Genomic DNA, 52,694 nt, shown 5'->3' with positions numbered 1-52,694 from the left:
TACTGGCTGCCGGCTTCGCTGACCATGCGCACAGCGCGCTCGATGACTTCGGGGGAATACTTCGGTTGCTTTTTCATAGCTCCATTTTCTCAAAGAATGGAGCCTCTACAAAACCCGGGGCGATTCACTTTTGGTAGTACGCAGAATTGGGACCCAGACAAAGACTCCGATAGCTAATGCGCGCGGTCGGACTCACGCCGTACCCGCCTCCTTGACTCCTTCATCGCACTAACCAATTGGTCCATGCTCATACCGTTACGTAAATAGCTGGCAGCGAGCGCCGTTGCGACACCCTCCAGGTGTCGGGAAACGACCTGCAAACCGTCCTGCTCAATTTGCCGAATGGCTGCTTGCTGGATACTGTGCTGTGCGTCACTGATGGAAATGCGCTCCAATGCAGGAAATAAGGCGGTTTCGAGGTGACGGATAGCGAGCAAGGTCGCCCGCAGAACACTGGTCTGCACATGGCCCCACTCCGGCTCGTCGAATATTTCGTCGATTGCAATAGGCTTTGGCAGTGGATGCAATTTTTCTCGATTGAATTCTGTGCGAGGATCCTGCTTCCGCTCCAGCATCTGATGCGCTGTAAGCCTGTGTTCGCGGGCTTTGGCGATGGAGACTTCGGGATACCGGCCAAAAGTCAGCACGCTTTCCCCACCGCCTTTCTGGAGATACTTCATGCGCCAGATCTTGCTGCCGCTGGGCTGCACTTCAATGTACAGACCAGCCCCATCGAATAGTTTATATAATTTGTCTTTCGGAGCGGCTTGCTTGATAAGCGCATCCGTGAGGCGCAATACATACTTAGACATGGTGCCCTCCTGTTCCGCCATCCCGGCTGAATTCGCCACTGACCAGCGTTAATCTGGGCGTCTGCGGCGGCGCTCCCTTGCCGCTGACGGCATCGATGTAGTCGGCCCAATCCTGCATCATCCGGCGCCGTTCCGCCAGGAACTGCGCCCGGTCATAGGCACTGGCCACCTTATCCTTCGGTGCATGTGCCAGTTGCCGGTCCACGACTTCATGCCGGTAGCCCAGGCGCTCCTTGATGGTGCTCATGGCCAGCGCCCGGAAGCCGTGGCCGGTCATCTTGCCCTTGTATCCCATGCGTCCAAGCGCCACCAGTATCGTGTTATTGCTGATCGGCTTTTCGTGGTCGCGCTGATTCGGGAACAGGTACTTGCTGCGGCCCGTGATCGCGTGCAGTTCGCGCAGCAGCTCCAGCGCCTGGCGCGACAGGCAGACGTGATGGTTGGTCATGTCAGGATTGACGGTCAGCTTGCCGCGCTTCATGCGTTGCCATGGAATGATCCACTCGCCGCGCTCCAGGTCAATTTCATGCCAGGGCGTCTCGATCAACTCGCTGGTGCGCACAAAGCACAGCAGCATCAGCCGCAGCGCAATGCGCGTCGGCGCGAACATGCGTGCTTCGTTGCGGTCCAGAATGGCCAGAAACTGCGGTAGCTCGTCGGCGTTGATGGCGGCGAAGTGTCCGACGCGGACGGTCTTCAACACATCCTTCATATCGGTGACCAGATTGCGCTCTGTGAATCCGCACTGAATCGCGTAGCTGAAAATTGACGCACATACCGCTTTCTGGCGATGGGCGATTTCGCTTGCGCCACGCTCCTCGATCTTGCGCAGCGCGGCAATCAGATCGCGGTGCTTTATCTCATCGATCGGCATGCGGCCGATGGCTGGAAAGATGTCCGCTTGCAGGCGCTGGATGGTGTTCTTGGCGGTGCGTTCGCTCCATGTCGGCACTTTGTTGCCGTGCCACTCGCGCGCGATTTTTTCGAACGTGTTGGACGCCTTATCCTTTGCCATGCGTTTGGCATCGTCGCGATGCTTGGCGGGGTCGATTCCTTGCAGTAGCAGGCGGCGTGTCGCCAGACGCTTTTCCCGTGCGTCCTGCAAGGTAATTTCCGGGTAAGGGCCGAACGTCAGCGTATTCTCTTTGCCGTTGGCCTGCCGGAACTTGAAACGCCAGATGCGGGAACCGGTTGGCGCGACGACGAGGTACATGCCGTCACCATCGAACATTTTGTATGGCCGCTCGCGTGGCTTGGCGTTGCGGATGAGTAAATCTGTCAGCGGAGCAATGATCTTTGGCATGGCAAACCTCCTGCGCGGCATGCTGTAAAGATCAATATAGTCGTTTTTTTGAATTTTTGGGGCAAGCGGCAATGGCTGAGTACGAGGTGCCCCCAAACTTGCGCCTACTTGAGGTTGATGTCCTGGGACGCTGTGCAACGTCCAGAAACGAAAAAACCGCTTAGAATCAAGGCTCTAAGCGGTTTTTGAGGGACTTCCTGAGACGTCCTGATCTTACTTAATTGCTATCCGTGGCGGAGAGAGGGGGATTCGAACCCCCGATAGAGTATTACCCTATACACGCTTTCCAGGCGTGCGCCTTCAGCCGCTCAGCCATCTCTCCTGAAGGCAATGCGCGCGTCTTGCTTGCTCACATTGTGTCCTGCATATCGCTTGTCGCGAAGCCGCAGATTATAGCAAAGATTCTACGGACTGCCAAAGTTATTTACCCAGGGTAAAAGTGCAACCCCAGCCCAGGCTGGGGTCAGACCCTCGCCGCCGCCAACGCAACGGTCATTGCCAACACAACACGAGTCTGCTCCCCCTATGCTGCCCGGGCTATTACGAGGCTTCCTTCAACTGCTCCAGGATGGCCGGGTTTTCCAGGGTTGAGACGTCTTGCGTGATCGTCTCGCCCTTGGCCAGCACGCGCAGCAGGCGGCGCATGATTTTGCCGGAGCGGGTTTTGGGCAGGTTGTCGCCGAAACGGATTTCCTTTGGTTTCGCGATCGGGCCAATTTCCTTGCCGACCCAGTTGCGCAGCTCCAGCGCCAGTCTTTTCGCCTCTTCGCCGGTCGGACGCGCCTGTTTTAGCACCACGAAGGCGCAGATCGATTCGCCCGTCGTGTCGTCCGGACGGCCCACTACGGCGGCCTCGGCCACCAGAGGGTTGGCGACCAGCGCCGATTCGATTTCCATCGTGCCCATGCGGTGGCCCGACACGTTCAGCACGTCATCGATGCGGCCCGTGATGGTGAAGTAGCCGGTGTCCTTGTTGCGGATGGCGCCGTCGCCTGCCAAGTACATTTTGCCGCCCAGCTCTTCCGGGAAGTAGCTGGACTTGAAGCGCTCGGGGTTGTTCCAGATCGTGCGGATCATTGACGGCCATGGGCGCTTCACCACCAGGATGCCGCCCTGGCCGTTCGGCACGTCCTGGCCCGCTTCATCGACGATGGCGGCCATGATGCCCGGCAATGGCAGGGTGCAGGAACCGGGCACCATCGGCGTGGCGCCTGGCAGCGGGGTGATCATGTGGCCACCCGTTTCCGTTTGCCAGAAGGTGTCGACGATCGGGCATTTCTCGCCGCCAATGTTTTTGTAGTACCACATCCACGCTTCCGGATTGATCGGTTCGCCGACGGTGCCCAGCAGACGCAAGCTGCTCAGGTCGTAGTTGCTTGGATGGACTTTCGGGTCCACGTCGGCCGCCTTGATCAGCGAACGGATGGCCGTGGGTGCCGTGTAAAAGATGCTGACGTTGTGCTTCTTGATGGTTTCCCAGAAACGGCCCGCGTTCGGGTAGGTCGGGATGCCTTCGAACACCACTTGCGTGGCGCCCACGGCCATCGGGCCATACGCGATGTAGCTGTGGCCCGTCACCCAGCCGATGTCGGCCGTGCACCAGAACACATCGTCGGGCTTGATGTCGAAACTCCACTTCATCGTCAGCGCGGCCCACAGCAAATAGCCGCCGCTCGAGTGCTGCACGCCCTTTGGCGTGCCGGTCGAACCGGAGGTGTAAAGAATAAACAGTGGATGCTCGGCATCGACCCATTCCGGCTCGCATTGCGCCGACTGGCCTTCGACCAGCTCGTGCAGCCACGTGTCGCGGCCGGCCACCATCGGCAGGTCGCTGCCGGTGCGCTTGTAAACAATGACGTTTTTCACGCTATCGCAGCCGCCCAGCGCCAGCGCTTCGTCGACGATGGATTTCAATGGCAGCTTTTTGCCGCCGCGCAATTGCTCGTCGCCCGTGATGACGGCCACGGCGCCCGCGTCGATGATGCGTTCTTGCAGAGATTTCGCCGAGAAGCCGCCGAAGACCACGGAATGCGTGGCGCCGATGCGCGCGCAGGCTTGCATAGCAGCAACGCCTTCGACCGACATCGACATATAAATGATGACGCGGTCGCCCTTGGCGATGCCCTTGGATTTCAGGCCGTTGGCGAACTTGCAGACTTTTTCGTGCAGCTCTTTATATGTTGCCTTGGTGACAGTGCCGTCGTCCGCCTCGAAGATGATGGCCGTCTTGTCGCCCAGGCCATTTTCAATGTTGCGGTCCAGGCAGTTGTAGGACACGTTCAGCTGGCCGTCTTCGAACCATTTGTAGAATGGCGCGTTGTCTTCGTTCAGGGTGCGGGTGAACGGCTTTTTCCAGCTCAGGTTTTCGCGCGCCAGCTTGGCCCAGAAGCCTTCGTAGTCGCGTTCGGCGTCGGCCACCATGGCACGGTAGGCGTCCATGCCGGAAATCGTTGCCTGTGCGGCAAACGCTGCCGACGGTTCAAATACGCGCGACTCTTCCGGTCCCTGCTGCTGTGTGCCCTGCCCTTGGTTCTCTGTAGCGCTCATGCTTGTCTCCAGTGTAGTAATTGTTTGCTAACACGATAGACCCCGTGTCTTACGGACGCCTTACATGTCGCGTTTATGCAGCGTTTTACCCCTATCAAGGCTAACCATAAGCGCCTTCAGCAACAGGAGTCAAGGGGACGCCGTACAGTATTTTCGCTGGGAAAATGCATGGTGCACCGAAGGCTCAATACCACTTTGTGTTTCATCAAACCTAATAATCAGGAGCAAGGCCATGCGCAGTAATCAACAGCAAGTGTAAAATGTCGGGCATGCCAAAAATTGGTATTTACTCCCCCAGGAAACCCCACATGATCGACCACCTACCACCGACCACCAAGCATACCAAGCTGCATCCGCTGTCCGCCTTCATCTTCATGTCGCGCTGGCTGCAGTTACCGCTGTACCTGGGCCTGATCCTCGCACAATGCGTGTATGTATTTCATTTCTGGGTGGAATTGTCCGACCTGATCGGCGCCGTGTTTGGCAATGATGCGGCCCTGCAGCACGTCATCAGCGCAGTGACCGTGCCTGGCGTGCCGCCTCCCGTGAAGCTGAACGAAGCGACCATCATGCTGGTGGTATTAGGCCTGATCGACGTGGTGATGATTTCGAACCTGCTGATCATGGTCATTATCGGCGGCTACGAAACCTTCGTTTCGCGCATGCATCTCGATGACCACCCAGACCAGCCGGAATGGTTGTCGCACGTAAATGCTTCCGTGCTGAAGACGAAATTGGCGATGGCCATCATCGGCATCTCGTCCATCCACCTGCTGAAGACCTTCATCAACGCCACCGCGTATGCCAAGGAACCGAACGTGGTCATCGCGCAAACGGTGATCCACATGGTCTTCATCCTGTCCGCCATGGCGATCGCGTACACCGACCGCATCATGACGGTCACGCAGAACCAGGCACGACCGCACTAAACCCGAAGCCCATGGCTGCCAGAGGCGGCCATGGGCTTTCAGCAAAGAGTCTTACCCTTCTTATCCACCGCGAGAACACCATGACTGTCATAAAGCAAGAAGACCTGATCGAATCCGTCGCCGCAGCGTTGCAGTACATTAGCTACTACCACCCTGCTGATTATATCGAGCATCTGGCGCGCGCCTACGCGGCCGAGCAAAGCCCGGCGGCAAAAGATGCGATCGCGCAAATCCTGACCAACTCGCGCATGTGCGCGGAAGGCAAGCGTCCTATCTGCCAGGACACGGGTATCGTCAACGTCTTCCTGAAAATCGGCATGGGCGTGCGCTTCGAAGGATTCTCCGGCACAGTCACCGATGCCGTCAACGAAGGCGTGCGCCGCGCCTACAACTTCGACGACAACAAGCTGCGCGCTTCCATCGTGGCCGACCCGCATTTCGACCGCAAGAACACCAAGGACAACACGCCGGCCGTCGTGCACATGGAACTGGTCGAAGGCAATACCGTCGACGTGAAAGTGGCTGCCAAGGGCGGCGGTTCGGAAAACAAATCCAAGATGATCATGATGAACCCGTCCGATTCGCTGGTCGACTGGGTCATGAAAACCGTGCCGACCATGGGCGCCGGCTGGTGCCCGCCTGGCATGCTGGGCATCGGCATCGGCGGCACGGCCGAAAAAGCCATGCTGATGGCAAAAGAAGTGTTGATGGAAGACATCGACATGTTTGAGCTGAAACAGCGCGGCCCGCAAAACAAGCTGGAAGAACTGCGTATCGAGCTGTGCGACAAGATCAACTCGCTGGGCATCGGCGCGCAGGGCCTGGGCGGCCTGACGACCGTGCTTGACGTGAAAATCATGATGCACCCGACGCACGCCGCGTCGAAACCCGTCGCCATGATCCCGAACTGCGCCGCCACGCGCCACGGCCACTTTGTGCTCGACGGTTCGGGCCCGGCCTACATGGAACCGCCATCGCTGTCGTCGTGGCCGGAAGTGCACTGGACGCCGGATACGGAAAAATCCAAGCGCGTCGACCTGAACACCCTGACGAAAGAAGAAGTCGCTTCGTGGACGCCGGGCCAGACCTTGCTGTTGAACGGCAAGATGCTGACGGGCCGCGATGCCGCGCACAAGCGCATCCAGGACATGCTGGCCAAGGGCGAAGAATTGCCGGTCGATTTTAAAAACCGCGTGATCTACTACGTCGGCCCGGTCGACCCGGTGCGCGACGAAGTGGTTGGCCCTGCCGGTCCGACGACCGCCACGCGCATGGACAAGTTCACCGACATGATGCTGGAAAAGACGGGCCTGATCGCCATGATCGGCAAGGCCGAACGTGGCCCGGTCGCCATCGAATCGATCCAGAAGCACCAATCGGCCTATCTGATGGCCGTGGGCGGTTCCGCCTACCTGGTGTCGAAAGCCATCAAGGGCGCGAAAGTGCTGGGCTTTGCCGACATGGGCATGGAAGCGATCTACGAATTCGACGTCGTCGACATGCCGGTGACGGTGGCCGTGGACTCGAAGGGCACGTCGGTGCACAACACGGGTCCGAAGGAATGGCAGGCGAAGATCGAGCAACTCAATAGCGTGAGCAAGATTCCCGTGACGGTTGCTTAAACAAGCTCTACCATTAACGCCGCGCAGTAACATAGCGCGGCGTTTTTTTATCTACTCCGGTTTCCCATGACTTCTATTGCAAGCAATGCCCACCCTGACGCGCCCATCGGCATCTTCGACTCCGGCGTGGGCGGCCTGTCGGTGCTGCGCCATATCCGCGCGCAGCTGCCGCAGGAAGATTTGATTTACTTTGCCGATTCCGCCTATGCGCCATATGGCGACAAGACGGAACAGCAAGTGATCGACCGTTCGCTGGCGATCACCGCCTTCTTGTTGCAGCAAGGCGCGAAAGCACTGGTGGTGGCGTGCAACACGGCCACCATCGCCGCCATCAAGGCGCTGCGCGCACGCTACCCCGACCTGCCCATCGTCGGCGTCGAACCGGGCCTGAAACCGGCAGCCACCATCAGCCGCAACGGCAAGATCGCCGTGCTGGCCACGGAACGCGCCTTGCGCGGCGACAAGCTGCTGGCCCTGCGCGAGCAGGTGAGCGCAGCCACAGGCGCCACGTTCATCTTGCAGCCCTGCATAGGCCTGGCCGACCGCATCGAGCAATGCGAGCTGGGCAACGACCCGTTGGACGCCACCAGCGCCATGCTGGAACGCTACATCGCACCCATGCTGGAACAAGGCGTCGATACCCTCGTGCTCGGCTGTACGCACTACCCCTTCGTGCAGGACGCCATCGTGCGCACGGTACGCGCGCATACGCAGGAAACGATCACGCTGGTCGACACGGGCGACGCCGTGGCGCGCCAGCTGGCCCGTTTGCTCGACGCTGCCAGCCTGCGCCGCACCGGCAACGATGCGCCCCAGCTGCAGGGCTACACGACGGCCAAGGTCGAGTCCCTGGCGCAAGCCTTCGCCGGTTTGCTGGACTTGCAGCCGCCCGTCGCACACCTGTCCGTGTGAGCGGTGCGGGCAAAAGCGGCCGTTTTCATGCAATCTTTCGATTCTTTAAAAAAGACTGCATTTAGATTTGCCACTTCGCCGAGTTCTTTGTATAATTCGGCACCTGTTCAGCAAAACAGCTAAACAGGTAAGTAAGACAGTGGTGGCTGTAGCTCAGTTGGTAGAGTCCAGGATTGTGATTCCTGTTGTCGTGGGTTCGAGCCCCATCAGCCACCCCACAGAATGAGTAGGAAAATCAAAGGGTTACATGCTTCGGCTTGTAACCCTTTTTGTATTTTCCCAACGAATTCTATAATTTTCCAATGCGTTGACTTATCATCACTTTTACGATCGAGGGGTTGTGTTGTGGGGAACCACACTTTGTAGGTCCCCATGCGAGGTGATAACCGAACTCGCATCGGCACCCTCAGGTAGCAGTAGTGGGCGAGTAGGCCGCTCATCCTCAAGAATCTCGGCGCGCTTGCCCCACATGGGCCTTGGATGCGCAACACAACGCCCGCTGCCATCATGGACCAGGACACGGCAAGCGGGAAACGTGCAAAGGCGCGGTGCGGCTTTGGGCATTGCTTCCCCCAGAAAATCAAACGTGCAAATACTTTGATAAAAAAACCACCGGAAGGCGGTAGGGTAAAGCTCTATTTCAATGCGATGTCACATGCGCGTCCCTAAGGATCAAGACTTTGTCTGCGCCTTATCCTGCCCTGTACTTTTCTTGCATTTATCAATGAGCTTATCCAGGTTCTCCAGATTAACAACATTTTCTGACATGCCATCCTTCAGAAATTTCTGCCGCTGATCCTTAAACTTTTTAGCTGACTCGCACATCTCTGACGACTGTTCAAAGTAAACAGTTATGGCTTTAGTGGCAGCCTCATTCGCCCTCTTCGCCGATTTGAGGGCATACTCAACCGCGTAACCAGATGCGGCACGTAGCTCCTTCATTTCCGCATCCGATGTGTCTCGCGCCGCACTCATGGACAGACCCTTTTTACTCAGCCCAGCCAAGCTGCGGGTGAGAGCTTGTCCGCCCCGGAGATACTCAACAGCCGAGCTTTGCTTTCCAGGAGCAATTGAGGCATCCAAACTCTGCAACTCAATAATTTTCTTGTCTATCTCCGACGTATTCTCATCAAGCTTTTTAATCGCCTCGCCATAAGTAATATTCCCGGGATCAACTTCGACCAATATGGAATCGTTGACTCTGATCGACCCATTCTTTACCAGTGGTGCTATAGCAGCCACGAGCTGTGACTCTCGATATTTAATCGAGCCCTAATAGCTCCCAATAGCAAGACAAACCACTACAAAGCCAACGCCAAGCGCCTTTTTCATGCTGAATCCTTAGGTGTTTTTTAAGCATGATACAGCACAGCTACTATTGCGTGATTTTCCAAATTTTCAACCAACCTGATTCCGGCCATTGCCCCTATGCAACGACTCAGGCCCGTTCATTTTTCATGGCTAAAAGTTTGTGCATACGTCTGCACAAAACAACCCACCAGAAACGCGGCCGCATTGTGGTTGATGCGTGCGCCCTAGGGCACTATCATCAACACAAATAAAAAGCACACCGGCGTCGACCGCCTTTACAAGCGCGTCGGCGTCCAGAAGATATCCTACTACTACCAGCACACGGACGGCAGCAGCGAGACGCAGGCCACGACCGTCGTCGGTGATCGCAAGGGCATTGCAGATGCGGATCGCGCGGCCAAGCGCAAGGCGCTCGACATCATAGAGGGCAAGATCATCGCCGGATCGGTGGCGCAGCTGATCGAGCTGTTCCGCGACGAGATTGCGCCCCCCATTACCTCGATCAGTCCAAGGATGGCATGACAGTCCGGAAATCTGACTACAAGAACCTAACCAAGTTCTTTGGCAAGATGGTCCCGAAATCGCTGCGCATGCTGCACGGCTATCAGTATCTGGACGCGCGCGCCAAAGCAGGTGCGTCGGCGAAGGCGAACAAGGAGCTGTCGTTGATGTCGACGATATGGAAGTACGCCGTGCGCTGGGGCGTGATCGAGGCGATGCCGTTCACGGACATCATGCAAAACGACATCGAGAAGAATGTGCGCACCATCACACGCAGCCAGGTAGTGCGCTTTTACCTGTGGTCGCTGCGCCAGACCGCCACCTTCCGCAATCTGGGCTGCGCGGCCATGCTCACCTACCTGACCGGCTTTCGCGCGGCCGAGGTGCGGCCGTTCCATATCGATGGCAAGACGAAGGAAGGCGTGCTCGTCACCAGCGCCAAGCGCAAGAATGGCCAGGCCGAGGTATTGAAGCTGCGCGAGTGGTCGACCAGGTTGCGCGTGGTCGTCGCGCGCGCCGAGCAAACGCACTCGGTGCCGCGCCAGTTCCTGTTCGCCAACTCAAAAGGCCAGGCATATACACGGTCGGGGATGGGGTCGGTGTGGCAGGACGCCATGTTCGAGTGGATCGCATCGTTTGACGCGCAAGCTGCCGCCGCGCTCGCTCGCAAACGCGCGGCAGAACTCGAATATATCCTGGCGTACAAGAAGGGGCTGAAAGTGGCGAAGTATGAGGCTGACTACCGACTGGCAGACCATGCGCAGTATTTTTCGCCGCAGGATATTCGGCCGGCCGCTATTACCGCCAAGTTCGACCAGCGCAACGCCGACGCTTACGATTTTGCCGCCCACGCCAACCCCAGCACCACGCACAAGCAATATGATCGCAGGAAAGTAAAGAAGGCTGGCGCCACCGAATAACTATTCTCCCTTGTATGATCATTCGCCCCATCACAAACCGGCACCTTGTCGTGAAACTATGCGACGTCGTGTTCACGAAGGGGGAGTCGGCCCGCCTATCGCGAACGTCTTGAAACGGACGACTAAAAGAGGCTCTTACTGTTTTCGCGTTTGATTGGCCCGCGTGAAAACGAGATCGTTTTCGTCTTCACCGAGAACATTTGATCACGCAAACTCGCCGGGCACATTGCAAATTGCATATCAGAGGCCGATGTCGTGATCTGTTCGGTAGCCGAAGTGGCTTGGCGCCATGTTACCGATTTAGTGCCACTGAGGATCTTAAAATTGGAGCCGTTTTTGTAAATGCACTGCTCTTCCTTTTGATCGTCCTTGAGTTCGCCAGCCCCATACTTCTCTGCAACCTGCTTTTGCATATCCGCCCACGTGATTTCATGAGGCTCCATCGAGAAATAGGTCATCTTACCGTTTGCGAAAACGAAAGTAGATTTAACCGGGGAGGATGACTGGGGTACCATCAACTGCCCCTCATACCAAACGGTACCTTCCTTTGGTTCATAGTTTTTCATCTCTTTAACGGTCAACGGTCCCGCCAAATACACGCTGTCACCGGCTAGCAGCGCCTCTAACTCTTCCTTGCTCATGTCGAACTTGATGGGGCCAAATCCAACTGGCCCCGTAGGCTTTGTCACGTTAACAGGCGCTGGCTTTACCGCTTCCGCCGTGATCGCTTTGGTGGGCTTATCTTTTTTGCTCGCCGGCACGACTTGGGCGGACACCCCCATGGCGCAGGCAGTCAACATTAATATCAACAAGGTTTTTTTGTACATGGAGTAGTCCGATTCTGCTGTTTGTGAATTGGCAATTATTCTGATGCAAGAATTTGCGAAAATCAATCTTTATTTGTTAGCGGAATTTAATCTGGATGCGGTAGATTCTATTGAAAATCGGGAGATTGAGTAACCACTTCTGGCCAAACCCAGCCCATATATTTGAGGATAACGTCTTGCTTGTATGAAAAAATGATTTTTTCTACTATTGGCGGCAGAAGGCCGAACTCCGCCGCTGGCGACTTGGATGGAATATTACTAATGAAAATTTTCCTTGACCGGCCTTTAGCGGGCGCACAAATCTTCCAACAGAAGGTCTGCAGGCCACATAGAATGGTAACGAAAAAATATCATCATTGGAAAATTAAAAATTTAAGCATATGATTTATAAGTATAAATATCTATTCAGCGCTAGGGTTGTGATTCCTATTGTCGTGGGTTCGAGCCCCATCAGCCACCCCACAAAATAAAGAAGAGCCCGGTTTTCGAACCGGGCTTTTTCCATTCCGGCGCCAGTTTTTATCTCTGGCCGATACCTGCCCAGGTATCGCTTCCTGCAAAAAATTCATTAGTGCAAATTTGACCATCGCCCTACTCTGGGGTGCGGCTTGGACCGCCCCATAAAAACAGTACGGAGACAACGATGAAACAATCCCTGGCAGCACTTTGCCTGCTGTTCTGCGCCCATGCGCAGGCGATCAACCTGACGGGCGTGCCCAACGCGCACGATCCCGGCACGCTCACGCGCGACGGCGACACGTATTTCAATTTCACCACGGGCGACGGCATCTGGTATTCGACCTCGACGGATATGCTGAAATGGTCGGCCGGCCCCGCACCCGTGTTCAACACGCCGCCCGCCTGGATCGCCACTAAAATTTCCAACTTCAGCGGTTCGTACTGGGCGCCGGACGTAATCCACATGAACGGCTATTACTATCTGTATTACTCGGTGTCCACCTTCGGCACGTCCGTGTCGGCCATCGGCGTGGCACGCTCGGCCTCACTGAAAAACCCCAGCTGGACGGACCTGGGCATCGTCGTGCAATCGTATGGGGGCGGCGCGGAAATCAATGCCATCGACCCGGCCCTGTTCCGCGATCATGACGGCAAGGTCTACATGTCGTACGGCTCGTTTTTCGGCGGCATCGGCGTGACGGAAATCAACCAGGCCACGGGCAAGACGAGCGGCAACGTGACCACCATTCTCGGTGGCGGCGGCAAGGATATCGAAGCGCCCTACATCACCCACGACGGCGAGTATTACTACCTGTTCGTCAACCGCGGCAAATGCTGCCAGGGCGCCGACAGCACGTATTACGTGGAAGTGCAGCGCGCCAGCAGCGTGACGGGGCCGTACAGCGGCACGCGCACGCTGCTGCCTAACCTCGATGGCAGGTACAAGGGACCGGGCCATATCGGCGTGCTCAAGCAGGATGGCTGCAACTACACGTCGATCCACTATTACGACGTCAACGACAATGGCGCGGCCAAGCTCGACATTTTGAAGATGACGTACAGCGATGGCTGGCCCAGCCTGACGCGCAATTTCTCCGTCGGCAGCTGCGGCGGCATCTCGGATGGCCTCACGGTGCTGCGCTCACGCCTGAGCGGCAAGGCGCTGGCCGTGGCGGGTGCCGGCACGGCGAATGGCGCGCTGGTGCAGCAGCAAACGTATACGGGAGCAAAACACCAGCAATGGTATGTTGTGGGACACGGGGATGGCTACTACAGCCTGATCAATGCGAACAGCCTGCTGGGCCTGGACGACTACAACAATTCGACCACGGCGGGCACGAATATAGCCCAATGGAACTACTGGGGCGGACTGGGCCAGCAATGGCGTTTCGCCAGCCCTGCGTCCGGCTACCAGACGATCAGCAACCGCTACAGCAATCTGACCCTCGATGTGCTCAACCTGAGCACGGCGGAAAACGCGCAGATCATCCAGTGGAATTTAACCAACGCGAACAACCAGCAGTGGTCGCTGAGCCGGCCGTAGGAATTTAGCCGGCCAGCACGGCATTGACCGTCGTTGCCAGGTCTTCCAGGCGCACGGGCTTGACGAGGAAGTGGCGGAAGCCCACGGCCAGCGCGTCGTCCATGTACATGGGCAGGCTGTGGCCGGTGACGGCGATCAGCACGGCGTTGGCCGTTTCGGGATTATGGTGCAGGCGGCGGCCGATTTCGATGCCGCTGATGCCGGGCATTTCGATGTCGAGGTAGACGGCGTCGGGCACGCACAGCTTGACTTGCTCGACGGCCATCTGCCAGTTGCGCACCACCACGGCATGGTGGCCCAGCGCTTCGAGCAACATGGCCAGCGATTCGCCCACTTCCTGGTTGTCGTCGACCACCAGCAGATTCAATTTGCGCGCAGCACTTGCCGGCTGGTCGCCCTGGCGGCGTTCCACTGAGGAAATGCCTGGTGTCGTTTCAGTTGTCTGGCTCATTGTACGTTCACGTCTGACGGCTGCAAAAGCGGGAGTATACAAGAAGCGCGCGCAATGCCGCCGCACCCGAGCAATGGTGCCAAGCGGCAATCCGGGCGACTCGCTGTACCGGATCAACAACATTTGCTTGCTACTCACAGGGAAAGCCGGCACTACGCAGTGTTCGCAATTGACGGATAAAATGAGAATCATTATCATTATCATCCCCTTGCGCCGGATGTCCACGCCACGATGTTGTCGCGCCGCCCGATTGCCCGCGCAAACATTGTCATTACGGAGATCCATGCATGGCCGCCACATTTTCCACACTGCCCTTTTCGCTGCGCCCGTGCGCGCTGGCCATCGCCCTCGCCTGCCTGAACGCGCCCATCGCCGCGCAGGCACAGCAAGCCAATACGGCTGATAACGCCGGTCCCATCCTGGAATCGATCCAGGTCAGCAGCAACCTGCTGGGCACCAGCATGGCCGCCAGCACGAAGAATTTCGCGGGCGCCCGCACCGTGGTGCAAAAGGACGATATCGAGAACTCGGGCGCGACCAGCCTCAGCGACGTGATGCGCCGCATTCCCGGCGTGCAGATCAGCGACAACTCGGGCAGCGCCGGCAGCGCCATCTCCCTGAATATCGGCGTGCGCGGCCTGGCCGGGCGCTATTCGCCGCGCAGCACGGTCTTGCTGGACGGCATCCCGATGTCGGTGGCGCCGTATGGCCAGCCGCAACTGTCGTTCGCGCCCGTCAGCCTGGCCAATGTCGAGACGGTCGACGTGGTGCGCGGCGGCGGCGCCGTGCGCTTCGGCCCGCAAAACGTGGGCGGCATCATCAACTTCAAGACGCGCCGCGTGCCCACCACGCCCGGCATCACGGGCGACGCCACCGTGCGCTACAACTCGTACAGCGAAGTGGGCCACAACACGCAGGCCAGCGTCTTTGCCGGCACCCAGCTCGACAGCGGCCTGGGCCTGGCGGTGTTGTATTCGGGCATCCGCGGCAGCGACTGGCGCGTGGGCAGCGATGAAAAGGTCAACGACTTCGCCCTCAAATTCCGCTACGACCTGAGCCCGACGGCCGAGGTGTACGGCAAGCTGTCCTACTACGACGTGACGTCGCGCACGCCGGGCGGCCTGACCGCCGCGCAATACAAGCAGGACCCGTTCCAGAACACGCGCCCGACCGACTTCTGGAGCGGCGAGCGCAAGGCCTTCGACATCGGTTACCTGAACGCGCTGTCCGGCACGCAGGAATTCGAGGTACGCGCCTACTACAACAAGAGTTCGCGTGAAAGCACCCTGATCAGCGGAAAAAACCTGGGCCGCCAGCCGCGCAACTATGAAACGACGGCCATCGAGCCGCGCTACACGCAGCGTTTTGTTACCGGCAAGGTCACACAGGACGTCACCATCGGCTACCGCTACCTGGCCGAGCGGGCTGACGAGACCATCTACAACGTCGTCATCGCCAGCGGCGTGCAACAAAAGCCGACGCGCTTCGCCGACAACTCGACCGATGCGCAAGCCGTATATATCGACGACAAGATCGCCATCGATGCGTGGCGCATCACGCCGGGCGTGCGCTACGAGCACATCAAGACGGAACGCTTCAATCACTTGCCGGTCGACCAGAAGATCGATCTGCTCAACAACAAGGCCCTGCCCTCGCTGAACGTGGCCTACTTACTCAACAACAACGTGACCCTGTTCGGCAACTACAACAGCTCGTTTGGCGCCGTGCAAAATACGCAGCTTAATGCACAGTCAAACAAGAACCCGCTGCAGCCGGAACTGGCGAAAACGGCCGAACTGGGCGCGCGCTGGAAGAGCGGCCAGCTGTCGGCCGAGGCGACCTTGTTCAACATCAAGTTCGACAATCAGATCCAGTCCGTCGGCAGCGGCGAGAACGTCGTCTTCTACAACGTGGGCGCCACGCATCACCGGGGCCTGGAAACGGCCGTCGACTACCATTTCGACCAGTCCGGCCCGCTGGCCGGCTTGAACGCCTACGCCACCTACACCTACACCAAGGCGACCCTGAAGGATGGCGTGAACGCGGGCAATGACGTGCCCTTCTATTCGCGCACCACGAACACCATCGGCGCCCACTACCAGCTGGGCGCCTGGGGCTTCGACCTGTCGAGCAGCCACCAGAGCCGTCAGTTCGCCGACGAAGCCAACACCATGGCGGAAAACGCGGCCGGTAACTTGGGCGTAATTCCCGGCTTCCGTACCTGGAATACGCAAATGAAATGGAAAGTGCCGGGCCAGAACGGCCTGGAGCTGGTTGCCGGCGTCAACAACCTCGCCGACAAGCGCTACTTCACGCGCACCTCGGATGGCAACCTGGGCAAGCTGGTGGGCGCGCCGCGCATGGTCTACCTGCAGGGCCGCCTGGCCTTCTGACCTGATCCGACGCCCCGCCTATCGCATCGATAGGCGGAGACGCACGCTTGCGGCAGACAAAAACCTGCACCATTGTTGTAATGGTGCAGGTTTTTTTTACGCCCCCGATGTCACAAAAATTCTTTGCTGCAAGCGCGCTGAAGGCCGTGTTCGCTCTGGAGCAAAATTGCAATTAGTTCACCATGGAAATCAATTGCAGTACAGACACAAATGATTTCACAATTACAAATATTTTCAGCGAGCGAATGTTCTTTATGTGATTTTTGGTGATATTCTTTAAATGTCATTTAAGAAATTGAATGATCTTTTAATCAACTAAAACGAGAGCTCACATGAACACGCCTGCCACCTTGCTGAAAATTGCCGCACTGGCCACCCTGGTCACCGCCGGCGCCGCCAACGCCGCGACCGAACTGGTGGTCAACGGCAGTTTTGAAAGCAACGCCATTTCCTCGTCCTACGCCCAGCTGAGCGCCGTCACGGGCTGGAGTTCGTCCGTCAGCGGCAACACGGCGTTTGAAATCCAGAAGGGCGCCACGCAAGGCGGCCAAGGCGGCTTCAATCCTGTCGCCGCCGATGGCATCCAATATCTGGAACTGAACACGGAAAGCCTGTCGTCCACCTACCAGACCATCGCTACCACGGCCGGTGGCACCTACGCGTTGTCGTTCGCCTATTCGGGCCGTCCCGACACGCCAGGCGGCGCCAGCAGCCTGATGAATGTCTACTGGGGCTCGACCCTGCTGACGCCGACGGCACTGGTCGGCAACACGGGCGGCACCTGGCAAACCTACAGCCAGAACCTGACGGCGCTGGGTTCGTCCACCGTGCTGCGCTTCGAATCGATCGGACCGGTCTCCGCACCGACCTATGGTTCCTACCTGGACAACGTTTCGGTAACGGCCGCCGTGCCGGAACCGGAAACCTACGCCATGATGCTGCTGGGCCTGGGCTTGCTGGGCTTCATGGCACGCCGCAAGACTGCCGCCTGAGTCCCGCTAGTCGCTGCGCAACAGCCGTCCCGCCGTTTGGCCGGACGGCTTTTTCACGTTTGAAAAAACATGCACAGCCGCATGAAATGTTGCCAAAAAGAATTAAATTAGCGCTACAATAGCAGGGTATCAAGCAATGCCAAGCATCGCTCCGCCAGGGCCCCTACCCCGCCCTGATCATCAGCACGCATTTTTTGAACAGGATGACTGGCGCGGCCGGGCCCGATAGCGCTCCCGGCACGGCCACCACACACGCACCATGTCCGCAGAAAAAACCATTATCGAAACGAGTTCTTACGGCAAGGAAACGCCCGTGGGACGTCCCGACATCGATGGCCGCGCCGGCATTTTCGTGCCCACGGCGGAATTCGACATCAGCAACAACACCACCATCCGCAAGGGCGCGGGCATTGTCGGCTTCGGCAACCTCGATGGCACCCTGACCGTGTATTTCGAAGCGAACCGCTTCGACGAAAGCAATCTGCACAAATGGGAACACAAGGCGCGCAAGGCGTATGACCGCATGGTCATGGGCGCACCCACGGTGTCGAAAGCGAAAATCGATGCGCGCATGCTGGAACAGGTCGGCATCATCGATGGCATGGGCATCAACCTCAAGCATCCGGAACGCCTGACGCACTGGCTGGCGATTTCGAACGTGCCGGACACGGCACCGGAAGAGCCAGTAGTGCGCTGGAAAAACCGCTAGGCGGCCGGAGAGCGAGGCGGGACGCCAGGCGCGAGGTGTTGTCCTACAAGGTGGCGGACATTCATCCGATGCCCAAAGGCATCAACTCATCCTATGATGAAAGCCTGACAACACACCTCATCCCACTCAGGAGTACGACATGTCCCGCCTCATCCCGATCAGCTTTGGCGCCTTGCAAATAGGTCTGGCAGCGGCGGCGATGTACATCCTGTGCTCGGCGGACGTGCTGCACCAGGGCTCGGTGTATTTCCACTAGTAAAATGACAAAGCCGGACAAGCAGTGCTTGTCCGGCTTTGTCCTGCATGCAAGCGCAATAGACTAGCGGCGGCCGTGGTAGCGGCCATGCCCGCCCCAGCCGCCGCGGTGTCCACCGTAGCGCCCAAAGCCAAACATGAAGTCCAGCCCGATCGTCACGGGCGGATTGTAATAATACGGTTGCGGCGCATACACGGGCGCCGGCACATACACGGGCTGCTGCACGTAGACAGGCTGTTGCTGCACATATACGGGCTCATTCGTGTATTCCACGCGCGACGCGCTCATCACGCGGCCCGACTGCACCGGCTCGGACGAGACCGTATGCCATTCATAGGGATTGTAGGCCCCCTGTGGCGCGCGCGAACCGTAATACGCGGGGCCGGGCGGCGCCACGGCACAGCCACCCAGGGCGGCCAGCGAAATTACTGCCAACAGGGTTTTCATCGCAATTCTCCTAATGTGTACTACTTAATTAAGTACTATAAGAAATTACGTGGTGCTTTGCTGCGCTTTTACCGATTGTTACACCCCGACGCACGCCGCAACATGAAATGTGGCAAAGCCGCCACAAGCGGCCCACGCCGCATGTTTCCTCAAATAAACGGAATCGCGCACGTATCGATGGCCTTGCCGGCCGCATCGTAGCGCTGCACGCACACCTGGTATCGCACGCCGTAATCGAGCTCGACCTGCTCGACCTTTCCATACTTCAATTTCCAGCTGGGCTGCACCTGTTGCCGCCCCGTCAGCGCGGCCACATCCTGGGGAATCGCCATCGCCGTTTGCGTCTCGCCCTGGCGCGCATCCTGGCGCCGCGCCACGTCGATCGACACATTTACGGCCAGGTCCACGCCGCCGTCCGCATAGCTCAGCGTGGGCGCGCCGCGCTGCGCCCGCATCACGCCCCAGGCGCAAGGCTTGCCGGCCTCGCATTGCTTCAGCTGCGCCAGCGGAAAATATTCAGGGGCAATCTTGCCATTCTTGATGGGCCAGCTGGTGCGCACGCCGTCGCGCTTGCCCGTCAGGGGATTGTCCCAGCTCAGGCTATTGACGACGGCGACGGTCTGCCCCGCCTGCAAGCCCACGGGCGTGCCCAGCGATGCGCAGGCGGAAAGCAGCAAACCGGTGGCGGCCAGGGAAGAAAGTGTCAGGATGCGCTGCATGATAGGCCTCTTGTAGTGGGAGATCCCGAAGATATGTTTCGAGGGTAACAGAATCGGCGGCAACAGTGCCGTTGGCTGGCGCACATAACACTACGGGCGGCACCCTTGCAGGCGCCGCCCGTAGCGGAGTCGGCCATGCCGGGAGCTCGGCTCCCGGCGATACGTGGATCAGTCCAGCTTCCAGGCGTAATCGACCTTGGTCCAAGTTTGCGCCGCGGCGCCATCCTTGGTGCCCGGCTTGAACTTGCACGCGGACAGGGCCTTGATGGCGGCCTTGTCCAGGTTCTTGAAGCCGCTGCTCTTCTCGACTTTCGAATCGGCAACGGTACCATCGGCATTGACCAGGAAGGACATCGACACGGTGCCCTGCTCTTCGTTCATCAGCGAGGCTTTCGGATAGTCGGCCTTGCAGTTCTTGGCATCGAACGACGCCGGCACCTCGGCCGCGAAGGTGGCGGAAGAAACGGACACCAGCAAGGCTGCTGCAACACTCATCAAACGCTTATTCTCAAACATGTGCTTCCCCATGATTATTATCAAATACGGTAGTTACAACTTCCTGTGCGCTGTTGGCCGCGCTTAAAACTCTTCCCACTCGTCATTGCTGCCGGCGCCCGCCGCCTTGCGTGGCGCCGCTGCCGCCACGGGTGCGGCCGCTTCGGCCTTGCGCGTCAACGACTTCACCGGGCGCAATGCCGGCGCCGGCTTGCGCACGGCCACCGGTACGGCGGCCACGGGTGCCGGCACATACGCCGTCGGCTTCTCTTCGCCTTCGACCAGTTTGAAGATGCTGACCACGTGGGCCAGCTCGGCCGCCTGGTCTTGCAGGCTTTGCGCCGCGGCGGCTGCTTGCTCCACCAGGGCCGCATTTTGCTGCGTCATGCCATCCATCTCGATGATCGACAGGTTGACCTGTTCGATGCCGGCGCTTTGTTCCTGGCTGGCACTGGCGATCTCGCTCATGATGTCGGTCACGCGGCGCACGCTGTCGACCACTTCGCCCATCGTCACGCCGGCCTGGCCGACCAGACGCGTGCCGCGTTCCGTCTTCTCGGCCGAATCGTCGATGAGGATCTTGATTTCTTTCGCCGCACCAGCGGAGCGCTGGGCCAGGTTGCGCACTTCCGACGCCACCACGGCAAAGCCGCGGCCTTGCTCGCCGGCACGGGCCGCTTCCACGGCCGCGTTCAGCGCCAGGATGTTCGTCTGGAAGGCGATGCCATCGATCACGCCAATGATGTCGACAATCTTCTTCGCCGATTCATTGATCGAGCTCATGGTGTCCACCACTTGCGACACGACGGAGCCGCCTTTCAGGGCCACGTCCGAGGCCGTGGCGGCCAGCTTGTTGGCTTCCCGCGCATTGTCCGCATTCTGTTTCACGGTCGAGGTCAGTTCTTCCATGGCCGACGCTGTTTTTTCCAGCGCGCTCGCTTGCATTTCCGTCCGCGACGACAGATCGATATTGCCATCGGCAATTTCGCGCGAGGCCGTGCCGATGGTTTCCGTACCGACGCGTACCTGGCCGACGATGCCCACCAGGCTGTTGCGCATTTCCTTCATTTCCGCCAGCAGGCTGGAGGTGTCGGAAGGCTGCGTGTGGATGCCGATCGACAGGTCGCCATTGGCGATGCTGCCGGCGATCGACGCCGTGTAGTCAGGCTCGCCGCCCAGCTGTTTCAGCAAGCCGCGGGTAATCACCAGTGCCGCCGCCACGCCCATCGCCACGGCCAGTACGCCGAGGATGATCATGAACAGGCGCGCGCTGTCGAAGGCCTTGCGGGCGTCCGCTTGCATCTGCTCGTTGAGCTTGTCTTCCAGCACGGCCAGCTGCTCCAGCGCTTCCATCCATTTTTTCTGTACCGGGCGGATTTCCTTGATCATCACGCGCGTGGCGCCTTCCGCATCGTTGGCCATCCACAGTGCGGATGCCTTGGCGATGGCAGGCATGGCGGCCGCTTCGTATTCCTTGATCGAGGCCAGCAGGGCTTTTTCTTCAGAAGTGGACTCGACGGCGAATTTCTCTTCGAGCTTCTTCTGCGTTTCCTGATAGGTGCTCGTCTGCGTCTTGATACGCGCCATTTCCGGCTCCATATCGCTCGCGTCGGTCATCAGGGTCAGGATGCGCAGCGAGGTAATGCGGTCGCTGACGTTGCCACGCATGTCGATCACCAGGCGGGTGACAACGTTGTTGACATTGATCACGTGATCGAGACGTTCCTGGATTTGCGCCATGCGCGCGATGCCGAGAACGGTCACGGCCACCAGCAGAACCAGTACCAGGGCGAAACCCAGGCCCAGGCGGGTACCAACCTTCATTTTTGCTAAATTCATTTCGGCTCTTCGTAAATGAAACTATTGATAAGGATTTTTGCCCGGCACGACAAGACGAAGGCTGCGCAACACCGGCATCCGCCCTTACCCATTGGTATGCTGGCGGTATCCGGCCGCACGCAGCCCGGGGTACTTCCTGGTCTTTCTGCAGCCCTGGAAATGCCAGTGACTGCGAATGCAAACTTGTTCCGCACGCTGAATTTTTGACACCGTTGATGTGAGATCAACATCAAACATTCATATGAGAAATATTTGTCTATAATCAATTATAGGTGTAAATTTTGCCTCAAAGCAAGCAATATGTACCCGAATAAATGGCTGATTAACTTTCTTCGGGGAAATGGCAACAACGCCGTTTCTTGCGTCTTAGAAATGCCCCACGACAGTGCGGGCATGCGCCGAAACAGCGCATTTACAACACATGGCATAGCCATATGACATCGTTTTGGGAGGGGGACTCAGAGGAAGGGGAAGTGCGGACAATACCAGTGCGAAGTAGCACCGGTATAGACAAGTTGACTCAGCTGTCCCAGCTGCAATGCATCACATAGGCGTGGCACTCTGTGCCGAAGACAAAGACGCTCCAGATGGCGCCCAATTGGCTGGCCAGGCTGCGCTGGCCAGATGATACCAGTTGATACCAGTGCGGCTCGGCGCCCAGCAGTTCGGCCAGTTCGCGCTCGAAACCGTCATATAAACGCGCGTCGAGCGGCTGGCGGTCGGCCTCGCTCGTCGGATGCAGACGCTCGAGCAGCCACTGGCGCGGCGCGCACAAGGCGCCGCTGCACGCGACCGTTTCGAGCGGCTGCAGACGCAAGCCGTCGGACGTCACATTCAGTGCGCGGCACAGTGCATCGAACGATGCCTGCGGCGGCAATGGCCCCAGATACGTGCAGAGCAAGTCGCTGCCGTCATCCTTGAGCGCGCTGACGGCTTGCAGGTAGCCGTCGATGTGGCGCGCATGGCCGTGGAAATCGTCCATTACGCAGGCAGCGACAAGCGCGCCGCCGCTTCCAGCAGCAAACGCGGGTCGCCCGAAGCCAGCTTCTTGGAATCGGACAGGGTCTGGCGGAAGCCGCGCGCGCCAGGCAGGTTTTGCATCAGGCCCAGCATGTGGCGCGTGACGCTGTTCAGTTTTAATCTCCCCGCTTCTTTTTCCAGCTGCGCGCTGATATACGGGATCATCGCTTCGAGCACCTGTTCGCGCGTTTTCACGGGCGCATCGTCGCCGTAATAGCGCTGGTCGAATTGCGCCATCACATACGGATTGTGGTAGGCCTCGCGGCCCAGCATCACGCCGTCCAGGTGCTGCAGGTGCAGGTCGATTTCATCGAGCGTCTTGATGCCGCCATTGATGATGAATTCGAACTGGGGAAAGTCGCGCTTCAGGCGGTAGGCATAGTCATACTTGAGTGGCGGCACTTCGCGGTTTTCCTTCGGGCTCAGGCCTTTCAGGATGGCGTTGCGCGCATGCACGATAAACGTCTTGCAGCCGGCGTCGGCCACGGTGCCGACGAAGTCGCGCACGAAGTCGTACGACTCGCTGTCATCGATGCCGATCCGGTGTTTCACCGTGACGTCGATGTCGACCACGTCGCGCATGGCTTTCACGCAGTCGGCCACCAGTTGCGGTTCGGCCATCAGGCAGGCGCCGAATGCGCCCTTTTGCACGCGCTCGGACGGGCAGCCGCAGTTCAGGTTGACCTCGTCGTAGCCCCATTGCTGGCCCAGCTTGGCGCTGGTGGCCAGGTCTTTCGGATCGCTGCCGCCCAGCTGCAGGGCCACCGGATGCTCTTCCTCGTTGAAGCGCAAATGGCGCTCCACGTCGCCGTACACGAGCGCGCCCGTCGTCACCATCTCGGTGTACAGCCAGGTGTGGCGCGTGATTTCGCGGTGGAACTTGCGGCAATGGCGGTCGGTCCAGTCCATCATCGGGGCGACGGACAGGCGGCGGGAAGGCAAAGAAGAGGAAGTCATGGTGTCTACAAAAAACAGGAGCTGCAAATGACAAACCCGCTGCGCGCCTCACCGGTGAAGGAAAGGCGGAGCAACGGGCTTGAGCGTGGCATGGCCCGCAGGCCATGCGCTACAACAGATTACGAATCGCGCGACGCTTTTTTACGCTCGTGCTCTTTCAGGAAGCGCTTGCGCAGACGGATCGATTTAGGCGTGATTTCCACCAGTTCGTCGTCCTCGATGAATTCGACTGCGTATTCCAGCGACATCTGAATTGGCGGTACCAGGCGCACCGCTTCGTCGGTACCCGACGAACGCACGTTGGTCAGCTGCTTGCCCTTGATCGGGTTGACGACCAGGTCGTTGTCGCGCGAGTGAATACCGATGACCATGCCTTCGTAGACCGGGTCATTGTGCGACACGAACATGCGGCCGCGGTCTTGCAGTTTCCAGATAGCGTAGGCAACAGCAGCGCCGTCATCTTGCGAGATCAGCACGCCGTTACGACGGCCAGCCATTTCGCCACGGGTGTTGTCGACTGGCGCGTATTCATGGAATACGTGGCTCATCAGGCCGGTGCCGCGGGTCAGGGTCATGAATTCGCCCTGGAAGCCGATCAGGCCACGCGCCGGGATCAGGTACTCGAGACGCACGCGGCCCTTGCCATCCGATTCCATGTTTTGCAGGTCGCCACGACGACGGCCCAGTTCTTCCATGACGCCGCCCTGGTTGACTTCTTCAACGTCAACGGACAGGTTTTCAAACGGCTCGTGGCGCACGCCATCAACCATTTTGAAGACCACGCGTGGACGCGATACGGCCAGCTCGAAGCCTTCGCGACGCATGTTTTCGATCAGAATCGTCAGGTGCAGCTCGCCGCGGCCCGATACTTCAAAAATCGTGTCGTCGTCGGTTGGCGCTACGCGCAGAGCAACGTTGGCTTTCAATTCTTTTTCCAGACGGTCACGCAGTTGACGCGAGGTAACGAACTTGCCTTCGCGGCCAGCCAGCGGCGAGTTGTTGACCATGAAGTTCATGGTCAGGGTAGGCTCGTCGACGGTCAGCATCGGCAGCGCTTCCGGGGTGTCGAGTGCGCACAGGGTCGAACCGATGCCGATTTCGTCGATACCGTTGATCAGGCAGATGTCGCCGGCGACGGCTTCGTCAACCAGCACGCGCTCCAGGCCCTTGAAATTCAGCACCTGGTTGATGCGGCCCTTGATCGGGGTCGCGCCTGGGCCATTGATGACCAGCACGTCTTGACCGACTTTGACGGTACCGCGGTTGACGCGGCCAATGCCGATCTTGCCGACGTACGACGAGTAGTCCAGCGAGGTGATCTGCATTTGCAGCGGACCTTCAGGATTGTCGTCGCGTACTGGAACGTGTTCCAGGATGGCGTCGAACATCGGCTTCATGTCGCCGCCGCGCACGTCTTCGGTCAGGCCGGCATAGCCGTTCAGGCCCGAAGCGTAAATGATAGGGAAATCCAGTTGTTCGTCGGTAGCGCCCAGCTTGTCGAACAGTTCGAACGTCTGGTTGATGGCCCAGTCCGGACGTGCGCCTGGACGGTCGATCTTGTTGACGATAACGATAGGCTTCAGACCCAGTGCCAGCGCTTTACGCGTGACGAAACGGGTTTGCGGCATCGGGCCTTCCTGTGCATCGATCAGCAGCAGAACCGAGTCCACCATCGACAGAACACGTTCCACTTCGCCGCCGAAGTCGGCGTGGCCTGGGGTGTCGACGATGTTGATGTGGGTGCCTTCGTACTCAACGGCGCAGTTCTTCGACAGAATCGTAATGCCGCGCTCCTTTTCCAGGTCGTTCGAGTCCATGACTCGGGTGTCGACCGCTTGGTTTTCACGGAAGGTGCCGGACTGGCGCAGCAGCTGATCCACCAGCGTGGTTTTGCCGTGGTCAACGTGGGCGATAATGGCGATATTACGAATTGCGCGTTTTGTATTTGACATGGTCGTAGTAGTTACTGAAAAACTGCGGAGTGCGTACAAGGTGTACGAGATACCCGAATGCTAATCTATTTCCGGAACCGCGTAGTATAGCATGTTGCGTTGCAACGCTATCTAAAAATGCTGGCGGCTCCCGCAGTCGGGGACGATTTGTTTAAAAAAGCGACACTGGTTGAAGAGTGTCGCTGGGTAATGTGACGTTGCTGTGACTTATTGGTGTGCCGTGGCAATGAGACGTTCCGGCGCCAGGATGCTGTATTCCTGCAACTGGCCCGTGCCCAGCAGCTTGCTGTCGTGATACACGCGCACCCTGCCCGGCTCGGCTGGCACGGCGACGTCTTCCTTGCCCAGCGCGATGCGCTGGCCATGCAGGAAACGCTTGGCCAATTCTTCCGTCAGCTGGACAGCCGGGAAACTCGACAGCAAGGCATCGACGGGAGCCAGCAGGCTCAACGGCGCGGCATGCGCCGTCAGCTCATCCAGGGTAACGACGCCATCGAGGGTCAGGTTGCCCACGTGCGTGCGGCGCAAGGCGTTCAGATGGCCGCCGCAACCGAGGGCATGGCCGATGTCTTCGCCCAGCACGCGGATATACGTGCCTTTGCTGCACATCACGGACAATTTCAGGAACGGGGCTTCATAGCCGAGGAACTCGAGCTTGTGGATGGTCACCGGGCGCGCTTCGCGCTCCAGGGTGATGCCTGCCCTTGCATACTCATATAAGGGCTTGCCGTCCCGTTTCAAGGCCGAGTACATCGGCGGCGTCTGCAGGATAGGCCCGCGGAACTGCGCCAGCACGGCTTCGATCTGCTCTTCGGTGACGTTGACGTCGCGCGTTTCCAGCACTTCGCCTTCCGTATCGCCCGTGTCCGTCGTCTGTCCCAGGTGCACCAGGGTTTCGTAGGTTTTGTCTGCTTCCAGCAAGTCCTGCGAGAACTTCGTCGCCTCGCCAAAGCACAGCGGCAGCAAGCCCGTGGCGAACGGATCCAGGGTGCCCGTATGGCCGGCCTTCTTGGCGTTCAAGACGCGCTTGGCCTTGATCAGGGCGTCGTTGCTGGACCAGCCCACAGGCTTATCGAGCAGCAAGACGCCATCGACCAGGTCGCGCACCCGCTTGATGCCGGGCGGTTTCTTCGGACCCGCCACTGTTATTGCTCGTCCGCTTCTGGTTTGACATCCGGCTCGGCGTCGGCCGCGCGCGTGGCGTTGGCCTTGTCGATCAGGAGCGACATTTCCATGCCGCGCGAGGTCGAGCTGTCGTGCACGAAATGCAGCATCGGCAAGGTGTGGATATGCAGGCGCTTGCCCAGCAAGCCGCGGATGAAGCCGGACGCGGCCATCAGGCCTTCGGTGGTGTTCTTGATGGCTTCCTTGCTGTCTTTCAACATCGTGAAAAACACCTTGGCGTGCGCGTAGTCGGGCGTGATCTGCACTTCGGTGATGGTGATCATCGTGCCGACGCGCGGGTCCTTCAGTTCGTAGGCGACGATTTCAGCCAGATCGCGCTGGATCTGGTCGGCCACGCGCAAGCCGCGCGCTGGCATGGTTTTGCTATGTTTAGCCATGATTTTATGCTGTCCTAAGTGCCGCAGGGCGCATGGGTCAAACGGTTGCCCGTTGACCAATGCGCCCCACGTGTTTGCGCGGACATCACTATGTCCGCGCCATTGCTTCTGTGATTACAGGGTACGAGCGATTTCCTGGACTTCGAACACTTCCAGCGTGTCGCCAACCTGAATGTCGTTGTAGTTCTTCAGCGACAGGCCGCACTCGAGACCGGCGCGAACTTCTTTCGCATCGTCCTTGAAGCGTTTCAGGGAGTCGATCTCGCCGCTCCACACCACGATGTTGTTGCGCAACAGGCGGACGGAAGAAGCACGCTTGACCACGCCATCGGTGACCAGGCAACCGGCAATCGCGCCCACTTTCGAGACCAGGATAACCTGGCGGATCTCGACCTGGCCGATAACGGTTTCGCGTTTCTCTGGCGCCAACATGCCCGACAACGCCGATTTGATCTCGTCGATCGCATCGTAAATGATGTTGTAGTAGCGAATGTCCACGCCATTCGACTCGGCCAGCTTGCGTGCCTGGGCATCAGCACGGGCGTTAAAGCCGATGATGACCGCTTTCGAGGCGACTGCCAAGTTGACGTCCGATTCCGTGATGCCGCCGACGGCTGCGTGCACAACTTGTACGCGCACTTCGGAGGTCGACAGTTTCTGCAACGAACCGACCAGCGCTTCTTGCGAACCTTGCACGTCGGTTTTGATGATCAACGGCAAGTTTTTCACTTCGCCTTCGGCCATCTGGTCGAACATGTTTTCCAGTTTCGCAGCTTGCTGTTTCGCCAGTTTCACGTCGCGGAACTTACCTTGACGGAACAGACCGATTTCACGCGCTTTGCGCTCGTCAGCCATGACGACGACTTCTTCACCGGCAACCGGCACTTCCGTCAGACCCTGGATTTCGACCGGAATCGAAGGACCCGCTTCAGCGATCGACTTGCCGTTCTCGTCCAGCATGGCGCGAACACGGCCATACGAAGAGCCAGCCAGAATCACGTCGCCGCGTTTCAGGGTACCGGACTGCACCAGGATCGTCGCGACAGGACCACGGCCCTTGTCCAGACGCGCCTCGACTACCAGGCCGCGCGCAGGCGCATCGACCGGCGCCGTCAGTTCCAGCACTTCGGCTTGCAACAGCACTTGTTCCAGCAGGTCGTCGATACCTTGACCCGTTTTGGCCGACACCGGCACGAATGGCGATTCACCACCGTATTCTTCCGGCACGACTTGTTCTGCGACCAGTTCCTGCGTCACGCGGTCCACGTTGCCGCCCGGTTTGTCGACCTTGTTGATCGCCACCACCAGCGGTACGCCGGCTGCTTTCGCATGGGCAATCGCTTCTTTCGTTTGCGGCATCACGCCATCGTCGGCGGCAACCACCAGAATGACGATGTCGGTTGCCTTGGCGCCACGGGCACGCATCGCGGTAAACGCTTCGTGGCCCGGGGTGTCGAGGAAGGTGATCATGCCGCGTGGCGTATCGACGTGGTAAGCGCCGATATGCTGCGTAATGCCACCGGCTTCGCCGGATGCAACCTTGGCGCGACGGATGTAATCGAGCAACGAGGTCTTGCCGTGGTCGACGTGACCCATGACGGTGACCACCGGTGCGCGTGGCTTGGTTTCGAAGTGAGCGTGTTCGCCCACATCCGCCAGCAGCGCTTCCGGATCGTCCAGTTCGGCGGCGAACGCCTTGTGGCCCATTTCTTCCACCAGAATCATGGCGGTTTCCTGGTCCAGCACCTGGTTGATCGTGCACATCTGGCCCAACTTCATCAAATGCTTGATGACTTCGGATGCCTTGACGGACATTTTGTGCGCCAGTTCGGCCACGGTGATCGTTTCCGGTACGTGCACGTCTTTGACGACGGCTTCCGTAGGAGCCTGGAAGTTCGATTCACGGTCGTCATGGTGCGTCGGGCGACGGCCCTTCGCGCCACCGCGCCAGCTGTCACGGCCGCCTGGGCCGCTATTGCCGCGTGGCTTGGGACCACCGGTGGTGCCGCGTTTTTTCGCGTCATCGGACCAGGTGGACGACACATTGGCCGACTTGATCGATTTCTTGTCTGCAACAGCAGGCTTCTTGTCGCCCGGCTTGTCGCCAGGTTTCTTGTCAGCAGGCTTGTGCAGGGTGCCTTCCGGCGCCTTCGGCTTGACGGGAACCGGTACGGGTTCCGGTGCCTTGATGGCGCGGCGTGGCGCGTTCATCATGGCCTTGATCTGGGCCACTTCGTCGGCAACGGCCTTGCGTGCACGCTCGGTGGCTTCCGCTTTGTCAGCGGCTTCCTTGGCGGCAACAGCAGCGGCAGCCGCTTTCTTCTTCGCTTCTTCAGCGGCAGCAGCTTTTTTCGCTTCGGCGGCGGCGTCGTCAACGACAGGCGCAGCGGCGCTGGCGGCAGGCGCGGCAGCAGCTTTGGCAGCGGCTTTCTTCGCTTCTGCTTCAGCTTCTTTCTTCGCAGCCAGTTCAGCCTGTTGCGTGGCTTTCGCCTGGGCTTCTTTTTCCGCGTCGAGCTTGGCCAGACGTTCTTGCTTTTCGCGCAGATCGGCTTCCTGGCGGGCGATCAGTTCAGCCTGTTTACGGGCTTCTTCTTCACGGCGCGCCACGTCGGCGGGATCGATCACCGGTGCGGCAGGCGCGACTGGTTCTGCCGCGACCGGCGCAGCTTCGTCACGCTGGACGAAAGTGCGTTTCTTGCGCACTTCCACCTGGATGGTGCGCGATTTGCCGGTGGCGTCAGCTTGCTTGATCTCAGTCGTTTCCTTGCGGGTCACGGTGATTTTTTTCTTTTCTGTGTCAGCCGCTGCGCCGTGTGTGCGGCGCAGATGATCCAAAAGCTTGTCCTTATCATCTTTCGACAATGGATCTGACGTCGAACTTTTCTCGACGCCGGCAGAACGCAGCTGCGTCAGCAGCAAATCTGCAGGCATCTTCAGTTCGGTGGCAAATTGGGCTACGTTGTTACTCGCCATTCAGTCCTCTTTTCTATGTGTCGCGGAGATGATAAAGATACTCAAATTAAGCCTTTGCGGATTCGGCCAGACTCCATGCCTTGGCTTGCAACGCCTTGGCACGATCGTCGTATTTCGAGTCAACCAACTTCATCTCATCGTCGGTCACATCTTTAAATTCACTTGTAATCAGTTCACGCGCACGGTCCGCAGACAAGGCCAGGATTGCGCCAAATTCGTCGTATGCCAGTGCTGCAAATGCTTCAACGGTCTTGATACCAGCCAGACCCAGCTTGCCGGCGGTAATGCGGTCCATGCCTTCCAGACCCACCAACGCCTCGTCCATGCCTTCCAGACCCTCTTCCGAAGCAATCGCTTCGGTAACCAGCGCATCACGCGCACGGGTACGGAGTTCATTGACGGTATCTTCGTCAAACGATTCGATTTCCAGCATTTCGGAAATTGGCACGTAAGCGATTTCTTCCAGACTGGCGAAACCTTCTTCCACCAGAATATCGGCCACTTCCTGGTCGACATCGAGCTTTTCCATGAACAGGATGCGCACGGCAGCCGTTTCCTGGGCAGCTTTGTCAGCCGATTCTTCGGCCGTCATGATGTTGATCTTCCAGCCGGTCAGGTCCGAGGCCAGGCGTACGTTCTGGCCGGAACGGCCAATCGCGATCGCCAGGTTTTCTTCATCCACGACGACATCCATCGCGTGTTTTTCTTCATCGACCATGATCGACGACACGTTCGCCGGCGCCAGGGCGCCGATGACGAACTGCGCCGGATCTTCCGACCACAGCACGATGTCGACACGTTCGCCACCGAGTTCGCCGGTGACAGCCTGCACGCGCGAACCGCGCATGCCGACGCAAGTACCGATCGGGTCGATGCGCTTGTCGGCCGTGTAGACGGCGATCTTGGCGCGCACGCCGGCATCGCGGGCTGCGGATTTAATTTCCAGCATGCCTTGCTCGATTTCAGGCACTTCCAGTTCGAACAGCTTCATGATGAATTCCGGCGCGGTGCGCGACAGAATCACTTGCGGGCCGCGCATGTTGCGGTCGATACGCAAGATGAAGGCACGCACACGGTCGCCGATACGCAGATTCTCTTTCGGGATCATCTGGTCGCGTGGCAGACGCGCTTCGATCTTGCCCGATTCAACGATGGCGTCGCCGCGTTCCATGCGCTTGATGGTGCCGGTGACGAGCGAATCGCCGCGTTCCAGGAAGTCGACCAGAATCTGTTCGCGTTCGGCGTCACGTACGCGCTGCAGGACGACCTGTTTGGTATCCTGGGCGAAACGGCGGCCGAATTCGACGGATTCGATCGGTTCTTCGATGTGGTCATCGACTTCGATATCGGAAATCTGTTCTTTTGCCTCGAAATGCAGGATCTCCTGATCCGGCAATTGCAGGCCCGCTTCATCGGGCACGACGTGCCAGCGGCGGAACGATTCGAATTCGCCCGTTTCGCGGTCGATCGAAACGCGGATGTCTACCTCACCCTCATACCGTTTCTTCGTGGCTTGCGCCAACGCGAATTCGAGGGCGCCGAAGACGACATCTTTATCGACGTTTTTTTCGCGCGCCAGCGCGTCAACCAATAATAAAACTTCGCGGCTCATGCTTTGCGTCCCTTAAAAACCACCTGCGGCACCAAGCGTGCCTTATCCACATCGGCGAGCGTAAACTCCAACATCGCCGGACCATCCTTACCTTCAAATTCCAACGACAATTTATCGCCCACGGGTTCTTGCAGAATCCCCTGGAACGATTTCCGGTTGTTCGTACCCGGCATCGCCACAGTCAGCTTGACGATGATTTCCTGGCCTGCGAAACGGACGAAGTCTTCCAGCTTGCGCACCGGACGATCGAGACCCGGGGAAGAAATCTCGAGACGCTCGTAAGGAACGTTCTCTACCGTCAACACATGCGATAACTGGTGACTCACCGTGGCACAGTCTTCGACCGTGATCGGACCTTTTTCAGCGGCATCGGCGGCGCTGAAATCAATAAAGACGCGCAGCAGTCCGCGCTCGGCACGTTCGACATCAACGAGCTCATAGCCCAGACCAGTAACTGTCTTTTCAATTAATCCCAACTGCTGCAAGAAATTCTCCAGAAATAAGGCCCGTTTTCGGCATGACAGCACCGCAATGAGCGCCGACACCATGCAAAAACACGCATTCAAGTCATATATGGCCCCTTGCGGAGCCATTACAAACGGTTCAACAAAAAAAAAATGGGCATCTGCCCATCTTCTTGTATTTCCCCAACCAGATGAAAGCACTCCCCACCAAACAACCCTGCGGAGAACTTTTATTAGGCTGCAGATTATAACCTCTTATTAACTTCGCCGCAATGCCGCACACGAGGAGCGGCCCGGCTTACAACAGTTACAAGAGCGCGCACCCGCGGCAGATCAGCGGGCGCGCAAGAAGAAACTCTTCCGATTAACCTTTGCTGCGGCGGCGCGGCATGCCATCCATGCCGCCACGATCCATGCCGCCACGCGGCTGGCCACCGGAACGCGCTTGTCCACCGGCGCCACCGCCCGCATTGCGGCGCGGACCCGTGTTGGCAAAGCCGAATGCCGTTTGCAGCGGATCGGGCTGGCGCGGACCGCGCTGCGGTGCGCGGCCTTCGCCACCACCGGCCGGACGGCCCTGGCCCTGGCCCTGGCCTGCCGCACGCGGCGGACGACCCTGGCCTTGCGGCGCGCCCTCGAACGATGCCGACGAACGGGGCTGGCCGCCCTGGAACGGACCTTGCGGCTGGCCGCGGCCAGGGCCACGCGCTTCGCCTGGACGGCCGGTGCCGCCTGGGCGGCCCTGGCCTTGCGGACGGGCAAACTGGCCTTGCGGCTGGCCACGGCGCGGCGCGACCGGGAACGGATCGGCGTTGCGGTTGCTTACATCGATGCGGTTGCCATTCGGCTCGTCATCGCGGCTGGCCTTGCGCGCTTCGCGGCCCTTGGCGGCGCCAGCGGCACGGGGGTCGCCCGATGCCGGCATTTTCTTTTCAATGCCGTAGGCGGTCAACAGATCGCGCACGGTGTTTTCATCCATTTCTTCCCAGCGGCCGCGTTTCAGGCCGCTCGGCAGGGTCATCGCGCCGTAGCGGGTACGGATCAGACGCGACACGGTCAGGCCGATGGCTTCGAACATGCGGCGCACTTCGCGGTTACGGCCTTCGCCGATCACCACGCGGTACCACTTGTTGATGCCCTCGCCGCCGCCATCGGCGATCTTCGAGAACTGCGCCAGGCCGTCTTCCAGCTCGACGCCGGCCAGCAGCTTCTGGCGCATGCCCTCTTCCAGCTCGCCCAGGGTACGCACGGCGTACTCGCGGTCGATGCCGTAGCGCGGGTGCATCAGACGGTTGGCCAGGTCACCGGAGGTGGTAAACAGCAGCAAGCCTTCCGTGTTGAAATCGAGGCGGCCAACGGCCAGCCATTTGCCCGCCTTCATGGTCGGCAGGCGGTCGAACACGGATGGACGGCCGTCCGGGTCGTTGTGGCTGACGATTTCGCCGGCCGGCTTGTGGTACACCAAGACGCGCGGCGGCTTCTTGCTGACGCGGCGCTGGATCAACTTGCCGTTGATGCGCACGTGGTCGCTCGGCAGGATGCGCTGGCCGATGTGGGCCGGCTCGCCATTCACGGACACGCGACCCGAAATGATCAGGTCTTCCATGTCGCGGCGCGAACCGAGACCGGCTTCGGCCAGCACCTTGTGCAGCTTCGGCGCGTCGTCGTCGGACGTCAGGTCGCGGCGCACGGCCACTTTCTGCATGCGGCCCGTGCCGCCCTCTTCGCTGTCGAACGCGTCGGAGGTAACGAACGAGAAGACAGCATCAGCGTCGCTGAGCTTACCTGGCGCAGCCTGGCGGCCCTTGCCCTTTTTACGGCTCTTGCCGGCATTCTTGCCAGCACCCGGCACGTCGTTGCGCGGACCGCGCGGCAGGCGCGGACCGGAAACAAGGTTGCCTTCGGCATCGAACACATCGGCGACAGGCGCGGCGGCTTGCTCTGCGGCAGCAGGCGCAGCTTCGGCCGCCTGCGGCGCTTCGGCGCGCGGCGGCTGGCGCAGTGCGCGCTCCGCCTGCACGCCACGCATCTGGCGCGGACCGCGGGTCGGGCGCGCTTCGGCCGGCTTGTCAGCGACGGCTTCGGGCGCCGTTTCAGCGACGGCGGCAGCAGCCTTGGCGGCGGCACGGGCGCGCGGCGGACGCGGCGCAGGGGCGGCGACTGCCTCGGCAGCCGCTTCCGCGGCGTCGGCCACGGCCTTCAGGGCAGGCTTGGCGCGGGTTTTCTTGGCGGCTGGCGCAGCGTCGGCAGCAGCATCGCCAGCAGCGGCGGCGACGGGCGCGGCGGCGGCCACGTCGGCTTTGGTGCGGCGCTTCGGCTTGGCAGCGGCGGTGTCGCCTGCAGCAACGGCAGCGGCCGTATCGGCTTCGATCTGGGCCTTGGTGCGGCGCTTGGGCTTGGCAACGATGGCTTCGTCGCTGGCGGTTACTGTCTCGGGTGTGTTCGGATTATTCATTCTTCGTTTCTTGGCTGTGCTGACCTGGCGCAGCGTCAACCGTTAGTTCTGGCGCAGGGTCGTGAGTGTAGGCTTCGTCCGTGGGCGAAGCATCGGGGCCGGCATCAAGGCTTGCTGTCACATCTACATCTGTCACAGCCGTATTGCTACCTGCACCAAGCTGGGGGACAAGCTCATTGCTTGCCTTGTCAAAATTTTCCTGCAGGGCCGCTTCCAGGGCTTCGAGCCCATTGCCCTGCATCTCGCTGATTTGCTGCAACGGCGGCAGCTGGGACAGCGATTGCAAACCCAGGTCATCCAAAAACTGCTTGGTGGTGGCCAGCAAGGCCGGCCGTCCCACCACGTCGCGGTAGCCGATGGCGTCGACCCAGCCACGGTCTTCCAGCATCTTGATCGTCTGCGAATTGACGGCAACGCCGCGAATTTCCTCGATATCGCCACGCGTCACCGGCTGGCGGTAAGCGATGATGGCGAGCGTTTCCAGGGTCGCCCGCGAATACTTGGGCGGCCGCTCGGGCGTCATGCGATCGAGATACATCTTCATTTCCGGGCGGCTTTGAAAGCGCCAGCCCGACGCCAGACTGACGATCTCGATGCCGCGCCCTTCCCACTCCTGCCGCAACTCTTCCAGCAATTGCTTGATCGTGTCGGCACCGACGCCGACACCGCGCACGCGACCATTCTCGTCCGCATCGACGAACAGCTTTTTCAAGCTGTGGATCGTCAGCGACTCACGAGCGCACAGCAACGCGGTTTCGAGGACTTTTTTAGCCTCAATTGTATTCATAGCAATTCTGTGCGGATGTGTGTTGCAATTCGTATGCAGAGAAAGAAATCAAAAACGTTCATTTCAACGTAACAGATGGCAGACATCGATGATGACGCCGTGCTGGGTTACTAGTTGAGGCTGTTTTTCCGACGCCTTGGCCGATGCGCGCAAAGCGGGACTAAAGCGGATGCAGTGAAAGTCCTGCCATCCATGGTGCTGGCCTTAATTAACCTTCACTAAGTAACCAGCAATGAAACGATCTCCGGAGCAGCTGCTTTTCCCGTGGCGGCGAACCAGCCAAACAGGAGAGCGACAGTCGTCGTTTCATCCAACGATGCCAATTGTACCTGATAAAAAGCGGAAAAGCGCAAAACCGGGTAAAACACGCGTTTTACCCGGCCCTGGCGCGACATATCGCCCCTGCTCGCGCATCACTGGGAGGCGAGTTTCTCCGAGAGAATGGCCGATGCGCCCAAGAAAGCTGGGTACTGCGCCGTGATGACGAAGGTCGGCACTTGCGAGACATAATTGGCGAAGCGGCCCTTGCGCTCGAAGCGGGCGCGGAAACCGGAGCGGTCGAAACGCGCGCCCAGGCGTGGCACGATGCCGCCGCCGATATAAATACCGCCCAGCGCACCCAGGGTGACGGCGACGTTGCCTGCCACGGTGCCCAGCATGCAGCAGAACGCTTCGATGACGTCGTCGCACAGCTGGGATTCGCCAGCCAGCGCGCGGCGCGTGATTTCCGCAGCAGGCAAGTCTTCCGCCGGCACGCCGGCGCGATCGGCCAGGGCGCGGTAGATCAGTTCCAGGCCATCGCCGGAAATCAGGCGTTCGGCCGAGACGTGCTCGTATTCGCGCCAGGCGAATTGCAGAATGCTCACTTCCACTTCATTGAACGGCGCAAAGCTGACGTGGCCGCCTTCGCTTTGCAGGGCGATCCAGCCGCCATGCGACGGAATCAGGCCCGACACGCCCAGGCCCGTGCCGGCCCCGATCAGGCCGATGGCCGTGTTCGGACGGGCCGTGCCCGCGCCCACCTGGTGCTTTTGCTCGTTTGATAGCTGCGGCAAGGCGCGTGCCAGGGCCGTGAAATCGTTGACCACGTCCAGGGTCGTGAAACCGCACTCTTCGCGCATGGCGCGGATCGAGAACGACCAGTGATGGTTCGTCATGCTGAGGAAATCGCCGTCGACCGGGTTGGCGATGGCGATCACGGCATGACGCACGGCTTGCCCGCCGGCGGCAGCGATGTGCGGCAGGGCCAGGTAGGCTTGCAGGGCGGCGGACAGGCTCGGGTAATCGGCACAGGGCAACACTTCCACCAGGGTGATGTGGCCAGCGGCCACTTCCAGGGCGAAACGGGCATTGGTGCCGCCCACGTCGGCCAGCAGGCGCGGCCCATCGGCGAAGGCGGAAGTCGGCAGTACGGGTGAAGACGAAGCGCTCATGATTTTAAATGATGAAGTGGGACGCATGGGACGCCAAGCTTAAAGGATGAATGCGCCCGGAGGCAAGCAAAGTTTGTAGTTTAAGTACATCAAAACAAGCCTTTATTGGTAGTTCCACTCCAAATGCAACAGGCAATGCCAAAATTGCTTAGAAACAATGATTTATAGTAAGTGCTTGCACTCATCAGGCGCGAGAAAAGCATGCTGCACAGCAGCAGGAGTCGCCCTGAAAACAGAGTATGCCGGAGTTTGCGCAAAGCCGCTTTGTACACGGCAGCGCTGGTGCGTCGCTGCCGTCCTGACGGCGCCGCAAAGGTGTTTTCGTATTATTACTACCGTTTTTATTGCCCGCCTGGCGTACCGGAGGCAGCGCAGATCAGGAGGGCAAGCCTTCGCCCAGCAAGCTGGCGGGGGCCGGCTGGTCCGAGCGGTAGGCGGCGTTCCAGGCATCGAGGCCGCCATGCAGGGGCTTGGCCCGGTGGAAGCCGTGCTGGTGCAGCAGCTTGGCCACTTGCGCGGCCGTCACGTCGTTGGGGCAGCTGCAATACACGATGATGTGGCGGTCCTTGTCCATGGCGATCATGGCGGGCACGGGTTCCTTGCCATTGAAGAACAAGGCGCCCGGCACGGCCGGTTCCAGCGCCTGCGCCGTGGCGCTGCGCGCGTCGACCATCAGCGGCTCTTCGCCCTGCTCTATGAGTTCGAGCAATTCATCGATGCCGATGCGCTCGATCTGCAAGGCCTGGCGGAAACGCCGGCGTTCGAGGAATTTGTACAGCAGGAACAAGCCCAGCAAGGTCGCCAGCATCAGCAAGGCCGTGCTGCCCATGGTGCTGAGCAAATCGAGCACCTGCTGCACGCTGGCATGGAAAATCACGCCGACGACGATGCCCGTGCCGCTCCACAGCAAGGCGCCCAGGCCCGCGTACAGGAAGAACAGGCCAGGCGGCGTACCCAGCGCGCCCGACATGGGCGCGGCCACGGTATTGAATCCCGGCACGAACTTGGAGACGATCAGGGCTTTCGGGCCCCAGCGCTTGAATTTGTCTTCCGTCTGGCTGACGCAGTAATCGGGCGACAGCGAGATGCGGCACAGCAGCCGCAGGATGCGCTTGCCGAAATGGCGGCCCGCGCGGAACCACGTAAAGTCGCTGATCAGGCAGGCACTCAATGCGGCGGCCAGCACCAGCGCCCCATTCATGTCGCCATCGACGGCCAGCGCTCCCGCCACCACGAGGATGGGAAAGGCGGGAATCGGCAGGCCGAGCTGCTCCACCAGCACGATGCCAAAGACAATCAGGACACCGTAATGTTCGAGCAGATAAATGAGGTTGGGCATGGCCGCTATCTTACCGTAAAAGCGTGTTTAGATTTGCACGCCCTTCGGTATGGCGCTGAGCAGGGTGCGCGTGTACGGATGCACGGGATTGCGGTACAGCTCATCCGAATCGGCCAGTTCCACCACTTGCCCCTTGTGCATCACCATCACCTGGTCGGCGATGTATTTCACCACGGATAAGTCGTGCGAAATGAAGATGTAGGACAGACCGAATTCATCCTGCAAGTCCTGCAACAGATTGAGCACCTGCGCCTGCACGGACACGTCCAGCGCCGACACGGATTCGTCGCAGACGAGGATTTCCGGCTGCATGGTCAGGCAGCGGGCAATGGCGATACGCTGGCGTTGGCCGCCCGAGAACTCGTGCGGATAGCGGTGGAAGGCCTGTTCCGGCAAGCCGACCTTGTCGAGCAGCCAATAGGCTTTGGCGATGCGTTCCTTGTCATCGGCGCCGATGTTGTGGATGCGCATCGGTTCGAGCAAGATCTGCCCCACCGTAAAGCGGGGATTCAGGGACGCATACGGATTCTGGAAGATGATCTGGATGCGGCGTTTATAGGGCAGATACTCCCTGTTCGGCATGGCAATCAAATCCTTGCCGTGGAACATGGCCGTGCCGCCCGTTGCCTGGTGCAGGCGCAGCAGGGTCAGGCCCACCGTCGTCTTGCCGGAGCCGGACTCGCCCACCACGCCCAGGGTCTTGCCGCGCGGCAAAGTGAACGACACATCCTTGACGGCCTGGAATTCGCGCTTGCCGAACAGGCCTTCGCGCGTATAAAAGCTCTTGCTCAGATTATTGACCACCAGCACGGGCTCGTCGCCCGGCGTATAGCCGCGCGTGCGCTGTTTCACCTCGACGCCGGGGCCGGCCTTGCCCTCCATATAATCGGCAATCACGGGCAGGCGCCACGGGCGCTCGTCAAGCGATGGGCGGCAATGCAGCAGGGCCTTGGTATAACTGTCTTGCGGCGCCTCGAACACTTGCCGCACCTCGCCCGTCTCGCGCACTTCGCCGTGGCGCATGACGATCACCTGGTCGGCGATCTCCCCCACCAGGCCCAGGTCATGGGTAATGAAGAGCACGGACATCTGGTGTTTCTTTTGCAGCGCCGCGATCAAGTCCATGATCTGCTTCTGGATCGTCACGTCCAGCGCCGTCGTCGGTTCGTCCGCGATCAAGAGTTTCGGTTCGCAGGCGATCGCCATGGCGATCATCACGCGCTGCTGCTGGCCGCCCGACATCTGGCTCGGGTAGGCGTCGATCTTCGTGGCCGGGTCGGGAATGCCCACTTCTTCGAGCAGCGCCAGGGTGCGCGCCCGCGCCTGCTTGCGGTTCATGCCCATGTGCTGGCGCAACACTTCGGCGATCTGGAAGCCGACCGTAAACACGGGATTGAGCGACGACATCGGCTCCTGGAAGATCATCGAGATATCCTTGCCGCACATGGTGCGCCGCTCGGCGATCGACAGTTGCAGCAAATCGCGCCCGCCGAAATAAATGCTCGAGGCGGGGTCGATGATGGTGTTATCCGGCGGCAACAAGCCCATCACGGCCAGCGAGCTGACGGACTTGCCGCTGCCCGATTCGCCCACCAGGGCGACGGTGCTGTTGCGCGGCACGTTGAACGAGATGCCCTTGACGGCTTCGAACGTGGTCTTCTTGTCCAGGCGGAAGGTGACGCGCAGGTCGCGCACTTCCAACAGGTTATTCTGGTCCATGAGCAACTCCTATTTCACTTTGGGGTCGAGCGCATCGCGCAAGGCATCGGTAAACAGCGAGAACGCCGTCACCAGCACGGCCATCGCCGTGGCGGCGGCCGTCAGTTGCCACCATTTGCCCAGGATCAGTTCATTTTGTGCCTCGTTGAGCATGCTGCCCCACGACACGGTGCCCACCGGCACGCCAAAGCCGAGGAAACTCAGAATCACTTCCGCCTTGATGAAGCCCACGACCAGGATCGACATTTGCACCAGGGCCACGTGGCTTACGTTCGGGAAGATGTGGGAAAACATCTTGCGCCAGTGCGAGGCGCCGATCGCATCGGCCGCCATCACGTATTCGCGCGCCTTGTGCTTGATGTATTCGGCGCGGATCAAACGGTACGGCCCCGTCCAGCCCGTCAAGCCAAGGATCAGCACGATGGTCAGCACGCCCTTCTGTTGCAGCACGGCCGCCACCGTCAGGATCATCAGGATCGACGGGATCGACGTGAAGATGCTGTAGAACCAGTTGAAGAAGTCATCGACGACGCCGCCGAAGTAGCCCGACACGGCGCCAAACAAGGTTCCCAGCACGACGGCCAGCAAAGCCGCCACCAGGCCCACGACGATCGACGTTTCACCGCCCTTGATGGTTTTCTGGATGATGTCATGGCCCCACTTGTCGGCGCCGAACGGCAGTGTCGCCGCCTTGTGCGTGACGAGTTTCTTGGCCTTGCCCATGCCGGCGCGCAAGGCCGTCAAGTCGTCAGCCAGCGGGTCGGTGACACCGTACATCTCCACGCCAGCCGATGGATTACTACCCATCTGGGCGCGCAGTTCGGCGATATCGTCGGCCAGCGGATCGAGCACGTTGACGGGTGTGGGCGCGCTGCGCTCATCGGCCAGGGGGATGGCGCCGTCGGCGGCCACGTCCTTGTCGGCGCCCACAAACGTGGGCGGCGCGTAGCTGACAGCCACTTCGTCTTCCCAGTTCGAGGCCACCAGGCCGCTGGCGGACGCCAGTACCAGCAGGAAAAAAGCGCCGACCACGGCCAGCGATACCATTGCAATCTTGTCACCGCGCAAACGGCGCCACGCCAGGGCCCACAGGCCGGGCGATGTATGAGGTTTCGACATCGTCTCTTTCTACTTCAGTTGTACGCGAGGATCGACCGCCTGGTACAGCAGGTCGGTGAGCAGGTTGAAGAGCATGGTGGCGGCGGCAACGTACACGGTGATCGCCTTGATCACCGGAAAGTCGCTGCGCTCGACGGCCAGGATCACTTCACGCCCGATGCCGGGGATGCCGAAGAAGCGCTCGAGCAGGAAAGCGCCGATCAGCAGGGCCGGCAAGTTCGACATCACATAGGTAATGATGGGAATGCCGGCGTTGCGCAGCACGTGCACCCACATGATGCGGCCTTCCTTGAGGCCCTTGGCGCGCGCCGTGCGCACGTAATCCTGGTTCGCCTCGTCGAGCACGAAGGTGCGGAACAGGCGCAGGGTCGGCGCGATCGAGACAGCCAGGCCGATCAAGATCGGCAAGGTCGAATAGCGCAGCAGGTTTTCCCAGAAGCTGTCGCCCCAGCCCTGCACGGGGAACAGGCCCAGTTTATAAGCAAAGCCGTACTGGAAGACGATGATGTAGACGAGAATGGAAATCGACATGCCCACCGTGCAGGCGATCATGACGGCGCGGTCCGTCAGCGAGCCGCGCACGAAAGCGATCGCCAGCGCCAGCGCCACGCCAAAGAACGTTTCCAGCACGGTCAGCGGGATCAGGACCATCATCGACGGCCCCAGGCGCGAAGTGATGATGTGCGACACGGATTCCCCCGTCGCCCAGCTCTGGCCGAAGTCGAACGTGACGATCTGCTTGATGAAGATCCACAGTTGCACGTAATACGGCTGGTCGACACCGAGCTGGCGGCGGATGTTGGCGATGCTTTCCGCACTAGACATCTTGCCGGCCAGGATGTAGGCGGGATCGCCGCCCACCCAGTTGAACAGGATGAAGACCAGCAGGACGACGCCCAGCATGGTGGGCAGCATCTGCCACAGACGTCGCAGGATATAAGCGAACATAATGATTCCTTGTTTTTATAAGCCGCGCTTATTTAGCAGCGGGGGCCGGAGTAGCAACCGGCGCACCCGTGCTGTCGATATCCATGAAGGCCCATTCCTGGAACAGGATCGGGTGCTTCTTGTAGCCTTGCACCGACTTTTGCGCCAGCATATTGCGGTAGCGCGCATAGCCGATCAGGGCGCCCGCGTTCACTTCCAGGCGGCGCGCCATCTTGTGGAACAGCTCGTCACGCTCGGGACTGGCTGGCATGGCCTGGCTGGCTGCGTACCACTTGTCGTATTCTGGATCTTGGTAGCAGCCATTGTTGTTCTGGTGCGTGTTCGGGCCGTAGAACAGCTGCATGAAGTTGTCGCCGTCCGGATAATCGGCCAGCCACGGCGCCGTGCGCGTCTGCATCTTGCACTGCTTTTCCGTTTTCAGAATGTCGGAAAAGATCATGCGGTCGTTTTCCATGCGGATGCCCAGCGAGTTGTAGGTCTTGCGCCACATTTCCGCCTGCAGCACGCCATTGGCTTCATTGCGCGAAGCGTAGCGGATCAGCAGCGGCTTTCCATCAGGCAAAGTGCGCCAGCCATCGGCGCCCTTCTTGTAGCCGAATTTGTCCAGCAGTTTATTCGCCAGCACGGGATCGTATTGCAGCAGGGATTTGTAGTGCGGATCGTAGCCGACGACGCCGGGCGGGATCGGATAGTCGAGGCGCTTGGCCTGGCCATTCCAGATGATGCGGATTTCTTCATCGATATTGTGCGCCATGGCAATGGCGCGGCGCAGGGCGATCTTTTCCTTGCCGAAGCCTCCTAATACAGGGTCTTGCATGTTCCAGTAGTAATAGCTGATTTCCGGGTCCAGCAAGCGCGACAGTTGCACGCCCTTCTCCGCCAGCTCGGGACGCAGCTTGCCGTTGAGCAGCGCTTTCGGCGCCAGCGGGCCATCGAGCCAGAACACGTCCGTGCCGCCGCTCTGGAATGACAGCCAGCGCGACTGGTCTTCGATCATCACGGAAATTTCGATGCGGTCGATGGCGGGAATGCGCTTGCCCTGCATCTGGCGCACGATGCGCTGGTCGTCGGGATCGTCGCCAGCCAGGAAATTCCACGTTTCCGGCAAGTGCTGCGGGTTGCGGTTCAGGACGATGCGGTTGCCGCGCGTCCATTCACCCAAGGTGTAGTAGCCGGTCCCGACGGGATTCGAGCCCACTTCGCCCTTCACGTCGCCATACTTTTCCACCACTTCGCGCGCCACGGCGGACGTGGGCACGTAGGCGAGGATCATGGGGAAATTGAAATCGGTCTTGGTCAGTGAAATGCGCAAGGTGTACGGGTCGAGGATTTCCAGGCCGGCCACCTTCTTGCTGTAGTCGAGCTTGTTCGACTTGGCCGCGTCCTTGGCCAGGTCGTCCAGTCCCACCACCTTGCCTTCGAACAGCCAGCTGTGCGGCGAGGCCAGGCGCGGATCGAACAGGCGCTTCCACGAATAGACGTAATCGGCCATCGTCAGTTCACGGCGCTTGCCGCCAAACGCGGCGTCGGGCGTGTACAGGATGCCTTTTTTCAGGCGGATGGTGTAGGTCTTGCCGTCGGCCGACACTTCCGGCATGGCGGCGGCCGCACCGGGCACCACCTTGACGGGGCGCGCCAGGTAATCATAGGTGTACAGGGTGTCGAAGACGGCCTGCGTGATGTGGTTCGAATACAGGTCGCGCGCGGTGGCCGGATCGAAGCCAGTCTCGGCGGCCGGCAGGATATAGCGCAAGGTTTTGACCGGCTCGGCCGCGGGGGCAGAGGTGGCATCTGCCGCCGCGGCAACGGCGGCCAGCGGCAGGGTGGCCAGGCAGGCGAGCAGCGCCACGCGCCGCATCCATGGTGACTTCATGTAATACCCTTCATCTCGATTATCTGTCGCACCGTATTGGTGCGCTTGTACTGGCTTCCCCCTGGGATACAGGATTCCACCGCCAAAACCAGTCCATCCTCGCAAGATCTATGCCTTGTTCGCAGCCAGCCGCGCCGATGCATTGACGCGCTGGAAAACGCGTAACGATAACGCATATTCTGTTCGCCGGGCGAAAAGCCGCGGCACTTCTGGCGTGCGCAGCAACAAGCACCGGCGCTACCGGGGAAATTTGCCGCACCGCAACATAGCCCGGCCAATGCCGCGCAAAAGCGCATTGGTGGAAACCCTTATGTCCGTGAATGAGCGCACTTTTTATCGGCGGGCAGAAAACGCATAGCGCAGTGCAGCATCAAAATAATTGCTAATACTGAAACACTCAAACATTATAAAAAACACTGTTGTTTCCATCCCGAAATGTCCCATTTGCGCGTTGACAAGGTTTCACGGCAAATGGTCTTATCAATGGCGGCAACTCACACGATATGCCGTTTGATCCACAGCGATTGCCGACGCAGCAATCTTTATCACCCTGGCAAAGCTGTGCCGCACAAGGGCCAGCCGAGCACACTTTCGGAGTTTGAGAATGATGATGGAAACAGTGATGTCCCGCTCCGTACGCCTGATTTTTTCGGGTAGCGTAGCAGCGCTCAGCCTAGGCATGATGGCTGCGCCGGCAATGGCGCAAGACGCCAATGTACAACGTGTGGAAATTACAGGATCGAGCATCAAACGGGCCACGGCCGAGACCGCATCGCCGGTACAGGTCATCACCCGCGACGACTTGATGAAATCGGGCAAGGCCACCGTCGCCGAATACCTGCAAACCCTGACCGCCGATGGCGCCGGCTCCCTGCCGACGGGCTTCGGCAACGGCTTTGCCGCCGGCTCCACGGCCATCTCGCTGCGCGGCCTGGGCGCCACCTCGACCCTGGTCTTGCTCAATGGCCGCCGCATGGCGCCGTTCGCGCGCGCCGATGACGGCCAGAAGAGCTTTACCGACCTGTCCACCGTGCCGATGCAGATCGTCGAGCGCATCGAAATCCTGAAAGACGGCGCCTCCTCGACCTACGGCGCGGACGCCATCGCCGGCGTCGTCAACATCATCCTGCGCAAGGACTTCGAAGGCCTGACCCTGAAAGGCGACACGGGCATTTCCGGCGACAGCGACGCCAAGCAGCACCGCGCCTCGCTGACCTTCGGCAAGGGCAACCTGGATACGGATAAATTCAATGTCGTCCTCAATGCCGAATACACCAAATCGGACATGCTGATGAACAACGAGCGCTCCGGCCGCAAATGGATAGGCAAGGCCGACCTGCGTCCGTATGGCTATGCGATCAACACCCAGTTCGCCGGCGGCTACATCAATGGCAACAACGACGCGAATGCCTCGCCGGTGGGCCTGATCCGCGATCCCGTCACCAACAACTATGTGGCGCTGCCCGGCTGCTCCACCTTGTCCGTGTCTTCACCGCAAGATCCGAAGGGCGGCTGTTTGTGGCACCACGACCAGTTCCGCTCGATGCAGCCGAAGATCGAATCGATCAATCTGTACACGCGCGGCACCTGGCAAGTCAATGCCGATACCCAGGTGTACGCGGAAGCGGGCTACTCGAAGCGCGATACGGCCTTCACCCTGATACCGCCATCGATCACGCCGACCATCGCCTTCCCGCCGAACGCCACCAGCCCGACTGGCGTCGTCAACTACGGTTCCGGCGCCGGCACCACCATCGTGCTGGCCGCCAACCACCCGCAAAATCCGTATGGCGTGCCGGTGCGCGTGCGCTACCAGGCCTTCGATGTGGGCGCCAGCACGCGCCAGGCCAACAACGAATTCAACCGCATCGTGCTCGGCGTCAAGGGCAACGCCATGGGCTGGGACTACGATGCCGGCTATACGCATTCGGAATCGAAGCTGCACCTCGATTACAGCAACATGCTGAACATGGCCGTCGTCAAGGATGCGCTGGGCAATCCGAACAGCAAGTATTTCCCGTACTACATCGGCGCGCAGGCGGGCAAGAATCCGGCCTCGCTGTACGCGGCCATGGTGACGAACGCCACCTCCGATTCCACCACCAAGCTCGACATCATCGACTTCAAGGCGTCGCGCGAACTGATGCAGTTGCCCGGCGGTGCACTGGGCCTGGCCGTGGGCGCGGAACACCGCCGCGACAAGCTCGACAATCCATCGCTGTCGGGCACGGAAAACGGTTCCATCAACTCCAGCTACGTGGCAGCCAAGGGCGACAGCAAAGTCTCGGCCGTGTTCCTCGAAGTACTAGCGCCCGTCATCAAGACGGTGGAACTGTCGGGCGCCTTGCGTTACGACAAATATGACCGTTTCTCGTCGACCACGCCGAAACTGGGCGCCAAGTGGACGCCGCTGAAAACCTTCGCCGTGCGCGGCACGTATTCGGAAGGCTTCCGCGCGCCGGGCCCTGCCGAAAGCAACGCCAATTCGCAATCGACGGGCACCTCGACCGTAAGCGATCCCGTGCGCTGCCCGGGCGGCACCCGCTTGCCGGGCGCCAATGCCAGCGACTGCGAACTGCAGGTGGCGGCCGTCAAGATCGGCGACCCTAGCCTCAAGCCGGAAAAATCCAAGGGCTACACCCTGGGCCTGGTGTGGGATCCGTTCAACGATACCAGCCTGTCGCTCGATGCCTGGAAGATCAAGCGCGAAAACGAGATCAACCCGCTGCCGTACAACGAAGCGGCCGCCCTGCCGACGGCCATCCGCGCCGACAACAACCTGACCATCAATGGCGTCGTCACGCCGAACACGGGCACCTTGCTGATCACCAAGGCGCCGTACCGCAACTCCAGCTTCACGGAGATCAAGGGGATCGACCTGGACGTCAAGCAGCGCGTGCGCCTGGGCGACTACGGCCGCGCCACGTTCGGCCTGACCTGGACCCACATCGCTTCGTGGGTGCGGGCCGAGTCGTCCACCGTGCGCTACCAGTTCGCCGGCACGCATGGCAATTGCGACACCTCCAACTGCGCCGGCACGCCGAAGGACAAGATCAATCTGACCGGCTCGTGGGACCTGGGCAACTGGAACGTCAGCGGTGTGCTGAACTACCGTTCGGACATGAAGAACATCCTGTTTGAAGGCAAGCCGTGCGCTTCCAAACTGGCCGACGGCACAGCGGCGCCAAACGGTTGCAAGATCGCCTCGTTCACCACGCTCGACCTGTCGAGCCGCTGGAACGTCAACAAACAATTGCAATTGTTTGCCTCGATCAACAACGTGACCGACAAGATCGCGCCGCTCGACCCGCTGACCTACGGCGGCATGAGCTACAACCCGATGGATGCCAGCGGCGCCATCGGCCGCTACTTCAAATTGGGCGCCAGCTACAAGTTCTTCTAAGCGTCCGCCCAGGCTGCCAAGCGCAGCCTGAGCATCCGGCAAGGCTGCGTCACTATCGTCATGCCATCCACACCAACGCGCCCGTTGCACTGCAGCGGGCGTTTTTTATTTTGCGTGCGAGGGCGATGGCAGCCTCGTCAAAAATGCGGCACAAAATGCACCTTCTTTGTTCCAAATCAGTGCCTATCGTGCACTGCGTTGTTTAGGCACACAAACCTGTATGCCATGTTGACAAGGACTTTTGCAGCTCATTACAGTGGATCGCTTGAAAAGATATAAATACTTTTCAATGTTCTCGGTGCGCCAACCAGCGCGGCCGTTCTTGCCCTTCTAGCCAACCGCTTTTCCAGGAGTCTTGAACATGATCAGAGAAACACGCCTGTCCCGTTCCATCCGTTTGATCTGCACTGGCGGCCTTGCCGCCAGCCTGTTCAGCCAGCAGGCGCTGGCGCAAGAAGCCAGCGACACGAGCAGCATGCAGCGCGTCGAAGTCACCGGTTCCTCCATCAAGCGCCTCGTTTCGGAAACGGCCACGCCGCTGTCCATCTTCAAGGCCGAGGATTTTGCCAAACAGGGCCTGACGACGGCCCAGGAAGTGCTCAGCAAGATCCCCTCCAATTCCTCCAGCATGGGCAGCGGCAATGCCGTCGGCGGCAATACCAGCGGCTTGCCCACGGGCGGCCAGGCCAGCGCCGACTTGCGCGGCCTGGGCGGCGACAAGACCCTGGTCCTGCTCAACGGCCGGCGCATCGCCAACCATCCGTATGACGGCGCCAGCGTCGACCTGAACATCATCCCAATCGCCGCCCTGGAACGTGTCGAAGTGCTGCGCGACGGCGCTTCGGCCATCTACGGCACGGACGCCATCGGCGGCGTCATCAACTTCATCACCAAGCGCTCGGTGAATGTCACGAATATTACCGCCGAAGTCGTCGCGCCCGAACACAAGGGCGGCGGCGAACACCGCGTCAACCTGTCGACGGGTTTCGGCAAGCTCGACACGGACGGCTACAATATTTTCGGCGTGCTCGACTACCACAAGCAAAATGTGCTGACCTCGCAGGACCGCGCCTTCTCGGCGACCGGCATCGTCCCCTCGCGCGGCCTGTCCATTACCAGCGGCACGACTTTCCCCGGCAATTATTTTGATGCGGCAGCCAACGGCGGCGACGGCCTGGCCGGCAATCCCTACGCGGCCAGCGGCTGTTTGCCGCCCTTGTCGGTAGCCGCCGCCAACGGCACCTGCCGCCAGGATTACACCCGGCAGATCGACAACTTGCCCGCCCAGGAACAGCTGGCCTTCTTCGGCAAGGGCGCCTTCAAGCTCGGCGGCGGCCACCTGGCCACGGTGGAATATCTGCATTCGGAAAACAAGGTGAAGGCGCGCACGGCGCCACCGCCACAAACGGGCTTGATTCTGCCCAACACCAGCAAATACTATCCGGGCAATGCGGGCGGCGTGCCGGCCCAGCCGGGCTTGTCGGGCCAGCCGCTGAGCGTCAACTGGCGTCCCGTGGAAGCGGGCCAGCGGCAGATCGACTCGGACGGCAAGGCCGACCGTCTGGTACTGGCCCTCGAAGGCGAACTGGCCGGCTGGGACTACAAGACGGGGCTGAGCCACGCAATCAGCAAATCCTCGGAAAAATTTACAGGTGGCTACGTGCAGGATGCGGGCTTTGCCGCCGGCGTGCTGAACGGCATCCTGAACCCGTTTGGCGTGCAGGATGCGGCCGGCAAGGCTTACCTCGACAGCACGGCTCTGCGCGGCGAGGTGCAGAACGCCAAGGTCACCACCACGGGCTTCGACATCAAGGGCAGCCGCGAACTGATGCAGCTGGCCGGCGGCCCGCTGGCCATCGCCCTGGGCGGCGAGCTGCGACGTGAAAAAGCCGACTTCAACGTGAACCGCGACATTGCCGGCCAGGCCGCCAGTTCCGGCCTGTCCGGCTCGCTGTCAAAGAGCGGTTCGCGCACGATCCAGGCCGTCTTCGGCGAAGTGAACTTGCCGCTGATCAAGGACCTGGAAGTGCAGCTGGCGGCCCGCTTCGACCATTACAGCGACGTGGGCAGCACCACCAATCCCAAGCTGGCCCTGCGCTACCAGGCCAGCAGCGCGCTGGTGCTGCGCGGCTCGGCCAGCACGGGTTTCCGCGCTCCCACCTTGTTTGAAAAGAATGCACCGCCGTCGAAGAACGATACCAACGATTCCTACGACGACCCCATCCTCTGCCCGGGCGGCGTGCCGCAACCGGGCGCCAACCCCCTGCGCGATTGCGACTTGCAGCAATTCAAGCTGCAAGGCGGCAATGAAAAGCTGAAACCGGAAAAATCCACCACCTTCGCCGTCGGCTTCGTGCTCGAACCGATCAAGGAAGTCACGCTCGCCGTCGATTACTGGAACATCCACCTGAAGGACAAGATTTCCTCCTTGCCCGAACAATCCATCTACGGCAACTACGAAAAATACAAGGCCTTGTTCCTGCGCAATCCCGATGGTTCGCCTTTCGCCATCCTGGACTTGAACGACAACCTCGGGGAAGTGAAAACGGACGGTATCGACGTCAGCCTGAATGCGCGCCTGGGCCGTGGCGCCTATGGCGATTTCAGCGTGTCGGTCGATGGCACCTGGACCCACAAGTATGACTACCAGAACGAGCGCGGCGGCGAATTCATCGCCAACGTGGGCCGCTACGCGGACAACAATCCCGTATTCCGCTGGAAACATACGGCGGCGCTGAACTGGCGCCTGGGCAACTGGGGCGCCACCGTCTCGCAATCGTTCAAGTCCAGCTACACGGATCAGAACCAGGTGGACCCGCAGTTCCGCCACGATGTGCCTTCCTACAGCCTGCTGAACGTGTCGGGCAGCTACACATGGAAAGGCTTGCTGCTGACGGCCGGCGTGAAAAACCTGTTCGACAAGGAACCGCCGTTCTCGAACCAGGGCACCTTGTTCCAGAAAGGCTATGACCCGCGCTATACGGACCCGCTCGGGCGCGCCTACTACTTGCGCGGCAGCTATACGTTCTAAGGGAGATTGGCAAAACAGGATCAACGGGCAGCGCTGGCAAGCGTTTGCCTGCAGCACGAAGACGGCGCCAGCAGAGATGCTGTGCGCCGTTTTATTTTACGCGCCTGAGTGCGCCTGACAAGGGTTGACGATATTTTATTCCTGAACTAATGCAAAAAAAATAGCAATATGTTGCATTTCGTCCAAAAACTCCGCACGAAATTGACAATCTGAATCGTGAATGTTTTGATGAGGGCCCTGAAAATTTACAGAATTTTCATTGGTGGATTTGTAAAAAGGCAAATAAATTGTTAGTAAGCAACAAGTTATTTCAAAATAATTGCCGCCTTTATCACAATAACAAGGAATTTCAGATGATGATAGAAAATGTAATATCGCGGTCGCTGCGCCTGATGTTTGCTGGCAGTTTGGCCCTGGGCATGCACGCCGCGTATGCGCAAGAAACAACAGATGCACCCATGCAACGTGTAGAAGTCACGGGTTCGAGCATCAAGCGCCTGGCATCGGAGACAGCGCTGCCGATCACCTCGATCAAGGCTGACGATTTCGCCAAGCAAGGCTTGACGACGGCACAAGAAGTCCTGTCCACCATTTCCATGAATCAGAGCTCGCAAAGCAGCTCGCAATCCGTTGGCTCCGGTACGGGCGGCCAGTCCGTCGCCAACCTGCGCGGCATCGGCGGCGACAAGACCCTGGTCCTGCTGAACGGCCGCCGTATCGCCAGCCACCCGTTCAACGGTTCGTCCGTCGACCTGAACATCATCCCTATTTCCGCCCTGGAGCGTGTCGAAGTGCTGCGTGACGGCGCTTCCGCCATCTACGGCACCGACGCCATCGGCGGCGTGATCAACTTCATCACCAAACGTTCCGTCAAAGGCGGTTCCGTCACGGTCGAACACTACGAGCCACAGAAATCGGGCGGCGGCGACGAGTCGCGCCTGAACCTGTCCGGCGGCTATGGCGACCTGAACAAAGATGGCTTCAACGTCTTCGGCGTTGTCGACGTACATCGCCAGTCGGCGCTGAGCACGGCCGACCGTTCCTTCTCGAAGAGCGGCTACATCCCCAGCAAGGGCGTGAATAACCTGAGCGGCACCACCTTCCCGGCCAACTTCTACGATACGGGCAATGGCCTGATCGGCAACCCGGCTTTCGCCGGCGGTTGCGTGGGTGAAAACCTGTACAAGAATACCTCGGGCAAGAGCACCTGCGCCATGGATGTCACGCCATTCATCCAGGCCATCCCGAAAACCCAGCAGGAATCCTTCCTGGGCAAGGCCAGCTTCAAGCTGAACCAGGATCACCTGGCCACCATCGAATACCTGCACTCGCGCAGCACCAACGAAGCGCGCATCTCGCCGCCGCCGATGTCGAACATCGGCATCCTCATGTCGTCGAGCTCGCCGTACTACCCGGGCGGCAGCGGCGGCGTGCCAGCCATGGCGGGCCTGTCGGGCGAACCGCTGGACATCAGCTGGCGTCCAGTGGCGTCGGGCCAGCGCAGCGGCTTCGACACCAGCACCTCGGACCGCCTGGTACTGGCCTCCGAAGGCGTCCTGGGCGCGTGGGACTACAACGTCGGCCTGAGCTACTCCGTCAGCAAGGCCACCAGCGCCTTCACGGGCGGCTACCTGAATGACCAGCGCATCATCGACGGCATTGGCAATGGCATCCTGAACCCGTTCGGCGAGCAGAGCGCCGCCGGCCAGGCCTACCTGAATGACTCCGTCCTGAAAGGCGAGTACCTGAGCGCCAAGATGACCAGCACCGCAGTCGACGCCAAAGTCAGCCGTGAACTGTTCACCCTGCCGGCAGGCGCCGTCGGCTTCGCCGTCGGTACGGAATTCCGCAACGACAAGGCGGAATACAATGTGAACCGCGACCTGGCAGGCCAGGCGTCGAGCTCCGGCTACGCCGAAGCGCAGAACCAGTCGGGCAGCCGCAACATCGCCGCCATCTTCACGGAACTGAGCATTCCTGTCGTAAAAGACCTGGAACTGTCGCTGGCAGCCCGTTATGACCACTACAACGACGTCGGCGGCAGCTTCAACCCGAAAGTC

Annotated in this window: 38 protein-coding genes and 2 tRNA genes (1 of these 40 only partly in view); 12 read left to right on the top strand and 28 right to left on the bottom strand. The window is 59.9% G+C overall.

Going from position 1 to position 52,694, the window contains the following annotated elements; genetic code table 11:
- Positions 1-173: 173 nt before the first annotated feature.
- The 4 genes from GYK42_RS24335 to acs form a co-directional block, all read right to left on the bottom strand.
- Entirely contained in the window at positions 174-812 is a 639-nt protein-coding gene (locus GYK42_RS24335) for a DUF4102 domain-containing protein (RefSeq protein ID WP_166449577.1), read from the bottom strand.
- On the bottom strand, positions 805-2,115 hold the full coding sequence (locus tag GYK42_RS24330) for a tyrosine-type recombinase/integrase (RefSeq protein ID WP_166449576.1): 1,311 nt from the start codon (positions 2,113-2,115) through the stop codon (positions 805-807). Before GYK42_RS24330 ends, GYK42_RS24335 begins: the two co-directional genes overlap by 8 nt.
- Positions 2,116-2,346: 231 nt before the next feature.
- Positions 2,347-2,437, bottom strand: a tRNA-Ser gene (locus tag GYK42_RS24325).
- A gap of 218 nt (positions 2,438-2,655) precedes the next feature.
- On the bottom strand, positions 2,656-4,662 hold the full coding sequence (acs, locus tag GYK42_RS24320; RefSeq protein ID WP_166449575.1) for an acetate--CoA ligase: 2,007 nt from the start codon (positions 4,660-4,662) through the stop codon (positions 2,656-2,658).
- A gap of 308 nt (positions 4,663-4,970) precedes the next feature.
- Here acs and GYK42_RS24315 point away from each other — a divergent pair, with 308 nt between their 5' ends.
- From GYK42_RS24315 to GYK42_RS24300, 4 genes are all read left to right on the top strand, one after another.
- On the top strand, positions 4,971-5,591 hold the full coding sequence (locus GYK42_RS24315) for a YqhA family protein (protein ID WP_034760097.1): 621 nt from the start codon (positions 4,971-4,973) through the stop codon (positions 5,589-5,591).
- An 80-nt stretch (positions 5,592-5,671) separates the two neighbouring features.
- Complete coding sequence (locus GYK42_RS24310; RefSeq protein ID WP_166449574.1) at positions 5,672-7,213, top strand: fumarate hydratase; 1,542 nt, start codon at positions 5,672-5,674, stop codon at positions 7,211-7,213.
- A 66-nt stretch (positions 7,214-7,279) separates the two neighbouring features.
- Positions 7,280-8,125: a glutamate racemase gene (murI, locus tag GYK42_RS24305; protein ID WP_166449573.1), complete on the top strand. Its 846-nt coding sequence runs from the start codon at positions 7,280-7,282 to the stop codon at positions 8,123-8,125.
- 142 nt (positions 8,126-8,267) lie between these two features.
- Positions 8,268-8,343, top strand: a tRNA-His gene (locus tag GYK42_RS24300).
- A 454-nt stretch (positions 8,344-8,797) separates the two neighbouring features.
- Here the strand turns inward: GYK42_RS24300 and GYK42_RS24295 are convergent.
- A complete protein-coding gene (locus tag GYK42_RS24295) occupies positions 8,798-9,310 on the bottom strand; it encodes a hypothetical protein (protein WP_166449572.1) in 513 nt (170 codons plus the stop codon).
- A 716-nt stretch (positions 9,311-10,026) separates the two neighbouring features.
- Here GYK42_RS24295 and GYK42_RS24290 point away from each other — a divergent pair.
- Positions 10,027-10,857, top strand: a complete 831-nt coding sequence (locus GYK42_RS24290; RefSeq protein ID WP_166449571.1) for a hypothetical protein — start codon at positions 10,027-10,029, stop codon at positions 10,855-10,857.
- 122 nt (positions 10,858-10,979) lie between these two features.
- Here the strand turns inward: GYK42_RS24290 and GYK42_RS24285 are convergent, their stop codons facing one another.
- Positions 10,980-11,684: a hypothetical protein gene (locus tag GYK42_RS24285; RefSeq protein ID WP_166449570.1), complete on the bottom strand. Its 705-nt coding sequence runs from the start codon at positions 11,682-11,684 to the stop codon at positions 10,980-10,982.
- 643 nt (positions 11,685-12,327) lie between these two features.
- On the opposite strand from GYK42_RS24285, the gene GYK42_RS24280 reads away from it, so the two are divergent.
- Positions 12,328-13,686, top strand: a complete 1,359-nt coding sequence (locus GYK42_RS24280; RefSeq protein WP_166449569.1) for a family 43 glycosylhydrolase — start codon at positions 12,328-12,330, stop codon at positions 13,684-13,686.
- A 4-nt stretch (positions 13,687-13,690) separates the two neighbouring features.
- On the opposite strand, the gene GYK42_RS24275 is transcribed toward GYK42_RS24280, so the two are convergent.
- A complete protein-coding gene (locus GYK42_RS24275; protein ID WP_166449568.1) occupies positions 13,691-14,137 on the bottom strand; it encodes a response regulator in 447 nt (148 codons plus the stop codon).
- Between the two features lie 287 nt (positions 14,138-14,424).
- Between GYK42_RS24275 and GYK42_RS24270 the strand changes: the two genes are divergently transcribed.
- From GYK42_RS24270 to GYK42_RS24260, 3 genes are all read left to right on the top strand, one after another.
- Complete coding sequence (locus GYK42_RS24270; protein WP_166449567.1) at positions 14,425-16,530, top strand: TonB-dependent receptor family protein; 2,106 nt, start codon at positions 14,425-14,427, stop codon at positions 16,528-16,530.
- Positions 16,531-16,862: 332 nt separating this feature from the next.
- Complete coding sequence (locus tag GYK42_RS24265; protein WP_166449583.1) at positions 16,863-17,522, top strand: FxDxF family PEP-CTERM protein; 660 nt, start codon at positions 16,863-16,865, stop codon at positions 17,520-17,522.
- 259 nt (positions 17,523-17,781) lie between these two features.
- The gene (locus tag GYK42_RS24260; RefSeq protein ID WP_166449566.1) at positions 17,782-18,231 is read left to right on the top strand and encodes a hypothetical protein; all 450 of its coding nucleotides are present in this window, start codon (positions 17,782-17,784) and stop codon (positions 18,229-18,231) included.
- 319 nt (positions 18,232-18,550) lie between these two features.
- Here GYK42_RS24260 and GYK42_RS24255 read toward each other — a convergent pair whose 3' ends face one another.
- The 21 genes from GYK42_RS24255 to GYK42_RS24155 all read right to left on the bottom strand — a co-directional run bounded on the left by GYK42_RS24255 (position 18,551) and on the right by GYK42_RS24155 (position 44,200).
- The gene (locus GYK42_RS24255) at positions 18,551-18,934 is read right to left on the bottom strand and encodes a hypothetical protein (protein ID WP_166449565.1); all 384 of its coding nucleotides are present in this window, start codon (positions 18,932-18,934) and stop codon (positions 18,551-18,553) included.
- A gap of 149 nt (positions 18,935-19,083) precedes the next feature.
- Positions 19,084-19,653, bottom strand: coding sequence for a hypothetical protein (locus tag GYK42_RS24250; protein WP_058050696.1), 570 nt, complete (start codon positions 19,651-19,653; stop codon positions 19,084-19,086).
- Between the two features lie 168 nt (positions 19,654-19,821).
- Complete coding sequence (locus GYK42_RS24245) at positions 19,822-20,169, bottom strand: energy transducer TonB (protein WP_240943791.1); 348 nt, start codon at positions 20,167-20,169, stop codon at positions 19,822-19,824.
- 63 nt (positions 20,170-20,232) lie between these two features.
- Positions 20,233-21,972: a methyl-accepting chemotaxis protein gene (locus GYK42_RS24240; protein WP_166449581.1), complete on the bottom strand. Its 1,740-nt coding sequence runs from the start codon at positions 21,970-21,972 to the stop codon at positions 20,233-20,235.
- A gap of 535 nt (positions 21,973-22,507) precedes the next feature.
- Positions 22,508-22,969, bottom strand: coding sequence for a hypothetical protein (locus tag GYK42_RS24235; protein ID WP_166449564.1), 462 nt, complete (start codon positions 22,967-22,969; stop codon positions 22,508-22,510).
- Positions 22,969-23,964 carry a tRNA dihydrouridine(20/20a) synthase DusA gene (gene dusA, locus GYK42_RS24230; RefSeq protein ID WP_034782593.1) on the bottom strand — a complete coding sequence of 332 codons (996 nt, stop codon included), beginning with the start codon at positions 23,962-23,964 and terminating at the stop codon, positions 22,969-22,971. The genes GYK42_RS24235 and dusA overlap by 1 nt, the downstream gene beginning before the upstream one ends.
- Positions 23,965-24,083: 119 nt before the next feature.
- Complete coding sequence (typA, locus tag GYK42_RS24225) at positions 24,084-25,916, bottom strand: translational GTPase TypA (protein ID WP_034760139.1); 1,833 nt, start codon at positions 25,914-25,916, stop codon at positions 24,084-24,086.
- A gap of 207 nt (positions 25,917-26,123) precedes the next feature.
- Positions 26,124-27,059, bottom strand: a complete 936-nt coding sequence (gene truB, locus GYK42_RS24220) for a tRNA pseudouridine(55) synthase TruB (RefSeq protein WP_166449563.1) — start codon at positions 27,057-27,059, stop codon at positions 26,124-26,126.
- A gap of 2 nt (positions 27,060-27,061) precedes the next feature.
- Positions 27,062-27,478 (bottom strand): 30S ribosome-binding factor RbfA, encoded by a 417-nt coding sequence (gene rbfA, locus GYK42_RS24215; protein WP_035825200.1) that lies wholly within the window; start codon positions 27,476-27,478, stop codon positions 27,062-27,064.
- A gap of 114 nt (positions 27,479-27,592) precedes the next feature.
- Positions 27,593-30,451, bottom strand: coding sequence for a translation initiation factor IF-2 (gene infB, locus GYK42_RS24210; protein ID WP_034760145.1), 2,859 nt, complete (start codon positions 30,449-30,451; stop codon positions 27,593-27,595).
- A 46-nt stretch (positions 30,452-30,497) separates the two neighbouring features.
- Positions 30,498-32,063 (bottom strand): transcription termination factor NusA, encoded by a 1,566-nt coding sequence (nusA, locus tag GYK42_RS24205; protein WP_034782529.1) that lies wholly within the window; start codon positions 32,061-32,063, stop codon positions 30,498-30,500.
- Positions 32,060-32,548 carry a ribosome maturation factor RimP gene (gene rimP, locus GYK42_RS24200; protein ID WP_034760462.1) on the bottom strand — a complete coding sequence of 163 codons (489 nt, stop codon included), beginning with the start codon at positions 32,546-32,548 and terminating at the stop codon, positions 32,060-32,062. Before rimP ends, nusA begins: the two co-directional genes overlap by 4 nt.
- 343 nt (positions 32,549-32,891) lie before the next feature.
- Entirely contained in the window at positions 32,892-34,982 is a 2,091-nt protein-coding gene (gene rluB, locus GYK42_RS24195; protein ID WP_166449562.1) for a 23S rRNA pseudouridine(2605) synthase RluB, read from the bottom strand.
- A complete protein-coding gene (gene scpB / locus GYK42_RS24190) occupies positions 34,975-35,769 on the bottom strand; it encodes an SMC-Scp complex subunit ScpB (protein ID WP_046685399.1) in 795 nt (264 codons plus the stop codon). Before scpB ends, rluB begins: the two co-directional genes overlap by 8 nt.
- Positions 35,770-35,987: 218 nt before the next feature.
- Entirely contained in the window at positions 35,988-36,164 is a 177-nt protein-coding gene (locus tag GYK42_RS24185; RefSeq protein ID WP_166449561.1) for a hypothetical protein, read from the bottom strand.
- 18 nt (positions 36,165-36,182) lie between these two features.
- Positions 36,183-37,202: a glucokinase gene (locus tag GYK42_RS24180; RefSeq protein WP_046685400.1), complete on the bottom strand. Its 1,020-nt coding sequence runs from the start codon at positions 37,200-37,202 to the stop codon at positions 36,183-36,185.
- Between the two features lie 376 nt (positions 37,203-37,578).
- Positions 37,579-38,541: a VTT domain-containing protein gene (locus GYK42_RS24175; protein WP_034760160.1), complete on the bottom strand. Its 963-nt coding sequence runs from the start codon at positions 38,539-38,541 to the stop codon at positions 37,579-37,581.
- 27 nt (positions 38,542-38,568) lie between these two features.
- Positions 38,569-40,260, bottom strand: coding sequence for an ABC transporter ATP-binding protein (locus GYK42_RS24170; protein WP_166449560.1), 1,692 nt, complete (start codon positions 40,258-40,260; stop codon positions 38,569-38,571).
- 9 nt (positions 40,261-40,269) lie between these two features.
- On the bottom strand, positions 40,270-41,379 hold the full coding sequence (locus GYK42_RS24165) for an ABC transporter permease (RefSeq protein ID WP_128140440.1): 1,110 nt from the start codon (positions 41,377-41,379) through the stop codon (positions 40,270-40,272).
- Between the two features lie 9 nt (positions 41,380-41,388).
- Positions 41,389-42,327: an ABC transporter permease gene (locus GYK42_RS24160; protein ID WP_034782513.1), complete on the bottom strand. Its 939-nt coding sequence runs from the start codon at positions 42,325-42,327 to the stop codon at positions 41,389-41,391.
- A 28-nt stretch (positions 42,328-42,355) separates the two neighbouring features.
- Positions 42,356-44,200 carry an ABC transporter substrate-binding protein gene (locus GYK42_RS24155; protein ID WP_240943786.1) on the bottom strand — a complete coding sequence of 615 codons (1,845 nt, stop codon included), beginning with the start codon at positions 44,198-44,200 and terminating at the stop codon, positions 42,356-42,358.
- A 622-nt stretch (positions 44,201-44,822) separates the two neighbouring features.
- Between GYK42_RS24155 and GYK42_RS24150 the strand changes: the two genes are divergently transcribed.
- From GYK42_RS24150 to GYK42_RS24140, 3 genes are all read left to right on the top strand, one after another.
- Positions 44,823-47,603 (top strand): TonB-dependent receptor, encoded by a 2,781-nt coding sequence (locus GYK42_RS24150; protein ID WP_052755893.1) that lies wholly within the window; start codon positions 44,823-44,825, stop codon positions 47,601-47,603.
- Positions 47,604-47,964: 361 nt separating this feature from the next.
- Positions 47,965-50,634: a TonB-dependent receptor gene (locus GYK42_RS24145; RefSeq protein ID WP_166449559.1), complete on the top strand. Its 2,670-nt coding sequence runs from the start codon at positions 47,965-47,967 to the stop codon at positions 50,632-50,634.
- A 458-nt stretch (positions 50,635-51,092) separates the two neighbouring features.
- Positions 51,093-52,694, top strand: the 5' portion of a protein-coding gene (locus GYK42_RS24140) for a TonB-dependent receptor (protein ID WP_240943784.1). The gene runs 945 nt beyond the window's last position; 1,602 of the gene's 2,547 nt are visible here — the first part of the coding sequence; its start codon is at positions 51,093-51,095; its stop codon lies off the right edge, out of view.

Source organism: Janthinobacterium lividum (genome assembly GCF_011601275.1).
GTDB lineage: Bacteria > Pseudomonadota > Gammaproteobacteria > Burkholderiales > Burkholderiaceae_D > Janthinobacterium > Janthinobacterium lividum_E.
The sequence above is the reverse complement of the archived record's forward strand: the minus strand, read 5'-3'. Positions and strand labels throughout refer to the sequence as shown.

Coding starts and splice junctions, on each gene's coding strand:
- GYK42_RS24335 (WP_166449577.1), bottom strand. CDS start 812: ATGTCTAAGTATGTATTGCGCCTCACGGATGCGCTTATCAAGCAAGCC.
- GYK42_RS24330 (WP_166449576.1), bottom strand. CDS start 2,115: ATGCCAAAGATCATTGCTCCGCTGACAGATTTACTCATCCGCAACGCC.
- acs (WP_166449575.1), bottom strand. CDS start 4,662: ATGAGCGCTACAGAGAACCAAGGGCAGGGCACACAGCAGCAGGGACCG.
- GYK42_RS24315 (WP_034760097.1), top strand. CDS start 4,971: ATGATCGACCACCTACCACCGACCACCAAGCATACCAAGCTGCATCCG.
- GYK42_RS24310 (WP_166449574.1), top strand. CDS start 5,672: ATGACTGTCATAAAGCAAGAAGACCTGATCGAATCCGTCGCCGCAGCG.
- murI (WP_166449573.1), top strand. CDS start 7,280: ATGACTTCTATTGCAAGCAATGCCCACCCTGACGCGCCCATCGGCATC.
- GYK42_RS24290 (WP_166449571.1), top strand. CDS start 10,027: ATGCTGCACGGCTATCAGTATCTGGACGCGCGCGCCAAAGCAGGTGCG.
- GYK42_RS24285 (WP_166449570.1), bottom strand. CDS start 11,684: ATGTACAAAAAAACCTTGTTGATATTAATGTTGACTGCCTGCGCCATG.
- GYK42_RS24280 (WP_166449569.1), top strand. CDS start 12,328: ATGAAACAATCCCTGGCAGCACTTTGCCTGCTGTTCTGCGCCCATGCG.
- GYK42_RS24275 (WP_166449568.1), bottom strand. CDS start 14,137: ATGAGCCAGACAACTGAAACGACACCAGGCATTTCCTCAGTGGAACGC.
- GYK42_RS24270 (WP_166449567.1), top strand. CDS start 14,425: ATGGCCGCCACATTTTCCACACTGCCCTTTTCGCTGCGCCCGTGCGCG.
- GYK42_RS24265 (WP_166449583.1), top strand. CDS start 16,863: ATGAACACGCCTGCCACCTTGCTGAAAATTGCCGCACTGGCCACCCTG.
- GYK42_RS24260 (WP_166449566.1), top strand. CDS start 17,782: ATGTCCGCAGAAAAAACCATTATCGAAACGAGTTCTTACGGCAAGGAA.
- GYK42_RS24255 (WP_166449565.1), bottom strand. CDS start 18,934: ATGAAAACCCTGTTGGCAGTAATTTCGCTGGCCGCCCTGGGTGGCTGT.
- GYK42_RS24250 (WP_058050696.1), bottom strand. CDS start 19,653: ATGCAGCGCATCCTGACACTTTCTTCCCTGGCCGCCACCGGTTTGCTG.
- GYK42_RS24245 (WP_240943791.1), bottom strand. CDS start 20,169: ATGTTTGAGAATAAGCGTTTGATGAGTGTTGCAGCAGCCTTGCTGGTG.
- GYK42_RS24240 (WP_166449581.1), bottom strand. CDS start 21,972: ATGAAGGTTGGTACCCGCCTGGGCCTGGGTTTCGCCCTGGTACTGGTT.
- GYK42_RS24235 (WP_166449564.1), bottom strand. CDS start 22,969: ATGGACGATTTCCACGGCCATGCGCGCCACATCGACGGCTACCTGCAA.
- dusA (WP_034782593.1), bottom strand. CDS start 23,964: ATGACTTCCTCTTCTTTGCCTTCCCGCCGCCTGTCCGTCGCCCCGATG.
- typA (WP_034760139.1), bottom strand. CDS start 25,916: ATGTCAAATACAAAACGCGCAATTCGTAATATCGCCATTATCGCCCAC.
- rbfA (WP_035825200.1), bottom strand. CDS start 27,478: ATGGCTAAACATAGCAAAACCATGCCAGCGCGCGGCTTGCGCGTGGCC.
- infB (WP_034760145.1), bottom strand. CDS start 30,451: ATGGCGAGTAACAACGTAGCCCAATTTGCCACCGAACTGAAGATGCCT.
- nusA (WP_034782529.1), bottom strand. CDS start 32,063: ATGAGCCGCGAAGTTTTATTATTGGTTGACGCGCTGGCGCGCGAAAAA.
- rluB (WP_166449562.1), bottom strand. CDS start 34,982: ATGAATAATCCGAACACACCCGAGACAGTAACCGCCAGCGACGAAGCC.
- scpB (WP_046685399.1), bottom strand. CDS start 35,769: ATGAATACAATTGAGGCTAAAAAAGTCCTCGAAACCGCGTTGCTGTGC.
- GYK42_RS24185 (WP_166449561.1), bottom strand. CDS start 36,164: ATGTCGCGCCAGGGCCGGGTAAAACGCGTGTTTTACCCGGTTTTGCGC.
- GYK42_RS24180 (WP_046685400.1), bottom strand. CDS start 37,202: ATGAGCGCTTCGTCTTCACCCGTACTGCCGACTTCCGCCTTCGCCGAT.
- GYK42_RS24175 (WP_034760160.1), bottom strand. CDS start 38,541: ATGCCCAACCTCATTTATCTGCTCGAACATTACGGTGTCCTGATTGTC.
- GYK42_RS24170 (WP_166449560.1), bottom strand. CDS start 40,260: ATGGACCAGAATAACCTGTTGGAAGTGCGCGACCTGCGCGTCACCTTC.
- GYK42_RS24165 (WP_128140440.1), bottom strand. CDS start 41,379: ATGTCGAAACCTCATACATCGCCCGGCCTGTGGGCCCTGGCGTGGCGC.
- GYK42_RS24160 (WP_034782513.1), bottom strand. CDS start 42,327: ATGTTCGCTTATATCCTGCGACGTCTGTGGCAGATGCTGCCCACCATG.
- GYK42_RS24155 (WP_240943786.1), bottom strand. CDS start 44,200: ATGAAGTCACCATGGATGCGGCGCGTGGCGCTGCTCGCCTGCCTGGCC.
- GYK42_RS24150 (WP_052755893.1), top strand. CDS start 44,823: ATGTCCCGCTCCGTACGCCTGATTTTTTCGGGTAGCGTAGCAGCGCTC.
- GYK42_RS24145 (WP_166449559.1), top strand. CDS start 47,965: ATGATCAGAGAAACACGCCTGTCCCGTTCCATCCGTTTGATCTGCACT.